At 65.2% G+C, this 50,588-nt stretch carries 41 protein-coding genes; 24 read left to right on the plus strand and 17 right to left on the minus strand.

Annotated elements, in window-relative coordinates; translation table 11 throughout:
• Positions 1-1,224, plus strand: a 1,224-nt coding sequence (locus ACT4OC_RS26255; protein WP_444841955.1) for a helix-turn-helix domain-containing protein, incomplete at its 5' end; no start/stop codon positions are given.
• Positions 1,225-1,319: 95 nt separating this feature from the next.
• Complete coding sequence (locus ACT4OC_RS26260; RefSeq protein ID WP_444841956.1) at positions 1,320-3,347, plus strand: methyl-accepting chemotaxis protein; 2,028 nt, start codon at positions 1,320-1,322, stop codon at positions 3,345-3,347.
• Here the strand turns inward: ACT4OC_RS26260 and ACT4OC_RS26265 are convergent.
• The gene (locus ACT4OC_RS26265) at positions 3,344-4,852 is read right to left on the minus strand and encodes an acetyl-CoA acetyltransferase (protein ID WP_444841957.1); all 1,509 of its coding nucleotides are present in this window, start codon (positions 4,850-4,852) and stop codon (positions 3,344-3,346) included. The two genes, ACT4OC_RS26260 and ACT4OC_RS26265, sit on opposite strands and share 4 nt — an antisense overlap.
• A 147-nt stretch (positions 4,853-4,999) precedes the next feature.
• Complete coding sequence (locus tag ACT4OC_RS26270; RefSeq protein ID WP_444841958.1) at positions 5,000-6,133, minus strand: nitronate monooxygenase; 1,134 nt, start codon at positions 6,131-6,133, stop codon at positions 5,000-5,002.
• Positions 6,134-6,413: 280 nt separating this feature from the next.
• On the opposite strand from ACT4OC_RS26270, the gene yghU reads away from it, so the two are divergent.
• Positions 6,414-7,301 (plus strand): glutathione-dependent disulfide-bond oxidoreductase, encoded by an 888-nt coding sequence (yghU, locus tag ACT4OC_RS26275; protein ID WP_444841959.1) that lies wholly within the window; start codon positions 6,414-6,416, stop codon positions 7,299-7,301.
• 114 nt (positions 7,302-7,415) lie between these two features.
• A complete protein-coding gene (locus tag ACT4OC_RS26280) occupies positions 7,416-8,171 on the plus strand; it encodes an alpha/beta fold hydrolase (RefSeq protein ID WP_444841960.1) in 756 nt (251 codons plus the stop codon).
• 109 nt (positions 8,172-8,280) lie between these two features.
• Here ACT4OC_RS26280 and ACT4OC_RS26285 read toward each other — a convergent pair whose 3' ends face one another.
• Both ACT4OC_RS26285 and ACT4OC_RS26290 read right to left on the minus strand, forming a co-directional pair.
• Positions 8,281-8,898: a flavin reductase family protein gene (locus ACT4OC_RS26285; protein WP_444841994.1), complete on the minus strand. Its 618-nt coding sequence runs from the start codon at positions 8,896-8,898 to the stop codon at positions 8,281-8,283.
• 12 nt (positions 8,899-8,910) lie between these two features.
• A complete protein-coding gene (locus ACT4OC_RS26290) occupies positions 8,911-9,690 on the minus strand; it encodes an SDR family NAD(P)-dependent oxidoreductase (RefSeq protein WP_444841961.1) in 780 nt (259 codons plus the stop codon).
• A 158-nt stretch (positions 9,691-9,848) separates the two neighbouring features.
• Between ACT4OC_RS26290 and ACT4OC_RS26295 the strand changes: the two genes are divergently transcribed.
• The 3 genes from ACT4OC_RS26295 to ACT4OC_RS26305 are packed head-to-tail and all read left to right on the plus strand — an operon-like array spanning position 9,849 to position 12,058.
• Positions 9,849-10,640 (plus strand): enoyl-CoA hydratase/isomerase, encoded by a 792-nt coding sequence (locus tag ACT4OC_RS26295; RefSeq protein ID WP_444841962.1) that lies wholly within the window; start codon positions 9,849-9,851, stop codon positions 10,638-10,640.
• The gene (locus tag ACT4OC_RS26300; RefSeq protein ID WP_444841963.1) at positions 10,637-11,620 is read left to right on the plus strand and encodes a phosphotransferase family protein; all 984 of its coding nucleotides are present in this window, start codon (positions 10,637-10,639) and stop codon (positions 11,618-11,620) included. Before ACT4OC_RS26295 ends, ACT4OC_RS26300 begins: the two co-directional genes overlap by 4 nt.
• 60 nt (positions 11,621-11,680) lie before the next feature.
• Entirely contained in the window at positions 11,681-12,058 is a 378-nt protein-coding gene (locus tag ACT4OC_RS26305; protein ID WP_444841964.1) for a DUF6285 domain-containing protein, read from the plus strand.
• 128 nt (positions 12,059-12,186) lie between these two features.
• On the opposite strand, the gene ACT4OC_RS26310 is transcribed toward ACT4OC_RS26305, so the two are convergent.
• Positions 12,187-12,966, minus strand: coding sequence for an enoyl-CoA hydratase-related protein (locus ACT4OC_RS26310; protein WP_444841965.1), 780 nt, complete (start codon positions 12,964-12,966; stop codon positions 12,187-12,189).
• Positions 12,967-13,187: 221 nt separating this feature from the next.
• Between ACT4OC_RS26310 and ACT4OC_RS26315 the strand changes: the two genes are divergently transcribed.
• Together ACT4OC_RS26315 and ACT4OC_RS26320 are read left to right on the plus strand one after the other, a co-directional pair.
• Complete coding sequence (locus ACT4OC_RS26315) at positions 13,188-14,462, plus strand: acyl-CoA dehydrogenase family protein (protein WP_444841966.1); 1,275 nt, start codon at positions 13,188-13,190, stop codon at positions 14,460-14,462.
• 244 nt (positions 14,463-14,706) lie between these two features.
• The gene (locus ACT4OC_RS26320) at positions 14,707-15,180 is read left to right on the plus strand and encodes a GFA family protein (RefSeq protein WP_444841967.1); all 474 of its coding nucleotides are present in this window, start codon (positions 14,707-14,709) and stop codon (positions 15,178-15,180) included.
• 137 nt (positions 15,181-15,317) lie between these two features.
• Here ACT4OC_RS26320 and ACT4OC_RS26325 read toward each other — a convergent pair whose 3' ends face one another.
• The 3 genes from ACT4OC_RS26325 to ACT4OC_RS26335 all read right to left on the minus strand — a co-directional run bounded on the left by ACT4OC_RS26325 (position 15,318) and on the right by ACT4OC_RS26335 (position 18,578).
• Positions 15,318-15,842: a DUF1097 domain-containing protein gene (locus ACT4OC_RS26325; RefSeq protein ID WP_444841968.1), complete on the minus strand. Its 525-nt coding sequence runs from the start codon at positions 15,840-15,842 to the stop codon at positions 15,318-15,320.
• A gap of 146 nt (positions 15,843-15,988) precedes the next feature.
• Positions 15,989-17,566, minus strand: coding sequence for a fatty acid--CoA ligase (locus ACT4OC_RS26330; RefSeq protein ID WP_444841969.1), 1,578 nt, complete (start codon positions 17,564-17,566; stop codon positions 15,989-15,991).
• Positions 17,567-17,705: 139 nt separating this feature from the next.
• Positions 17,706-18,578: an SDR family oxidoreductase gene (locus tag ACT4OC_RS26335; protein ID WP_444841970.1), complete on the minus strand. Its 873-nt coding sequence runs from the start codon at positions 18,576-18,578 to the stop codon at positions 17,706-17,708.
• Positions 18,579-18,693: 115 nt separating this feature from the next.
• On the opposite strand from ACT4OC_RS26335, the gene ACT4OC_RS26340 reads away from it, so the two are divergent.
• The 3 genes from ACT4OC_RS26340 to ppc all read left to right on the plus strand — a co-directional run bounded on the left by ACT4OC_RS26340 (position 18,694) and on the right by ppc (position 24,858).
• Entirely contained in the window at positions 18,694-19,506 is an 813-nt protein-coding gene (locus tag ACT4OC_RS26340; RefSeq protein ID WP_444841971.1) for a crotonase/enoyl-CoA hydratase family protein, read from the plus strand.
• A 156-nt stretch (positions 19,507-19,662) separates the two neighbouring features.
• Positions 19,663-21,207 carry an acyl-CoA synthetase gene (locus ACT4OC_RS26345; protein ID WP_444841972.1) on the plus strand — a complete coding sequence of 515 codons (1,545 nt, stop codon included), beginning with the start codon at positions 19,663-19,665 and terminating at the stop codon, positions 21,205-21,207.
• A gap of 852 nt (positions 21,208-22,059) precedes the next feature.
• On the plus strand, positions 22,060-24,858 hold the full coding sequence (gene ppc / locus ACT4OC_RS26350; protein ID WP_444841973.1) for a phosphoenolpyruvate carboxylase: 2,799 nt from the start codon (positions 22,060-22,062) through the stop codon (positions 24,856-24,858).
• Between the two features lie 68 nt (positions 24,859-24,926).
• On the opposite strand, the gene ACT4OC_RS26355 is transcribed toward ppc, so the two are convergent.
• From ACT4OC_RS26355 to ACT4OC_RS26365, 3 genes are all read right to left on the minus strand, one after another.
• Positions 24,927-25,841 carry an SDR family oxidoreductase gene (locus tag ACT4OC_RS26355; protein ID WP_444841974.1) on the minus strand — a complete coding sequence of 305 codons (915 nt, stop codon included), beginning with the start codon at positions 25,839-25,841 and terminating at the stop codon, positions 24,927-24,929.
• 126 nt (positions 25,842-25,967) lie between these two features.
• Positions 25,968-27,107 (minus strand): thiolase C-terminal domain-containing protein, encoded by a 1,140-nt coding sequence (locus ACT4OC_RS26360; protein ID WP_444841975.1) that lies wholly within the window; start codon positions 27,105-27,107, stop codon positions 25,968-25,970.
• Positions 27,108-27,113: 6 nt separating this feature from the next.
• Positions 27,114-27,527 (minus strand): Zn-ribbon domain-containing OB-fold protein, encoded by a 414-nt coding sequence (locus tag ACT4OC_RS26365; RefSeq protein WP_444841976.1) that lies wholly within the window; start codon positions 27,525-27,527, stop codon positions 27,114-27,116.
• A 206-nt stretch (positions 27,528-27,733) separates the two neighbouring features.
• On the opposite strand from ACT4OC_RS26365, the gene ACT4OC_RS26370 reads away from it, so the two are divergent.
• From ACT4OC_RS26370 to ACT4OC_RS26390, 5 genes are all read left to right on the plus strand, one after another.
• Entirely contained in the window at positions 27,734-29,080 is a 1,347-nt protein-coding gene (locus ACT4OC_RS26370) for an amidase (protein WP_444841977.1), read from the plus strand.
• A complete protein-coding gene (locus ACT4OC_RS26375) occupies positions 29,073-29,759 on the plus strand; it encodes a DUF2848 domain-containing protein (protein WP_444841978.1) in 687 nt (228 codons plus the stop codon). The genes ACT4OC_RS26370 and ACT4OC_RS26375 overlap by 8 nt, the downstream gene beginning before the upstream one ends.
• Positions 29,760-29,904: 145 nt before the next feature.
• Complete coding sequence (locus tag ACT4OC_RS26380) at positions 29,905-30,645, plus strand: 2OG-Fe(II) oxygenase (RefSeq protein ID WP_444841979.1); 741 nt, start codon at positions 29,905-29,907, stop codon at positions 30,643-30,645.
• 14 nt (positions 30,646-30,659) lie between these two features.
• The gene (gene alkB / locus ACT4OC_RS26385) at positions 30,660-31,313 is read left to right on the plus strand and encodes a DNA oxidative demethylase AlkB (protein ID WP_444841995.1); all 654 of its coding nucleotides are present in this window, start codon (positions 30,660-30,662) and stop codon (positions 31,311-31,313) included.
• 17 nt (positions 31,314-31,330) lie between these two features.
• On the plus strand, positions 31,331-32,554 hold the full coding sequence (locus ACT4OC_RS26390; RefSeq protein ID WP_444841980.1) for an MFS transporter: 1,224 nt from the start codon (positions 31,331-31,333) through the stop codon (positions 32,552-32,554).
• Here ACT4OC_RS26390 and ACT4OC_RS26395 read toward each other — a convergent pair.
• The 6 genes from ACT4OC_RS26395 to hpaH all read right to left on the minus strand — a co-directional run bounded on the left by ACT4OC_RS26395 (position 32,551) and on the right by hpaH (position 38,956).
• Entirely contained in the window at positions 32,551-34,182 is a 1,632-nt protein-coding gene (locus ACT4OC_RS26395) for a thiamine pyrophosphate-dependent enzyme (RefSeq protein ID WP_444841981.1), read from the minus strand. The two genes, ACT4OC_RS26390 and ACT4OC_RS26395, sit on opposite strands and share 4 nt — an antisense overlap.
• Positions 34,183-34,199: 17 nt before the next feature.
• Entirely contained in the window at positions 34,200-35,066 is an 867-nt protein-coding gene (locus ACT4OC_RS26400; protein ID WP_444841982.1) for a fumarylacetoacetate hydrolase family protein, read from the minus strand.
• Between the two features lie 6 nt (positions 35,067-35,072).
• Positions 35,073-36,056 carry a 3,4-dihydroxyphenylacetate 2,3-dioxygenase gene (hpaD, locus tag ACT4OC_RS26405; RefSeq protein ID WP_444841983.1) on the minus strand — a complete coding sequence of 328 codons (984 nt, stop codon included), beginning with the start codon at positions 36,054-36,056 and terminating at the stop codon, positions 35,073-35,075.
• 126 nt (positions 36,057-36,182) lie between these two features.
• Positions 36,183-37,724: a 5-carboxymethyl-2-hydroxymuconate semialdehyde dehydrogenase gene (gene hpaE, locus ACT4OC_RS26410; RefSeq protein WP_444841984.1), complete on the minus strand. Its 1,542-nt coding sequence runs from the start codon at positions 37,722-37,724 to the stop codon at positions 36,183-36,185.
• The gene (locus ACT4OC_RS26415) at positions 37,717-38,115 is read right to left on the minus strand and encodes a 5-carboxymethyl-2-hydroxymuconate Delta-isomerase (protein WP_444841985.1); all 399 of its coding nucleotides are present in this window, start codon (positions 38,113-38,115) and stop codon (positions 37,717-37,719) included. The genes hpaE and ACT4OC_RS26415 overlap by 8 nt, the downstream gene beginning before the upstream one ends.
• Positions 38,116-38,149: 34 nt before the next feature.
• Positions 38,150-38,956 carry a 2-oxo-hept-4-ene-1,7-dioate hydratase gene (gene hpaH / locus ACT4OC_RS26420; protein WP_444841986.1) on the minus strand — a complete coding sequence of 269 codons (807 nt, stop codon included), beginning with the start codon at positions 38,954-38,956 and terminating at the stop codon, positions 38,150-38,152.
• Between the two features lie 97 nt (positions 38,957-39,053).
• Here hpaH and hpaR point away from each other — a divergent pair, with 97 nt between their 5' ends.
• The 7 genes from hpaR (at position 39,054) to ACT4OC_RS26455 (ending at position 50,231) form a co-directional block, all read left to right on the plus strand.
• Positions 39,054-39,566, plus strand: a complete 513-nt coding sequence (gene hpaR / locus ACT4OC_RS26425) for a homoprotocatechuate degradation operon regulator HpaR (protein ID WP_444841987.1) — start codon at positions 39,054-39,056, stop codon at positions 39,564-39,566.
• Between the two features lie 211 nt (positions 39,567-39,777).
• Entirely contained in the window at positions 39,778-40,863 is a 1,086-nt protein-coding gene (locus ACT4OC_RS26430; RefSeq protein WP_444841988.1) for a malate/lactate/ureidoglycolate dehydrogenase, read from the plus strand.
• A gap of 39 nt (positions 40,864-40,902) precedes the next feature.
• The gene (locus ACT4OC_RS26435) at positions 40,903-41,682 is read left to right on the plus strand and encodes an HpcH/HpaI aldolase family protein (RefSeq protein WP_444841989.1); all 780 of its coding nucleotides are present in this window, start codon (positions 40,903-40,905) and stop codon (positions 41,680-41,682) included.
• Between the two features lie 111 nt (positions 41,683-41,793).
• Entirely contained in the window at positions 41,794-43,317 is a 1,524-nt protein-coding gene (locus ACT4OC_RS26440; RefSeq protein WP_444841990.1) for a UxaA family hydrolase, read from the plus strand.
• Positions 43,318-43,536: 219 nt separating this feature from the next.
• Positions 43,537-46,803 (plus strand): transglutaminase family protein, encoded by a 3,267-nt coding sequence (locus ACT4OC_RS26445; protein WP_444841991.1) that lies wholly within the window; start codon positions 43,537-43,539, stop codon positions 46,801-46,803.
• Positions 46,804-46,830: 27 nt separating this feature from the next.
• Positions 46,831-49,356 (plus strand): circularly permuted type 2 ATP-grasp protein, encoded by a 2,526-nt coding sequence (locus ACT4OC_RS26450; RefSeq protein WP_444841992.1) that lies wholly within the window; start codon positions 46,831-46,833, stop codon positions 49,354-49,356.
• Positions 49,353-50,231 carry a transglutaminase family protein gene (locus ACT4OC_RS26455; RefSeq protein WP_444841993.1) on the plus strand — a complete coding sequence of 293 codons (879 nt, stop codon included), beginning with the start codon at positions 49,353-49,355 and terminating at the stop codon, positions 50,229-50,231. Before ACT4OC_RS26450 ends, ACT4OC_RS26455 begins: the two co-directional genes overlap by 4 nt.
• Positions 50,232-50,588 lie beyond the last annotated feature (357 nt).

The raw sequence follows: 50,588 nt of genomic DNA on the forward strand, positions 1-50,588 counted from the left end.
AAAATCGCATCCGTCGTACACCCTCGTGAATGGATGCCGTGCCCATCGTGCCCCCTTTGTTCTGGGGCACCAAAAACACGACACTTCACGAGCTACAAACAGGCGACAGATCACGCGCTACCGACAAAGAATACGGTGTTCGTTGCCGCCGCTTTTCGCGGCCGGTACGCTGGTGAAGGTCCGATTCGACCGCCACCGCCGGCGGCCCCAGGATGGCGCAATCCCGTGCTTGACCAGTTGCTGAGTTCTCGCGTCCTGACCATCCATCGCTCTCCGGATTTCGATCATTTCCGGAGCATCGAAAGCCTGGGCGACCACAGGAGCATTCCGCTGCACTGGCGGGATTTTGCCGCCAGCTTCGCGGCGGTGACGCTCAAGTCCTGCTCGATCTACCTGCAACGCAGCTTCCCGCGCATCCTGCAGGCGCGATACATCTCAACCGGCGCCATCATCGGCTTCGGGATAGACGACACGGTGTCCGCCATCATCGACGGGGTGGAGGCCCCGCCATCGTCAGTGCTGCTCGTCAAGGGCCAGGCGACTTGCGAGATCGTCGAGCCGCACGCCAATCTGAGCGCATTGATCAAGTTCGATGCGATCGAGGATCGCGGCTGGCCGAGCGAGGTGGCCGGAGCCCGGCTCATCGCGGCGCAACCGGCCGCGCTGGCGGCGCTTCGGTCGGTGACGCGCGACATTCTCCTGCTCGCATCGAACTCGGCCGATCTGCTGGCGCAGCCGCAGGTGATCGACCAGCTCGAGGAATCGCTGCTGCGGGCGACGGATCATGTCTTGCAAACGCCCTCGCTGCCGGGCGTTGCCGGGCGCGTGGACCTCAACGACTATCTGCACCTTGTGCGCGGGCTCGATGAATTCCTGCAGCACAACGCAGGGAAGGTGGTTTACAGCGCCGATCTCGCCAGGACCTTCGGTGTCCCGGTGCGGACACTGAACAACGCGGTGGTTGCCATCCGCGGCATGAGCATGCACCGCTACATCAGGCTGCGGCGGCTTTGGAGCGTGCGGCAGCAGTTGGTGCAGGGCGCCACGGCCGGGAGCTTGAAGGCGATCGCGCTGGCCCACGGCTTCTGGCACATGGGCGAGTTCCGGGCGCTCTACCGCGAGCTGTTCGGCGAGACGCCGCAGCAGACCCTGGAGGCTCCCCGGCGGGGCCAGAGCCTGCCGGCCGACCGCTGGCAATCTCAACCTTACGGAACCCTCCGTTAACCAACGGTCGGCTAGCTTGCCGCCAAAACCGCGAAGGTTGCGTCAGCAGGGCCTCAGGACCACCGATTTTTGCTTTGGGGATCGGGGTTCGCAGAATGATCAAGCTCAATCGCATCGGCAACAAGCTTGGCCTTGCCGGCGCCGTCGGCGTGCTGTTCTCGGTTGGCCTGGTGGCCAATCAAATGATGTCCGAAGCCGAGATTGCCGCCGCCAACCAGCGCACCGCCCGCTCCCAGCGCGTGATCGACGGCGCTTCCGCCGCCGAGCTCGATTTGCGGATGATCCAGCTCTCCGAACGCACCATTCGCCTCGCCAGGACGGCGGACGAGGTCAACAGGAATCTGGCTGAAATGCAGCGCTTCAAATCGGCTCAGAAGAAGGTGCTCGACGAGACGCTGCAAAGCGCGCAAAGCAAGGACATCAAGAATCGGCTGGAGAAGATCCAGTCCCTGATGGATTCCTACACCGAGGGCGTCGAGGAGCTCGCCACGGCGCAAAGGACCTCGCTCGAGGAGATCGAGAAGCGGGACACGATTTCCGGGGAATGGTACCGGGCGTTCCAGAACAGCCTCAACTCGTCCGTGTTCGCGCGTATCGACAACCAGCTGGAAATCGAGGGGCTGTTCTATCAGGCCGATTCCAAGGTCAATGCGTTGCGCGCGCTGGTCTGGCGCTTTGGCGCCACCGGCGAAACCAAGCTGGTCAACACCATCGGCCACAACAAGACGCAGCTTGCAACGCTCCTCAAGCAGACGCGGGACCGGAGCGATGAGAAGAAGCTTCACGAGCTGGTCGATGGACTGGGCAAGATCATCACGCGCTTTCTCGAGGTCACCGATCAATCCGTGAAGACCGAGGCCTTGAAGGCCGAGATCGCGGGCCGCGCGGTGAAGCTCGTGGAGGAGGCCGGCGCCCTGATGGACGCCCAGGTCGGGATCTCGCGGGAGAACGCCAGGGCCTCGCGCGAGGAGGCGGCCGCCGTCGTCGCCCGGGCCAGCCGGATCAGCCTGGCGATCGGCGCGCTGACGGTGATCGCGTTGATCGCTTCGGTCATATTCTCGTTCTTCGGCGTCGCGCGTCCGATGACGCGGCTGAACGGCGCGCTCGGCGAAATGGCCGGCGGCAACCTCGACGTCGTGATTCCCGGCGCTGGCCGCGGCGACGAGATCGGCGACCTCGCCAAGACCGTGACGGTGATCCGCAAGAACGCCGAACAGAAGGCGCACGACGAGGCCGAGACCAAGACGAGGGAAGACCAGATCGCCGCCGAGCGCCGCCGCGCCGACATGGTCAGGCTGGCCGACCGGTTCGAAAGCGCGGTCGGCGAGATCGTCGAGACCGTATCCTCGGCCTCGACCGAGCTGGAGACGTCGGCGACGATGCTGACGAAAACCGCCGAGCGCTCGCAGGAGCTCACCACCCTGGTGGCGGCGGCGTCCGAGGAAGCCTCCACCAACGTGCAGTCGGTGGCTTCCGCCACGGAAGAGCTGTCGTCGTCGGTCAACGAGATCAGCCGGCAGGTGCAGGAATCGGCGCGAATGGCGGGCGAGGCGGTCGATCAGGCGCGCCGGACCAACGAGCGCGTCAGCGCGCTGTCCAAGGCCGCCGCCCGCATCGGCGACGTGGTCGAGCTGATCAACACCATTGCCGCGCAGACCAATCTGCTCGCGCTCAACGCCACCATCGAGGCGGCGCGGGCGGGCGAAGCCGGCCGCGGCTTTGCGGTGGTGGCTTCCGAGGTGAAGGCGCTGGCCGAGCAGACCTCGAAGGCGACCGGCGAGATCGGCCAGCAGATCACCGGCATCCAGGGCGCCACCGAAGAGTCGGTTGGCGCTATCAAGGAGATCAGCGCAACCATCGAGAAGCTGTCGGAGATTTCCTCGACCATCGCCGCGGCCGTGGAAGAGCAGGGCGCTGCGACGCAGGAGATTTCCCGCAACGTGCAGCAGGCCGCCCACGGCACGCAGCAGGTCTCCTCCAACATCACCGACGTGCAGCGCGGCGCCGGCGAGACCGGATCGGCCTCCTCGCAGCTGCTGGCCGCGGCACAGTCGCTGTCGGGCGACAGCAGCCGGCTGAAGGACGAGGTCGGCAAGTTCCTCGATAGTGTGCGGGCGGCCTAAGCCACCCGCCACTCCAGCATGCCGTCGTCGGCGGTGACGATGTCACCTGTCGTGCCGACGGGCGCGCGGTTCATGTTGAGGAGATGCGCCAGCGTCTTGGTATCGCTGGCCGGAATCCGCCCGAGCGTCCGGCGGTCGTCCTCAGTGCGCAGCATGGTGACGCCATGCTCGATCTCGCCATTGCCGCGGTAGATCACCGTGAAAGCCTCGACCTTGCCCTTGCCGGCGGCCTCGGTGACGAAGTCGGGGACCCTCCGCCGGTTGCGGTCGGCCTCGGCCTGCACGCTGGTATCCTGCGCGATCGCCGCTTTCGGCGCCGTGCGTGACAGCACCAGCGCATGATGCTTGGTGACGAACCCGCCCTGGCCGTAGAGCAGGCCGAGCCTGCCGCCGCCGCGCAGTTTGCGCACCATCGCGCAGGCCGCATGCGTCATGTAGGTGTTGAGCGGCGCGCCGAAGAAGGTGAGGCCGCCGGCCACCGTCGGCTGCACGTCGGGCCCGAGGCCGAGGGTGCGCCGCGCCATCTTCGGCACGACGGGGAAGCAGCTGTAGAGCTCGATGGCGTCGAACTTCCGGCCGTCGCCCTCGACGAGATCCATGATCGCCTTCAGCACCGCGTTCTGCGGGTGGCTCTCGAAGAACTGGTCACGTACCAGATAGTCGCGCGGCTCGTCCGCCGACGCGCCGCCGAGCGCGTAGACGATGCGGTCCTCCGGCACGCCGGCCGCGCGCGCTTTGGCAAGGCTGGTGAGGATCAGCGCGCCGCCCATGTTGACGCTGGGATTGGCGACCATCAGCTTGGTGTAAGGCCAGGCGATCAGCCGGTTGTCCGGCGTCGGCGTCGTGATCTCGTCCGGTGCAAACTTCTTCTTCAGCCATGAGTTGGGGTTTTGCGCCGCGACGCCGGCAAAGGTCGACCAGAGCTCGCCGGATTCGGCCAGTGCCTGGCCCGGCGTCTGCCCCCAATGCGCCGACGTCGCGCTCTCGTAGAGGGGATACACCGTGATCGGCCGGAACACGCCGAGCTTGACGGCAAGCGGCTTCTGGAACGCCGCGCCGCGCTTCGGCTCTTCCACGTCATGGGCGAACGGCGTCCAGGGCAGCGTGACTTTTGCGCGCTCGGCCTTGGTCGCGGTCGATTGCGCCTCGGCGCCGCACACCGCCGCCACGCTGCATTCGCCGCGCGCGATGCGCTGCGCCGCTTCGTGCAGATAGCGGATCGGACTTTCGCCGCCGACCGGGCCGTAATAGCAATGCGCCGGCTTTGCGCCGATCCGCGCAGCCAGCAGTTTCTCCGGATCGCGGTAACGCCAGCTCAGGAAATTGACCACGTCGAGCGACTGGATCTCGCCGAGCAGTCTTGCGCCGGAGTCCGCCTCTGCGCGCCTGAGCGCTTCTTCGAGCAGCGCGAGCGGTTCGAGACCGGCGGCGATTTCCTTCGGCCGGTCGACGATTTCGCCGACGCCGACGATGACGGGAATGCGGTCTTCGGGGATGTTAGCCATTCTTGTTTTTGCTTCCATTGAACGATTGCTGCCTCATTCGTCATTGCGAGGAGCGAAGCGACGAAGCAATCCATAGCTCCGCGAGCCGATGGATGGATTGCTTCGCTTCGCTCGCAATGACGGCGGTGGTTGCCGTGATGGCGGTGGCTACTCCGCCACCAGCGAGTTCATGTGCTCGACGGCCTCGATGAACTCTTCCTTGAATTCCTGCACCACGGCGCCGGCCGATTTCACGCTGTCGACGAGGCCGACGCCCTGGCCGACGAAATAGCTGACGAGGTCGCGCGCCTGCGCGTTGCCGGCGGCGGCGGCGCGGTCGATCGAGTTGAAGGCGTCGCGGCTGATGATGCTCTGCAGCGGCATCGGCAGCGCGCCCGGACTTTCCGGCGCGCGGTCCCATGCGTCGGTCCACACCGAGCGCAGCTGCCGCGCCGGTTTTCCGGTGCGGCCGCGCGAGCGGATCGCATCGCGCGAGGAGGCGGCGATCATCTTTTCGCGGAATATCTCGGTGGTTTCCGACTCTACCGTCGCCAGCCACACCGATCCCGTCCACACGCCGGCGGCGCCCATCGCCATCGCGGCCGCCATCTGCCGGCCCGTCATGATGCCGCCGGCCGCCAGCACCGGTACGTCGCGGATGCCCTTCACCGCCTTGATCACTTCGGGCACCACCACCATGGTGGAGACTTCGCCGCAGTGCCCGCCCGCTTCGGTGCCTTGCGCCACCAGGATGTCGACGCCCGCTGCGACCTGCCGTACCGCGTGCTCCTTGGCGCCGACCAGGGCCGCGACGGGCACGTCGTGCTTCTTGCCCATGGCGATCATTTCCGTCGGCGGCACGCCGAGCGCGTTCGCGATCAGGCGGATCGGATGGCTGAACGAGACCTCAAGCACCTCCATGGCACGACGCGCATCGAACGGCTGCGGCTGGTTGTCGGCAACATTCGTGGTCTGCAGCTCGATGCCGTACTTGTTGAGAAGGCTCTTGGTGTAGTCGCGATGCTGCTGCGGAATGCGCGCTTCCAGGCTCTTCCAGGTGACGTCCTTCTCGCCCGCGGTCGAGATGTTCTCGGGGATCAGGACGTCGACGCCGTAGGGCTTGCCGTCGACGTGCTCGTCGATCCATTTCAGCTCCTGCTCCACCGTCTCCGGCGAATGCGCGGTCGCGCCGAGCACGCCAAAGCCGCCGGCGCGGCTGACCGCGGCGACGACGTCGCGGCAATGGCTGAAGGCGAACAGGGGAAACTCGATGCCCAGCATGTCACAGATCGGCGATTTCATGTTTCTCTCCCGGCGGCGGCCTTGGCGGCGCTCGTTCTTGATTTGCGTGGCTGTCGGAACGCTAGCCCATCCCGGGCGGGAAAGCCAAGCGGCCGGCGCATGGCCCGTTGTTCTACGTGCCTACAGCCAATTCCGCAGGCCGGAACGGCAGTTTTGCGTCTTGCGCTTTCACGCTGCGCAGAGAATGCTGTCGGCCAAGCAAGAACAATTTCGGGAGAATTCGTCGATGTCCATGTTTTGCATCGTCCCGGAATGACGAAATCCAATCTGGAGTGAAGAAGTGAGCGACGCCCCTCCAACGAACGCCTACGAACCGCCCAAGGTCTGGACCTGGAACAAGGAGAGTGGCGGCAGGTTCGCTGCCATCAACCGCCCGATCGCCGGACCGACGCATGAGAAAGATCTTCCGGTCGGCCGTCACCCGATGCAGCTTTATTCGCTGGCGACGCCGAATGGCGTGAAAGCCACCGTGATGCTTGAGGAGCTGCTCGAGCTCGGCCACAAGGGCGCCGAGTATGACGGCTGGCTGATCAAGATCGACGGCGAGCAATTCAGCAGCGGCTTTGTCGAAGTCAACCCGAATTCGAAAATCCCCGCGCTGATGGATCGCAGCGGCAAGGAGCCGATCCGCGTGTTCGAGTCCGCTTCCATCCTGGTCTACCTGGCGGAGAAATTCGGCGCCTTTCTGCCGGTCGACACCAAGACACGCGCCGAATGTTTCTCATGGCTGTTCTGGCAGATGGGCAGTGCGCCGTTCCTCGGCGGCGGGTTCGGCCACTTCTATGCCTATGCGCCGAGCAAGATCGAATACGCCATCGACCGCTACGCCATGGAAGTGAAGCGCCAGCTCGACGTGCTCGATCGAAGGCTTGGCGAAGTCGAATACCTCTCCGGGGGCGATTACTCGATCGCCGACATCGCCGTGTGGCCATGGTACGGCGCGCTCGCCAAGGGGCTGCTTTATGGCGCCGGCGAATTCCTCTCCGTGCAGGACTACAAGAACGTGCAGCGCTGGACAGATGCGATCGCCAAGCGTCCGGCAGTGCAGCGCGGCCGCATGGTCAACCGCACCTGGGGCGATCCGGCCAGCCAGCTGCACGAGCGCCACGACGCCGGCGACTTCCAGACCAGGACGCAGGACAAGATCGGCGAGCCCGCGAAAGAGTGACAAAAAACGTAGGGCGGATTGGCGAAGCGTAATCCGCCGCGCCGCGCGTAAACGAGAATGGCGGATTACGCCTGACGGCTAATCCGCCCTACGCAGCTGCAACAGGGGGACACCATGGGCTTCGTCGAAAAAGGCGCCGTGCGCATCCACTACGAGGAAGCAGGCAGCGGCTACCCGCTGCTGCTGATCGCCGGCGGCGGATTGAATTCGTGCATCGAGCGCATCACCGGTCCGTATCCGCCGTTCAACGCCATGAAGGAATTTTCCAACGAGTACCGCTGCGTCGCCTTCGACCTGCGCAACGCGCCGCCCGGGCAATCCTCAGGACCGCTCGAGATCGATCGTCCCTGGGATTCCCACACCGACGATCAGCTCGCGCTGATGGATCATCTCGGCTGCCAGAAATTCATGGTGCTCGGCTTCTGCATCGGGGGCCCCCTGATCTGGAATCTGCTGAAGCGTGCGCCCGACCGCGTCGCCGCCGCCGTGCTGGCGATGCCGAGCGGCTCGCGGCCGGAGCTGCGCGATTACTTCTACGACGCCAACATGACCGGCTGGGCGCCGGAGCTGGTGAAGCGCCGGAGCGACATCACCATGGAGCGGGCGGAGAGATTCCTGACGCGGATGTACCGCACCAATCCGGATTTCGTGTTCACCGTGACGCGCGATTTCGTAAAGAGCTGCCAAACACCGGTGCTGATCCTGCCCGACGATATCCCGGCGCACCCCTACGCGGTCGCCATGGAGACCGCGCTGCTGGCGCCGAACGCGGAAGTGAGCATGTTTCCATGGAAGGAGCCGCCCGAGCGGGTGCCGCTGGCGGTGCGGCAGATCCGCTCCTTCCTGCGCGCGCACCGGCCGGGGGCTTGATCACCGGTATCTCTGCCGTCATTGCGAGCGAAGCGAAGCAATCCAGCTTGCCTTCATCGCGACAAGAAAGCTGGATTGCGTCGTCGCTTCGCTCCTCGCAATGACGGTGCTATTTCCCCACAGGCCCCTGCGCGGCCGGAAAGATCACCCGGTCATCCGTGCGGCAATAACGATCCGCGAACATGCGCCCGATCGGATGATAGCGCTCCATGTGTACGCGCATGGCCTCGCGGTCCCACAGCTCGTCGCGGATATGGAAGTTGACGCCTTCGCCCATGACGAGCACGCGGTCGCCGTTGACGTCGATGATCTTCCACGTCTTGCACTCCATCGCCCAGGGCGTATCGGCTAGCCGCGGCACCGCCACCTTGGAGGAGGGCGCGAGCTTCAAACCGAGCCAGGACGGCTCGCCGATCTCGGGTGGAAAATCGCCCGAGGATTCGTGCATCGCCTGCGCCAGCGGCTCGTCGGTGAGATTGACCACGAACTCGCCGCTGCGCCGGATGTTGACCAGCGTATCCTTGGGCCTTCCGTCCGCCCGGTTGTTGGACGCGAACATGCAGAGTGGCGGGGCCTCGCAGAACACGTTGAAGAAGCTGAACGGCGCGGCATTCACCACGCCCGTGGGCCCGACCGTCGTCACCCAGGCGATCGGCCGCGGCAGCACGAACGACGTCAGCACCTTGTAGCGCTCGCGCTGGCTGAGATCGGATGGCGCATATTCCACCATGGTGCGCTCTCAGAACGCCGTGTAGCCGCCGTCAATCACGAAGCAATCGGCGGTGTGATAGGACGAGGCCTTGCTCATCAGGTAGACGGCGATGCCGCCGAAATCGGAGGGCTCGCCGAAGCGGCGCACCGGAATGCGCGGCATCACATTGGCGACGAACTTGTCGTTGGCCATCAGCCCGGAGGTCATGTCGCTCTTGATCCAGCCGGGCAGGATGGCATTCGCTGTGACGCCGTAGCGCGCCAGCTCCACCGCGAGCGCGCGGCACAGCGCGTTCAGCGCCGCCTTGGTGCCGGCATAATGCTCGTTGCGCGCGGTGCCGAACAGCGAGGCGAGGCTGGACGTCGCAACGAGGCGGCCGAACTTGTCGCCGGCCTCCGCACGCTCGGTCATGTGCCTGGCCGCGGCCTGGAAGGCATGGAACACACCGTCGAGATTGGTTGCGAACATCCGGCGCCACTCTTCCTCGGTGCGGTCGATGAAGGCGCGCCGTCCGCCGCCGCCGATGCCGGCATTGGCGAAGCAGCCGTCGACCCGGCCGAAGCTGTCGAGCGTAGCCTTCATCGCATCTTTCACCGAGGCGGGGTCGGTGACGTCGCAGACCAGCGCCTGGACTTTGCCGGGACCTGCGGCCATCGTCGCGGCGGCGGCCTTGTTCTTCTCGGCGTTGCGGCCCCAGATCGAGACGTTGCAGCCACTCAACGCAAGTGCCTGCGCGATGCCGAGCCCGATACCGCCATTGCCGCCGGTAATGACGGCCGTGCGGCCGGTGAGGTCGAAGATGCTCATTGGCGTTTCCTTGTTTTCATTTCTCGCGCCGGGCTCTAGATGTGCATTCGGCGCAGGGTGACGTTCTGGCCCAACCATGGACAAGCCCGCTTCAAAAATCAAATATGGGTGCGAAACCCACCGCGCGGAAAACGCGGGAAGCACCCCGAGAGGAAACAATGCAGTTCAAGCACGTCACGCTGGAATTCGATGGATCGGTCGCGATCCTCCGGCTCGACCATCAGGAAGTCATGAATGCCGTGTCGATCGACATGCTGGGCGGGCTTGCCGAAGCGCTCGACGAGATCGACGAAAGGCGGGCCGACGTGCGCTGCCTCGTCATCACCGGCGCGGGCCGCGCCTTCTGCACCGGCGCCAACCTTCAGGGCCGCAGCCAGCAGAAGCCGGGCCGCAGCAACGCGGGTGCGGCGCTGGAGACCGCGTTCCATCCGTTCCTGCGCCGGCTGCGCAAGCTGCATTGCCCGATCGTCACGGCGGTGAACGGCCCCGCCGCCGGCGCCGGGATGAGTTTTGCCTTGATGGGCGACATGATCCTGTGCGGACGCTCGGCCTATTTCCTGCAGGCGTTCCGCCGCATCGGCCTGGTGCCGGACTGCGGCTCGACCTGGCTGCTGCCGCGTCTCGTCGGAAAGGCGCGGGCCATCGAGCTGTCGTTGATGGGCGAGCGGCTGCCGGCGGAGAAGGCGCTGGAATGGGGCCTCGTCAACCGCGTCCATGACGACGCCGCGCTGATGGACGAGGCGATGAAGCTCGCGAACGAGCTTGCGAGCGGGCCGACGGTGGCGTTGTCGCTGATCAGAAAGCTCTATTGGGACAGCCCGGAAAATTCTTTCGAGGAGCAGCTCAACCTCGAATTCGAATCGCAGCGCATCGCCGGCGGCGCCGAGGATTTCAAGGAAGGCGTCACCGCCTTCCTCGAGAAGCGCCCCGCAAAGTTCAAGGGCAAATGATCGAGGCCGATCTCGGACGCTGTGTCGCCGGCTTCTATCCCGGTGCGAGCGGCGTTGCCGGCGCCGCCAAACTTTCCGGCGGCGCCAGCCAGGAGACGTGGACGTTCGACATCGTCCATCCCTCCGGCAATGTCGGCGCGATCCTGCGCCGCGCGCCGCCGGGCTATGGCGCCTCGCCATCGCGCGCCGCGGGGCTCGATGCCGAGGCGACGCTGATGCAGCTCGCCTTTGACGCCGGCCTGCCGTCGCCGCGCGTGCTGCATGTGCTGAAAGAGGAGGAGGGGCTCGGCCGCGGCTTCATCATGGCGCGCGTCGAGGGCGAAACCATCGCGCGAAAGATCCTGCGCGACGAGGAATTCGCCAAGGCGCGCCCGTTGCTGGCGCGCCAGCTCGGCAAGGTCGCCGCCGGCATTCATTCGCTGCCGCAGGCAAAGCTGCCGAAGCTGCGCAGCATGACTTCGACACAGGAGATCGCCGACCTCGGGCGCGAGTACCGCAGTTTCGACCGGCCGCGGCCGGTGTTCGAGCTGGCGCTGCGCTGGCTCGCCGACCACGATCCGGGCGCGTCGCGCGAGGTCACGCTGGTGCATGGCGATTTCCGCCACGGCAACCTCATCATCGGTCCCGACGGCGTGCGCGCGGTGCTGGACTGGGAGCTCGCGCATCTCGGCGACCCCATGGAGGACCTCGGCTGGATCTGCGTCAATTCCTGGCGCTTCGGCGAGATCGACAAGCCGGTCGGCGGCTTCGGCTCGCGCGAGGATCTGTTTGCGGGTTACGAGGAAGCCGGCCGCAAGGTCGTTCCCGATCGCGTCATGTTCTGGGAAGTCATGGGCACGCTGCGCTGGGGCATCATGTGCTGCGGCATGATGCAGCGTTTCCGCAGCGGCCCCGACCATTCCATGGAGCGCGCCATGATCGGCCGCCGCGCCTCGGAGACGGAGATCGATTTGCTGAGATTGCTCGCGCCGCGCGCATGATCCCGAAAAGTGGGAACCGATTTTCGGATAAGATCATGCGCAATGGAAGAGGAGGCTAGCGTGCAGGACGAACCGACACCCACCGAACTGATCAAGGCCGTTGCGGATTTCCTCCGTACCGAGATCGCGCCCGCCGTCAAGGGCCACAACGCCTTCAAGCTTCGCGTCGGCATCAACGCGCTCGACCTCGTCACGCGCCAGCTCGCGCAGGAAGGACCGGGCGACGCCGCGGAAGCCGTGCGGCTGAAAGCGTTGCTCGGCATCGACGGCTCGGTAACGGAACTCAACCGCGCGCTGGCCGAGAAGATCGCCAAAGGCGAGGTGGATTTGAGTACGCCCGGACTGAAGGAGCATCTCTGGCAGACCACGATGGACAAACTCGCGGTCGATCAGCCGAACTATGCGTCGTACAAGAGGGAATTGGGGAATAAGGCGTAGCGGTTTCCCCACGTCGTTCCGGGATGGTCCGAAGGACCAGACCTCAGATGCGCAATTGCGCATCGGGGAACCTCGAGATTCCGGGTTCGCCTCTTCGAGGCGCCCCGGAATGACCGCGCTGAGCGCGGTCACCGCCCCAGCCATTTCGGCGGGCGCTTCTCCGCGAATGCCTTCGGGCCCTCGATGTAGTCCTGCGACGCCGCCATCGCCTTCACGGCCGGATAGTCGCGCTGCTCGGCGATGGCCTGCTCCAGCGACACGTTCAGCCCCTTCTGGATCGCCTGCTTCGAGGCGCGGATCGACATCGGCGAGTTCCTGGCGATCGTCTCCGCCCAGCGCTCGGCCGCCGCGAGCGCTTCGCCCGCCGGCACCACCTCGTTGACGAAGCCCAGGTCAAAGCCTTCCCTGGCGCTGACGTGGCGCGCGGTGAGTATCATGCCCATGGCGCGCTTCAGCCCGATCTGGCGCGGCAGGCGGTGCACGCCGCCGGCGAGTGCGGCAAGGCCGACGCGCGGTTCGGGCAGGGCGAAGGTCGCGTTCTCCGAGGCAATGATGAGATCGCAGGCGAGCGCGATCTCGAAGCCGCCGCCCATGGCGACGCCGTTCACCGCAGCGATGATCGGCTTGTCGCAGTCGAAGCGGGAGGTCAGGCCGGCAAAGCCGCCCTTGTCCCAACCGCGTTTGCCGCCCGCCGCCTGCCATTTCAAATCGTTGCCGGCGCAGAACGCCTTGTCGCCGGCACCGGTGACGATCGCCACCCACTGCTCGGGATCGGCGGAGAAATCGTCGAACACCTTGTCGAGCTCGAAATGCGCATCGATATGCAGCGCGTTGTAGACTTCCGGACGGGACAGCGTGATGGTCGTGATCGGCCCCTTGCGCGTCACCTTGGAAAATTTCAGGTCCATTTCGTCTCCCTCTTGATTTTCTGTGGCGAAGAATTCGCGCTAAGTGTAGCGCCGGCCAACGGCCCGATGCCATCCAATTACGCAACGCCCCCGCGCATGCCAAGGCCGATTCCCTTGCTTGACTTGGAAAGCGCCATCTCCGCTAAATCGATCCTGAACAGCCGCGCTGCGTAGCGTCTAAACGCAAGCGCCGACAAGCAATGGTTTTCGGGAGAGACGCCTTGGATTTCAACCTGCCTGCCGACCTCACTGCCTATCTCGCCGAACTCGACCGCTTCATCGAGCGCGAGATCAAGCCGCTGGAGGAGGCCGACGACAACATCCGATTCTTCGACCATCGCCGCGAATGGGCGCGCACCGATTTCGACAATGGCGGCCTGCCGCGCCATGAATGGGAAGCGCTGCTGCGCAAGGCGAAGAACCTGGCCGACGCCGCCGGCCATTTGCGCTTCGCGATCCCGAAGCGATACGGCGGCAAGGACGGTTCCAACCTCTGGATGGCCGTGATCCGCGAGCACTTTGCGGCAAAGGGTCTAGGCCTGCACAACGACCTGCAGAACGAGCACTCCATCGTCGGCAATCTTCCCCTCGTCACCATGCTCGACCGCTACGGCACCGACGAGCAGAAAGCGATGATCGACGGTTCCATCACCGGCAAGTATCGCATCACCTTTGGTCTGACGGAGCCCGAGCACGGCTCCGACGCCACGCATATGGAAACCAGGGCGGTGCCGGCGACGCGCGACAACGTCAAGGGCTGGATCATCAACGGCGAGAAGATGTGGACGACAGGCATGCACGTCGCCACCCACTGCGCGTTGTTCGCGCGCACGTCGGGCAATGACGGCGATGCGCGCGGCATCAGCTGCTTCCTGGTGACGGCGAAATCGCCGGGCGTGAAGGTCGAGCAATATCTGTGGACCTTCAACATGCCGACCGATCACCCGCGCGTCAGTTTTACGGACGTGTTCGTGCCCGACGATGCGCTGTTCGGCGAGGTCGGCCGCGGTCTGTCGCTGGCGCAATGCTTCGTGCATGAGAACCGCATCCGCCAGGCGGCAAGCTCGCTCGGCGCCGCTGTCTACTGCATCAATGAGAGTGTGAAATACGCGCGCGAGCGCAAGCCGTTCGGCAAGGCGCTGGCCGAGAACCAGGCCATCCAGTGGCCGCTGGTGGAGCTTGCGACCCAAGCCGAGATGCTGCGCCTTTTGATCCGCAAGACCGCCTGGGAGATGGACCAGCTGACGCAGGCGCAAGTCGAGCACACGCTGTCCGACCGCGTCTCCATGTGCAACTTCTGGGCAAACCGGCTCTGCTGCGAGGCCGCCGACCGCGCCATGCAGGTGCATGGCGGCATGGGCTATTCCCGCCACAAGCCGTTCGAGCACATCTACCGCCACCACCGCCGCTACCGCATCACCGAAGGCAGCGAGGAGATCCAGAAGCGGAAAGTGGCCGGCTTCCTGTTCGGCTATATGGGGGCGGGGAAATATTGAATGAGGTTAGATCGAGCACGGCTCTCCAGCTCTCCCCATCGGGGAGAGGCACAGGCCGCCCTTGGCGGCCGTTCTTAAGAGACGCCGAAGCGAAGCTTCGGCTGTGGCGAAGCGCCGGGTGAGGGCTCTTTCGTCATATGATAGAGCTTAACCCCTCACCCGGAACGCATCTGCCGATGCGTTCCGACCTCTCCCAAGGGAGAGGTGAAGGGAACCTGCGAAACGACTAGGCCAGGAGCGAGCGATGGAAGGTGGATGCACGTGCCGGAATATTCGTTATCGCCTCCACGGCAAGCCGATGATCGTGCACGCCTGCCATTGCAGCTGGTGCCAGCGCGAGACCGGCACCGTGCACGCCCTCAATGCGCTATACGAGGCCGACCGCGTCGAGCATATTGGCGCCGAGCCCGAGATCATCGACACGCCCTCGGCCAGCGGCAAGGGCCAGCGCATCGCGCGCTGTCCGGTGTGCAAGGTCGCGGTCTGGAGCAACTATCCGGGCTCGGGGCCGGCGGTGCGGTTCGTGCGCGTCGGCACCATGGATGATCCGAGCCAGTGCCCGCCGGACGTCCACATCTTCACGTCGACAAAACAGCCGTGGGTGATATTGCCGCCGGGCGCGAAGGCCTATGCCGAATTCTACGACAATCCCGCCGAGGTCTGGTCGGATGAAGCCAGGGCCCGCCACCGTGCGGTGCGGGAGAAGATGAAGAAGTAGGGGCGGCTCTCACCACCGTCATTGCGAGCCACCGGGTCGCGCGAACGCGCGCCCGATGACAGGCTCCGCGAAGCAATCCATCTGTCCGCGCGCAAAGCCATCGATTGCATCGTCGCTTCGCGTCGCGCGTCCGACAGTCACGCGCCGGCTACTTTCTTGACCAGCGCGCCAGCGACTTTCTCGGATACGTAGCCGAACACCGCGCCAACAACGAGCGAGATCGCGACGTTGACAAAGGGATTTTCCAGCGAGGCGGCGGTGACGGCGCCGAGTTTGTTGCCGGCTAGCGCGAGTCCGACGGTCGGGGCAAACCCGATGACGGTCGCCGGAATATCGGAGAGCGCCGACGCTTTGGCGGCGTAGACGGCGATGAACACCGTGATGAGAACGCAGATGGCTGCCCAAAGCGGAACACCCAGCGATGCGCCCAGTGGGATCTGCGTCACCATCAGCAGGAGCACCCATGCGATGAACGCGCCGAACACGTTGTGCGTAATTGTCTTACCGAGCCCCGCTTCCTTGCCGCCGCAATGATAGAAGGAACCCCAGCCTAGAAAGGCAGCCCAGATCTGCAATCCCATGCCGATCGGCGAAAGAAATAGATATGCAGCTATGGCTCCGAGCACGCTAATGCTCACCGCCAACGCAGTGATAAGGTCCATGACGTTTCCCCTCTGGTGCGCCGACAGGAATGGCGCGGCAGTGACTTTCGTGGACCTTCATCCTGCCCGGTATAGTACTGTAGTCGTAGGCCGACGCATCGCAAAGACGAAGTGATGGACTCGTCGAGTCTCGCGCAATCGCGGCTTCAATTCACCTGCCGGTCCTTCCCCGCCCAATAGGGATCGCGCAAATTCCGCCGCAGAATCTTCCCCGACGGATTGCGCGGCAGCGCCTCGATGAAATCCACCGTCTTCGGCGTCTTGTAGCCGGCGATCCGCGTGCGGGCGAAATTGATGATGTCGGTGGCATCGGCGCTCTTGCCGGGCTTCATCACCACGACTGCCTTTACCGCTTCGCCCCATTTGTCATCCGGGATGCCGATCACGGCGGCTTCCGCCACGTCGGGGTGATCGCATAGCGCGCTCTCCACTTCGGCGGGATAGATGTTCTCGCCGCCGGAGATGATCATGTCCTTGATGCGGTCGTGGATGTAGAGATAGCCGTCCTTGTCCATGTAGCCGGCATCGCCCGTGCGCAGCCAGCCGTCTGGGCCAAGCGTCTTCGCGGTCGCCTCCGGCAGGTTCCAGTAGCCGACCATGTTGGAGCCCGAGCGGGTGGCGATCTCGCCGACTTCGCCCGGCGGCAGCGGCTTGCCGTCAGGATCGAGAATCGCGAGCTCGATGCCGGGCAGGGCCTTGCCCGCCGAGCGCATGCGGTCGAGCCCCTCGATGTGGTCCTCCGGCGGCAACGCCACGATGGTGCCGGTTGTCTCGGTCATGCCGTACATCTGCACGAAGCCGCATTTGAAGACTTCGATGCATTCCTTCAATAGCGCCGCCGGAATTGGGGATGCGCCGTACAGCATGTATTTCAGCCGCGAGAAATCCATCGTCCGCGCACGCGGCTGCCGCACCACGAACTGCATCGCCGCCGGCACCATGAAGAGTTTCGTGATGCCGGACTGCTCGAAGAAGTCGAGCACTCTTGTCGGATCGAACTCGCGCGCGATCACGCCCTTGGCGCCGTGATAGAGCCCCATCACGCCCCAGCCGGAGCCGCCGATATGGAAGATCGGCATCGCCACCAGCGACACGTCGTCGGTGGTCCACTTGTTCCATTCCGGCTTCTCGGCCTCGCTGCCGGTCTGCACCAGGTTGAGGAAGTTGGCATGCGAGAGCATCGCGCCCTTTGGCTTGCCTGTCGTGCCTGACGTGTAGAGCTGGATCGCGACGTCCTTCGGCTCGATCTTCACCCTGGGATCGTCGCCGCTCTGCGCGTCGCGCCAGGCGGTGAAATCCTGCCACTCCGGCGCGCCGCCTTCGGTCGTGATGATGTGCCTGACATCGGGCAGTTCCGCCTTGATGTTGCGAACCTGTGCGATGAACTCGGGACCGACGAACAGCGCCGGCGCCTTGCAATCGCCGACGATGAAGGCGACTTCGGGACCTGCAAGCCGCCAGTTCACCGGCGCCATCACCACGCCGGCCTTCATCGCGCCCATCAAGAGCTCGAAATAGAGGTCGCTGTTCTTGCCGAGATAGGCGATGCGGTCACCCTTCTTCAGGCCCAGCGCAATCAGCGCATTGGCGACGCGGTTGGTCTTGACGTCGAACTCGGCAAACGTGGTCTTCCGTCCCTCGAATTCGTAGACCTCGGCATTGCCGCGGTTCTTCGCCTGCGCGCGCACCATGTCGGCGAGGTTTGCCGGAGCTGCCGTGGACATGTTTCTCCCGAGATGTTGTTGTTTGTTGTGATGCTACCACGTCATTGCGAGGAGCGAAGCGACGAAGCAATCCAGCTTTCGTGCAGCGGCGAAGGGAAGCTGGATTGCTTCGCTTCGCTCGCATTGACGGCGAGGGAGCTCAGGCTCTCTTCGCCCGATCCTTCTCGTTCTGCGCGCTGATCGCGTCGCGCGCCTGCTGCCAGTCGGCGTCCGACCATTCGCGCATCTCGTAGAAATTGCCGCCGGTGGCAAGCGCCTGGGCGCCGTCCATCGCAATGGTCTCGCCGCTGATCCAGTCGCAGCCGCCGGAGATCAGGAACACGGCGAGGTTCTGCAGCTCCTCCATCTTGCCGACACGGCCCATCGGGTTGCGCGCGATGGTGCGCGCGCCGGGCTGGTCGTTGGGGTTGAGCCGCTTGCTCATGCCTTCGGTCGGAATCTCGCCGGGCGCAATCGTGTTGAGGCGGATGCCGTAGCGACCCCATTCCGCCGCCAGCGACATCGTCATGGCGTGGATCGCCGACTTGCTCATCGCCGACGGCACCACGAACGGGCTGCCGTTGCGCACCCAGGTCACGGTGATGGAGACGACGTTGCCGGGATGCTTGCCCGCGATCCAGCGCCGCCCCACCGCATGCGTCACGTAGAACGTGCCGTGCATCACGATGTTGGCCACCGCGTCGAAACCGCGCGGCGAAAGGTCCTGCGTGCGCGAGACGAAATTGCCGGCCGCATTGTTGATGAGGTCGGTGAGGGGGCCGCCGGCCCAGATCTGCTCGATCATCTCGTCGACGGCAAGCGCGTTGCGGATGTCGACGCCGTGGCTGACCACGCGCCCGCCATACTCGCCCATCAGCTCGGTCGCCGTCTCGTCGCAGACGATCTTGCGGCGGCCGCAGATATGCACCTCGGCCCCGAGTTGCAGGAATTTGGCGGCCATACCCTTGCCGAGGCCGGTTCCGCCGCCGGTCACGAGAATGCGCCGTCCGGCGAGAAGCTGATCGTTGAACATCGTTTCCACCCATGTCCCGTATGAAGGGGGATTTGTTAATTGGTCGATTGACTAAACCCGAATGACGGCCTTTGTGTAAAGCCGCAACAAGAAATTCAGGTGAGGAGATTTGCTCATGGAAGATCGCGTCTCGATATCGATCGCGGACGGTATCGCCGACGTCCGGCTGGTGCGCGCGGACAAGATGAACGCGCTGGATCAGGCGATGTTCGAGGCGCTGGTGGCCGCAACCGACCGCCTTTCAAAGGAAAATGCAATCCGGGTGGTAGTATTGTCCGGGGAAGGGCGCGCCTTCTGCGCCGGCCTCGACATGGGCCGTTTCGCGGCCATGAAGGACAAGGGCGGTAACGGAGTAGCTGGTGGCGAAAGCCGCGACCTCACCAAGCGGACCCACGGCCAAGCCAATTTCCCGCAGCAGGCGGTATGGGGCTGGCGCCAATTGCCGGTGCCGGTGATCGCCGCCATCCAGGGCGTCGCCTTCGGCGGCGGTTTCCAGCTCGCGCTCGGCGCCGACATCCGCCTGATGGCGCCGGATGCGCGGATGTCGATCATGGAGATCAAATGGGGCCTGGTGCCGGACATGGCGGGCACGCCGATCCTGGCGAGCCTCGTCCGCGACGACATCCTGCGCGAGCTGACCTACACGGGACGCATCTTCTCCGCGCAGGAGGCGCTCGCCTACGGCCTCGCCACCCGTATCGTGGACGACCCGCGCGCGGCCGCGCTGGAAATGGCGCGCGACATCGCGGCCAAGAACCCGCACGCCATCCGTGCCGCCAAGCGCATGATGAACAACCTCTCCGTCGATCCCGGCCCGGCGTTGCTGGCGGAATCGGTCGAGCAGCAGAAGCTGATCGGCAGCCCCAACCAGACTGAAGCCGTCCGCGCCAACATGGAAAAGCGCGCGCCGCGGTTTGCGGAGGTTTGAGCCGTCATGGCCGGGCAAAAGCGCGAAGCGCGTCTTCGCGCTAGATGTCCCGGCCATCCACGTCTTGCTTGACGGCAACAGAAGGAAGACGTGGATCACCGGGACAAGCCCGGTGATGACGAGAACCAACACTGTGCCCAAATAACGAACAAGCAAATGACCGATAGCTCCCTCTTCCACGGCATTATCAGCGGCAACCGCCGGCGCAACCACGACGAGGTCGCCGAACGCGCCGGGCGCGTCGCCTCCGGCCTGAAGTCGCTCGGCGTCACCCAGGGCGACAGCGTCTGCATGCTCATGCGCAACGACATCGCCTTCATCGAAGCCGCGTACGCGGCGATGCGGCTCGGGGCCTACGGCGTGCCGATCAACTGGCACTTCAAGCCGGAAGAGATCAATTACGTCCTCAACGACTCCGGCACGCGCGTGCTGATCGCGCATGCCGACATGCTGCATCAATTGCGCGAGGCGATCCCGGAAGGCGTCACCGTGCTCGCGCTGCCGACGCCGCCGGAGATTCTCGCCAACTACAAGGTCGATCCCGATCACCTGCCGATGCCCGATTTCGCGATCGATTTCGAATCCTGGCTGATAGGCTTTCCCCGCTATGACGGCCCGGCGGTGCCGCAGCCCGCCAACATGATCTACACCTCGGGCACCACAGGCCATCCCAAGGGTGTACGCCGAAATGCGCCGACGCCGGAGCAGACCGCCAACGCCGAACGCATGCGCGCGCTGATCTACGGGCTGAAGCCCAATGCCCGCGCCATCCTGCCCGGGCCGCTCTATCACTCCGCGCCGAATTCCTTTGGCCTCCGCGCCGGCCGTCTCGGCGGCGTGCTGGTGCTGATGCCGCGCTTCGATGCCGAGGAGTTTCTGCGGCTGATCGAGGGGCAGAAGATCGACACCATCTTCATGGTGCCGACCATGTTCATCCGCCTGATGAAGCTGCCGGAAGAGGTGCGCAGGAAGTACGACATGTCCTCGCTGCGCCACATCATCCATGCCGCGGCGCCATGCCCGGCCGACGTCAAGCGCGCCATGATCGACTGGTGGGGCCCGGTGATCTACGAGTTCTACGGCTCCACCGAATCGGGTGCAGTGACCTTCGCCACCTCGGAGGACGCGCTGAAGAAGCCCGGCACCGTCGGAAAAATCTCGCCCGGCGCGGAGCTGCGCTTCATCGGCGAGGACGGAAGCGAATTGCCGCCCGGCCAGATCGGCGAGATCTATTCGCGCATCGCAGGAAATCCCGACTTCACCTATCACAACAAGCCGGAGAAGCGCGGCGAGATCGACCGCGAGGGCTTCATCACCTCCGGCGACGTCGGCTACATCGACGAGGACGGCTACGTCTTCATCTGCGACCGCAAGCGCGACATGGTGATTTCCGGCGGGGTCAACATCTATCCCGCCGAGATCGAGGCCGTGCTGCATGCGTTGCCCGGCGTGCACGATTGCGCCGTGTTTGGTATCCCCGACGCCGAATTCGGCGAGGCGTTGATGGCCGTGGTGGAGCCGATAGCAGGCGCGGCGCTCGACGCCGCCGGCATCCGCGCGAGGCTGAAGACCTCGCTCGCCGACTACAAGGTGCCGAAACACATCGAGATATCGGCCAATCTGCCGCGCGAGGATTCCGGAAAAATCTTCAAGCGTCGCCTGCGCGATCCCTATTGGGAGCGGGCAGGGCGGAGGATTTAGTCCAGCTGTCGCAGGAATCGTAGGGTGGGCAAAGGCGCGGAAGCGCCGTGCCCACCTTCAAGTTCCGTACGCCTGAGGGTGGGCACGCTGCGCTTTGCTCACCCTACGATTTTTCCGAATTCCTCTTGACTATTACGCAAATCGGAACTATCTTCCCCCTCAGCCCGTGCCACCGTGAGGGACGTTTCGCGATCGTCACGAAACGTGGTGCGGGTTGCGATGGGCCGCTTGCTGTGTCAGGTGCTTGCACCGGGCGAAACGCAGCGGCGGACGGTGAAATCGTGTGGTCCTGGCGCCGCGACCCTGGCGCTACGTCGGCGGACTCTTCCGTCGGCTACGGGGGCAAGAAAGGCCGCTCCCCGGGGAGAGTACGTATAAGCCGCCAAACCATTGCGCGGGGAAGGTCGGGATGTCCTGGCTGTACCTGTCAAATCCGTGTGCGTTCTTTCACTACCCCCTGCACGCGGTGCTGCGGGCGCAGCCGGCGCCCGACCTTCTCCGCGCCCTCTATTCAAGAGGGAGCAAACGAATATGCAAGACCCGGGCGAAATCGAGCTGCGGGAACGTAGTCGCTTGTTCCGCTGTCATCGCCCGGCTTGCCGCCTTCGCGAAGGCTTCGGCGGCCGAGTGAGATTGTGGCCCGGCGTAGCCTTGGCGGAGACGGGACCGGGCGACCCAGTATTCCAGAGACGCCAGCGATGAAACCGACAGGCCGCGGCACTGGATCCCCGCATTCGCGGGGATGACGACTTTGAGTGTGGCTAGCTTCGCGCCTCCATCTTCGTCTTGCACTGCATCAAAAAACTTGCACACTCCCGGATGAGCCGGGCAGCCTCTGGAGTAGCCAGCCCAATGTCACCCCAGACCATGCCTACCGACACGGAGATCCGCACCAGGCGCGCCGAAGAGGCGCAAGCGCTGGAGGAAGACGTCCGCCTGCGCAACGACATCCGTCTGCTCGGGCGCATCCTCGGCGACACCGTGCGCGACCAGGAGGGCGCCGACGTCTTCGACCTCGTCGAGCGCATTCGCCAGACATCGATCAGGTTCCATCGCGACGACGACAAGCCGGCCCGGCGCGAGCTGGAGCTGATCCTCGACAGCATGTCGATCAGCCAGACCGTGCGGATCGTCCGCGCCTTCAGCTATTTCTCGCACCTTGCCAACATCGCCGAGGACCAGAACAACATCCGCCAGATGCGCTCGCCGACCGGTCCGGGCGGGACGCCGCGCGCGAGCGTCCTGGTCCAGACACTGGCGCATGCGCGCGCCGCCGGCATCGGCTCCGCCGATCTTCGCCGCTTCTTCGAGACCGCAGAGGTCAGCCCGGTGCTGACGGCGCATCCGACCGAAGTCCGCCGCAAGAGCACCATGGATCGCGAGATGGAGATCGCGGCGCTGCTCGACCGGCGCGAGCGGGTGCAACTGACCCCGGAGGAGGCCGCAGCCGAGGACGAACAGCTGCGCCGGGGCGTGCTGACGCTGTGGAAGACCAATCTCTTGCGCCGGACAAAGCTGACGGTACTCGACGAGGTCGCCAACGGCCTTTCCTTCTACGACTACACCTTCCTGCGCGAGGTGCCGCGGCTGCATTGCGCGCTGGAAGACAAGCTGAACGAGGGCGAGGGCGCGGCGCGGGGTGAACTGGCTTCGTTCCTCAAGATGGGCAGCTGGATCGGCGGCGACCGCGACGGCAACCCGTTCGTCACTGCCGAGGTCATGCGCGGAACGCTGAAGCTGCATGCCAGCCGGATATTGCGCTTCTATCTGGAGGAGCTGCACGTTCTCGGCTCGGAGCTGTCGATGGCCGCGCACCTCACCGACATTTCCAAGGATCTGCGCGCGCTGGCCGAGCGTTCGCCGGACAAGTCGCCGCATCGCAGCGGCGAACCCTATCGCCTGGCGGTGTCGGGCATCTTTGCGCGGCTCGCCGCAACCGCCGCGCGGCTGGGCGTGGAAACGACGCGTCCTGCAGTCGGCGCGGCGGCGCCATACGCCGATACGGCCGAATTCAAGACCGATCTCGACGTTCTCTACCGCTCGCTATTCTCGAACAATGCCGGCGTGATCGCGCGCGGCCGGCTGCGCCAGTTGCGCCGCGCGGTGGATTGCTTCGGCTTCCATCTCGCGAGGCTCGACATCAGGCAAAACTCCGCCGTGCACGAGCGAACGGTTGCCGAGCTGATCGACGCGGCGATGCCGGGCATGTCCTATATGGCGCTGAACGAGGAGGCGAGGGTCGCGCTGCTGTCGAAGGAATTGAGCAATGCGCGTCCGCTGACCTCGAACTTCGTGAAATACAGCGAGGAGACCGCCGGCGAGCTCGCGGTGTTCCATGCGGCAGCCGAAGCCCATTCTCTCTACGGCGCTGCCGCGATCCCCCAGTGCATCATCTCGATGTGCAAGGGCGTGTCCGACATGCTGGAAGTGGCGCTGCTGCTGAAGGAAGGGGGGCTCATCCACCCTTCCGGCCGCAGCGCGATCAATATCGTGCCCCTGTTCGAGACCATCGAGGATCTGCAGGCCTCCAGTGGCATCATGGACCGCATGCTGTCGCTGCACGATTACCGCAAGCTGGTGGACAGCCGCGGCGCACTGCATGAGGTCATGCTCGGCTATTCCGACAGCAACAAGGACGGTGGCTTCGTCACATCGGGCTGGGAACTCTACAAGGCCGAGATCGGTCTCGTCGAGGTGTTCGAACGTCACCACGTCCGGCTGCGCCTGTTCCACGGCCGCGGCGGCTCGGTCGGCCGCGGCGGCGGGCCGAGCTACGACGCCATCATCGCCCAGCCCGGCGGCGCCGTGAACGGCCAGATCAGGATCACCGAACAGGGCGAGATCATCTCCAGCAAATACTCCAACGCCGAGGTCGGCCGCAACAATCTGGAGATCCTCGCCGCCGCCACCCTGGAAGCGAGCCTGTTGCAGCCGAAGAGAAGCGCGCCGCGCTCGGAATATCTCCAGGCGATGGACGAATTGTCCGATCTCGCCTTCAAGGCCTATCGCGGGCTGGTCTACGAGACCGAGGGGTTCGCCGATTATTTCTGGGCGTCCACCGTCATCAACGAGATCGCGACGCTCAACATCGGCAGCCGTCCGGCTTCGCGCAAGAAGACCCGCGAGATCGAAGACCTGCGGGCGATTCCCTGGGTGTTTTCCTGGGCGCAATGCCGGCTGATGCTGCCGGGCTGGTACGGCTTTGCCAGCGCCGTCGAGAGCTGGATCGCGAAGAATCCCGACAAGGGCATGGCCTTCCTGCAGGAGCTCTATCGCGAATGGCCGTTCTTCCGCATGCTGCTGTCGAACATGGACATGGTGCTGGCCAAGAGCTCGATCGCGATCGCCTCGCGCTATGCCGAGTTAGTGCCCGAGGTCGAGCTGCGCGAGAAGATTTTCGGCCGCATCAAGGCCGAATGGCACGCCTGCATCGATCTGTTGCTGAAGATCATGGGGCAGGATCGCCTGCTGCAGGGCAACCCGCTGCTCGAGCGCTCGGTCCGCCAGCGTTTTCCCTATCTCGATCCGCTCAACCATGTGCAGGTCGAGCTTCTGAAGGAGCACCGCGCGCAGAACCCGGACGAGCAGGTGCTGCGCGGCATTCAGATCACGATCAATGGCATTTCGGCGGGCCTGCGGAATACGGGTTAAGGCGAATGGCGAGTGGCGAATAGCGAATGAAATCCCCATTCGCCATTCGCTACTCCCTATTCGCCAGCTTAGATCGGATCCCACGGGAAAATATCGGCCGAGCGGTCCAGCTTGTAGAAGGAATCCTTGAGCGCCGGCATGCCGTGCTCGGCAATGGTCTGCGGCGTCCAGCCTTCGCTACGGTGCACCGAGCGCAGCGGGCGGTTCTGGCTGAACAGGAAGATCTCGTTCATGCGCACGCCGAAGATCTGCCCGGTGACGTCCTTGGCGGCGCCGGACATCAGATAGGCGCAGACCGGCGCGATCTTTTCTGGGCCCATCTGCTTGATCTTCTCGACCCGGGCCTTCTGGGCCTCCGTCTCGGTCGGGATGGTGCCGATCATGCGGGTCCAGGCGAACGGCGAGACGCAGTTGGAGCGCACGTTGAAGCGGCCCATGTCGAGCGCGATCGACTTCGACAGGCCGACGATGCCGAGCTTGGCGGCGGCGTAATTGGCTTGGCCGAAGTTGCCGATCAGGCCGGAGGTCGAGGTGAAGTGCACGAAGGAGCCGCTCTCCTGCTCGCGGAAGATGCGCGCCGCGGCGTGGCTGACGTAGAACGAGCCCATCAGGTGCACCTTGATGACGGCCTCGAAGGCTTCCACGCTCATCTTGTGGAAGATCATGTCGCGCAGGATGCCGGCATTGTTGACGACGCCGTCGAGGCGGCCGAAATGATCGGTCGCGGTCTTGACGATCTTGCTGGCGGGGATCGCTTCCGCCACCGACTCGAAGTTGGGAACGGCAATGCCGCCGCGCTTCTTGATTTCCTCGACCACCTCCTCGGCCGGCGCGGCCGAGTTGCCGGCGCCGTCGGCGGCGCCTCCGGGATCGTTGACCACGACCTTGGCGCCCTCGGCGGCGCACAAGAGCGCAATCTCGCGCCCGATGCCGCGGCCTGCGCCGGTGACGATGATGACCTTGTCTTGCAGCGATCTTGCCATTGGGTTCTCCTGTTGGATCCGTCATTCCGGGGCGCGCATAGCGCGAACTTTGGTGCGCAATTGCGCACCAGAGAATCTCGAGATTCCGGGTCTGGTCCTTCGGACCATCCCGGAATGACGGGCTGGCTACTTCTCGTTCGCAAAAATGATCGTGCCGGACGCGGCGAACATGCCGCCGACGCCGTGGCAGACCGAAATCTTCGCGTCCTTGACCTGCGCCGCCGCAATGCCGCGCATCTGCCGCACGCTCTCCTGCAGCGCGTACATGCCGTACATGCCGGAGTGCATGTAGGAAAGGCCGCCGCCATTGGTGTTGAGCGGCAGCTTGCCGCCCGGCCGCGTGTTGCCGTCGGCGATGAACTTGCCGGTTTCCTCGTACGGCATGAAGCCGAGATCGCCGAGACCGTAGAGCGGCAGGTGCGCAAAGGCGTCGTAGATCATCAGGTGATCGACGTCCTTGTGGGCGATGCCGGCCTCCTTGAAGGCGAGGGGGCCTGCGACCTTGAAGGCGCGCGAGGAATTGAAGGTTTCCATCTGGCTGACCATCGGCGTTTCCACGCTCTCGCCGGTGCCGAGGATGTAGACGGGCTTGCGCGGAAAGTCCTTGGCGCGGTCTGCGGAAGTGAGGATCAGCGCGCCGCCGCCGTCGGTGACGAGGCAGCATTGCAGCAGGCGGAAGGGATAGGCGATCATCCGCGAGTTCAAGACATCGGCGACCGTGATCGGGTCCTTCATCATGGCGCGCGGATTCTTCGCGGCCCACTCTCGCTGCACGACGGCGACCATGGCAAGTTGCTCATGGGTGATGCCCCATGTCTTCATGAAGCGCAGCACCGGGATCGGGAACATGCTCGGCGGACCGTAGACGCCGAACGGCGCCTCGAACTGGCCTTGCAGGCTGTCGGCGGGGATCGAGCGCGGCAGCTTGCCGATCATCGACTTGCCGCTCTCGGCATGCGTGATCAGCACGGTCTTGCAGAGGCCGGCCTCGATCGCAGCCGCGGCGTGGCGGACATGCAGCATGAAGGAGCAGCCGCCGACCGAGGTGCCGTCGACCCAGGTCGGCTTGATGCCGAGATAGTGGCAGACCTGCTGCGGGCTTTCGACCGCGGTGGCAAAGCCGTCGATGTCGGAGAGCTTCAGCCCGGCATCGGCGATCGCATTCAGCGCCGCATCGGCATGGAGCTGGATCTGCGACATGTTGGGGATGACGCCGAGCTCGGTGGTCTCGGCCGCGCCGACGACGGCAACAGAATTCCTGCGCATGGCTGCTTACCTCTTCGCCGGACGGAACATGGGAAGGGTGATCTTGTCGTCGAGCTTTTCGAACGCGACTTCCAACCTCATGTCCAGCTCGAGCGCTTCCGGCGTCTGCGGGCAGTCGACGATGTTGCTCATCATGCGCGGGCCTTCGTCGAGCTCGACGACGGCAATCGCATAGGGCGGGGTGAAGCCGGGCGCGGCCGGGCGGTGATTGATGACGTAGCTGTAAAGCTTGCCCTTGCCGCTGGCCTTGAACGCGGTGACCTTGCGCGAGGCGCAGGACGGACAGAACGGCCGCGGAGGGAAGTAGACGTTCGAACAGGCGTCGCAACGCTGCAGGCGCAACTCGCCGGCCTTGGTGCCGTCCCAGAAATGCTGGGTTTCCGGCGTCGGTTTCGGTTTGGCGCGCGCAGGCTCGGCCATTTCGGCAAGTCCTCCCTGGGGTCGGGTAAAGGCCCGTTTGTTGCGGTCTTGATGCGACAATCGACCATTCCTCGTCAACGGTCCACCGGCGCCCGCGCATGGCCTTATGCCGGAAGCCTGAGAACTTGTATGCCACTGCCTCGCCGCGTAGTGTGCGCGCCATTTCGCTGCACGAAAAATCGCCGGAGTGGGAGGGGACGATAACAATGCCGAACAGGATGCTTGCCGCGCTGGCCGACGATCTCGCGACGGGACACACCTCGGCGCGAAAACTGGTCGAGGAGTGTCTTGCCCGGATTGCCGATCCCGCAGGCGAGGGGCAGCGCGCCTTCATTCACGTCGACAAGGACGCGGCGCTGGAGGCGGCCGATGCGATGGACCGCCTGCGCAAGGCCAACGCCGCGCCGTCGCGCTATGCCGGCATTCCCGTCTCGATCAAGGATCTCTTCGACATCAAGGGTCAGGTGACGCGCGCCGGCTCGCGCGCGCTGGAGGATTCGCCGCCGGCCGAAGCCGATGCGCCGGTGGTGGCGCGGCTGCGCGCGGCGGGCTTCGTCGTGATCGGCCGCACCAACATGACCGAGTTCGCCTATTCCGGCATCGGCATCAATCCGCATTACGGCACGCCCAGGAGCACCTGGCAGCGCAGCGTCGGCCACGTTCCCGGCGGCTCGTCCTCGGGCGGGGCGGTCTCGATCGCCGACGGCATGGCCTTTGGCGCGCTCGGCACCGACACCGGGGGCTCCTGCCGGATTCCGGCGGCCTATAACGGCATCGTCGGCTACAAGCCGACGCAGCGTCGCGTGCCGCTCGATGGCGGCGTGCCGCTCTCATCGTCGCTCGACAGTTTTGGGCCGCTCGCCAATTCGGTCGCCTGCTGCGCTACGCTCGATGCGGTGCTGGCCGGTGAACCGGTTTCGCCCATCCAGCTGCGGCCGCTCAAGGGTATGCGGCTCGCGGTGCCGACCACGATGGCGCTCGACGAGCTTGACGACGACGTGGCGAGAACTTTCGATCGCGTGCTGCAGACGCTTTCAAAGGCCGGCGCGCTGGTCGAGCGCATCGAGGTACCGGAGTTTCTCGATGTCGGCGCGATGAACACCAAAGGCGGCTTTGCCGCCGCCGAGAGCTATGCCTGGCACCGCTATTTGATCGCCAGCAAGGGCAATATCTACGATCCCCGCGTCTACGTCCGCATCATGCGCGGCGAGGCCATTACTGCCGCCGATTACATCGACCTGCTCACTGCACGCCGATCGCTGATCGCGCGTATCGCCGTGCGCCTTGCGCCTTATGATGCCCTGGTGATGCCGACGACGGCGAACACGCCGCCGCGCATTGCCGACCTCGCGGACGACAAGGCATTCGCTACCGCGAACCTGCGCAGCTTGCGCAACTGCACCCTGATCAACATGATCGACGGTTGCGCCATCTCGCTGCCGGCGCATCGCGAGGGTGAGGTGCCGGTCGGCTTCATGGTCGCCGCCGCCGGCGGGTCCGATCGTCGTGTCTTCGAGCTTGCCGCCGCGATGGAGGGTGTGATCCGTGTATGACCTGACCTTCAACGTGCTCGACCGGGGCATGCCGACGCCGCTTACCATGTCGATCGACCAGGCCGTCATCGCCGGCTGGACCGGCCGCGATCCGGTAGCGCGCGACAAGCATATCGCCGAGCTCGAGGCGATCGGCATCGCCCGGCCGGCGACGACGCCGATCTACTACCGCTGCTCGGCGCGGCGGTTGACCACGGCTGACGTCATCGAAGTCTGCGGCAGCGATTCCTCGGGCGAGGTCGAGTTCGTGCTGATCGGCTGGCAGGGCCGCATCTTCGTCGGCCTCGGCTCCGATCACACCGACCGCAAGGTCGAGAGCTACAGCGTCACCGTGTCGAAGCAGATGTGCGACAAGCCGATGTCGCCGGTGCTGTGGGAGCTCGACGACGTCATCGGCCACTGGGACCGATTGATCCTGCGCGCGTGGGCGTGGTTCGACGGCGAACGCACGCTCTACCAGGAGGGCACGCTGGACGCGATGCTGCCTGTGCAGGACCTGATCGACCGCGGTTTCGGCAAGTCGGGCCTGCCCGACGGCTGTGCCATGTTCGGCGGCACCTTCGCCGCCAAGGGCGGCATTCGCCCCTCCGTCCGTTTCGAATACGAGCTGGAAGACCCCGTGCTGAACCGCAAGCTCACCCACGCCTATGACGTGATCGTGCTGCCAGTGCGGGGGTGAGCGTCATTGCGAGCGAAGCGAAGCAATCCAGCTTCCTTCGTCTTGAGGAGAAAGCTGGATTGCTTCGTCGCTTCGCTCCTCGCAATGACGAACTTTGACGGAAATCGGGTGGCGGGAACAGGGAGCGTCTGCAAGAGTCTGGGTGATGAAAGCAACCGCCAGAAACCTCCAATCCGCTTCCGATATCGTCGCACGCGTCGAGGCCATCGACTGGACGCAAGCGACGGCCGAGCTCGACGCGCAGGGCTGTGCCGTGCTGCGCGGCCTGCTCACGCCGGACGAATGCCGCGCACTCGCCGCGATGTATCCCGACGACAGTCATTTTCGCAGCCGCATCGTCATGGGCCGGCACGGCTTTGGCCGCGGCGAATACAAGTATTTCGCCTATCCGCTGCCCGACCTGATCGCGGAACTGCGCCCGGCGCTCTATGCGCGGCTTGTGGGGATCGCCAACAGCTGGAACGGGACGATGGGAATCGATATCCGCTATCCCGCCTCCCATGCCGCATTCCTCAAGCGCTGCCACGAGGCCGGACAGACGCGGCCAACGCCGCTGCTGCTGCAATACGAAGCCGGCGACTACAATTGTCTGCATCAGGACCTCTATGGCGAGCACGTCTTCCCGCTGCAGGTCGCGATCCTGCTGTCGGAGCCCGGGCGAGATTTTTCCGGCGGCGAATTCGTGCTGACCGAGCAACGCCCGCGCATGCAGTCGCGCGCCGAGGTGGTGCCGCTAGGGCAGGGCGATGCCGTGGCGTTTGCTGTGCATCACCGACCCGTGCAGGGGACGCGCGGCAGCTACCGCGTGAACCTGCGCCATGGCGTCAGCCGGGTTCGCTCCGGCCATCGCCACACCGTCGGCGTCATCTTCCACGATGCGAAGTGAGGTGCGTGCAAGCTTTGACCGCGGATCTGTTCGAGAGCGTTGTCGATGTCCTTCCGTCGCGCGAAGCGATGGCGGAGGGGGCTGTCCTGTTGCGTGGGTTTGCGCGGCGGGTCGAAGCCGGGCTGCTTGCGGCCTTGCGCGGCATCGAAAGCCAGGCGCCATTCCGCCGCATGTTCACGCCTGGCGGCCACCAGATGTCGGTGGCGATGACCAATTGCGGGGAGGCGGGTTGGGTGACTGACCGGAGCGGCTATCGCTACGACGCCGCCGATCCCGAGTCCGGGAGGGCGTGGCCGGCGATGCCGGCGGCGTTTTGCGAACTGGCGGAAAGCGCGGCGCGCGAGGCGGGCTTCGCCGGCTTTTCGCCCGACGCCTGCCTGATCAACCGCTATGAGCCCGGCGCACGAATGTCGCTGCATCAGGACCGCGACGAGAAGGATTTTTCCGCGCCCATCGTCTCGGTGTCGCTGGGGCTGCCGGCGATCTTCCTGTTCGGTGGTGCGAAACGCAGCGACAAGCCGCAGCGCTACCGGCTGGAGCATGGCGATGTCGTGGTCTGGGGCGGGCCGTCGCGGCTGTTCTTCCACGGCGTTGCACCGCTCGCCGAGGGCGAGCACCCGGCTCTCGGCCCAAAGCGCATCAACCTGACCTTTCGGAAAGCACGCTGACGCTCTATTCTGGTTCCATGACGACAACCGAGCTCAAGGCCGATACCGCCAGCACCGCCGCCAGCCGCACCGGCATTTATCTTGCCGTGCTGCAGCTCGTGTTCACGCTGGGCTGGACCACCTACGTCATCTATCTGCCAAAACTCGCCGCCCAAGTCGGCATCGCGCCGTCGGCGGTCATCCTGATCCTGATGCTGGACCAGGCGATTTTCACCATCTCCGACACCGCCATGGGCGTTGCCGCCGACCGGGTCGCAAAGCTGGTCGGGCGGCTCAGCGTGTTCGTCGGCGTGCTGACCGCGATCTCCTGCGCGGCCTTCGTCGCGCTGCCCTTTGTCGCCGGCACCGGGCCGGGCGCGCAGGCCTGGTTCATCGCGTTGATCGTGATCTGGGTGATCACTTCCTCGGCGCTGCGCGCGCCGCCGCTGACCTTGCTCGGCAAGCATCGCGCCAAGCCGGCGATTCCGTTCCTGTCGGCGCTGGCGATGCTGGGCTATGGGCTTGCCGGCGCGGTCTCGCCCTATCTCGGGGTGGTGCTGAAGAACCACGATCCCCGGTGGCCCTTCGTGCTATCAGGCGTAGTGCTGCTGCTGACGACGCTGGCGCTCGCGAAGGTCGAGCGCGATATCGCGGAAGAGGCTCCCGCAAAGCCCGCCGAGCCGGCCAAGCCGCTGAGCGCCATACCGATCTTCTTCATTGGCTCGATGCTGATCCTGTCGCTCGGCTATCAGCTGCATTTTTCCATCAACAGCACGCCGTTCTACCTGCGCTTTGCGCAGGCCGCCGATCTGCAATGGCTGATGCCGGTGTTCTGGATCGGCTTCAACATCGCGATGTTCCCCGCGAGCGTGGTGGTCAAGCACCGCGGCGGGCTGATCGTGATGGGCGCTGCCGGCCTGCTCGGGGCGTTTGCGGTGATCGGCGCGGAGCTTGCAGGCAATCTCAATGTCATGATCGTTGCACAGTTCTTTGCAGGTGCGGCCTGGGGCTGCATGCTGATGGCGGCGGTCTCCGCGGCGCTTGCGATCGGCGAGACCGGCGCGGAGGGCAAGGTCGTGGGCCTCGTCTTCTCGGCGCTGGCACTGGCGACCTTTGCGCGGATGGCGGCAGTGGCCGGCGGGCTGCAAAAGCTGCCGGAATACGCGCCGCTGCTGCAATGGGCGCCGGTCGCCTGCTGGGCGGTGGCCGGGGCGGGGCTGCTCGTGATTGCGGCGTCGCGCTTGCAGGCGCAGCGCGGCTAGGAGGGCTTGGCCGGGTGAATGAACGCCCAGGGACTGACTTCGGAGTCCGTCGGCACTTCCACCGCGATCACATAAGGCCCGCCATCCGCCAGCGCCTTCTCCAGCGCCGGCTTGAATTGATCGGGCGAGGTAACGCGCGCAGCTCCCGCGCCAAAGGATTCCGCAAGCTTGACGAAGTCGGGATTGACGAGGTCGGAGGCGACCACGCGCCCGTCGAAGCGCTCGCGCTGGTCGCGCCGCACATTGCCATAAGCGTTGTTGTTGAACACCAGCGTCACCACGCCGATGCGGAACTGTACGGCCGTTGCCAGCTCCTGCACGCCGAACATGAAGCCGCCGTCGCCGGTGATGGCCACGACCGGCCGGTCGGGATGGGCGACCTTGGCGCCGAGTGCGGTCGGAAAGCCCGAGCCGAGCGTGCCCTGATAGCCCGAGGTGATGAAGGTGCGCGGCTCATACACCGGAAAGCCGTACCAGGAGGCAAAGCCCACCTGCGACAGCTCGTCGGTGACGATCGCATTCGCAGGGAGCACCTCGCGCAGGATCTTCAGGTAGGCCATCTGCGGCTGGATGCGCTGGATTTCCTGCTCGGCCGCGGCCGTTGCCTCGCGAATGGCGGTGCGGCGGCCGGCGGTCTTGCTGAAGCCGGCCTTCTTCACGGCGTCCGCCAGCGCGGCAGTGCCCGCCTTGGCATCGGCGACGATCGCTGCATCGCAGACCACACGGCGCATCTCGACGGGATCGATGTCGATGCGGATCGTCTTCAGGCCGGGCGGCTGGTACGGCCATCGGAATCCCGACGCCGGCAATTCCATGCGCGTGCCGATGCCGATCATCAGATCGGTTGTCGGCCACAGTTTGTAGGCAGCCGCCATGGTGAGCCCGAGCTCATGCGCGTTGGAAACGATGCCGCGGCCACTGCGGAAGGCGACCACCGGGGCGTCGATCATGTCCGCCAGCTCCAGGATTTCCTCGCCGGATTCGATCGCGCCGCTGCCGACGAAGATCATCGGGTTCTTGCTGGCCTTGATCAGCGCTGCAGCCGCCTTGATGTGGTCGGGATCGGGCAGCGCGGCCGGGAATGGCTCGTACACCCGCGCCTTGCCGACCTCGGCGCGCTGGGTGAACACGTCCCACGGCATTTCCAGCGAGGCCGGGCCGCGGCGGCCCGACAGCATTTCCTGGAAGGCCCGGCCGACCATCGCGGGTACGACATCGGGGTATTCGGCACGGTCGGCCCATTTCACGAATGAGCGGAGCGTCGCCAGCTGATCCGGCATCTCGTGCAGATGCCCGCGGCCCTTGCCGAGAAACTGCGTCGGCACCTGGCCGGTCAGGCACAGCACCGGCTCGTTGCAGCCGAAGGCGGTGAGCAGGGCCGCGCTCGCGTTGAGCACGCCGGGACCCGGCACCACGCTGAACACGCCCGGCCGTCCGCTGGCGCGGGCGTAACCGAACGCCATGTAGCCGCAGGCCTGCTCGTGCCGCGCGCCGATCACCTTCAGCTGCGCCTGGTGGAACGCGTCGAACAGGCCGTAGATCTGCGCGCCAGGCAGCCCGAATACGGTATCGACGCCATGCGCCACGAGGCCGTTGACGATCGCCTCTCCACCCGAAGCTACGCTCATTGCACTTTCCAATCGTCTCAAGGAGTTTCGTCGACGACGCCGTTGCGCAGGATGCCGACTCCCTCGGCCTCGACCTCGACGACATCGCCGGGCTTCAGGTAACGCGGCGGATCGAATCGCGCACCCGCGCCGGTTGGCGTGCCCGTGACGATGATGTCACCCGGCACCAGCGTCGTGAAGGTGGAAATATAGTTGAGCAGATAGCGGAAGCCGAAGATCAGCCGCCCGGTGCGGTCGTCCTGCCGGGTCTCGCCGTTGACGCGTGTTGTCAAGCGGATGTCGGCGATCTGGGCGTGATCGGTGTACGGTACCAGCCATGGTCCCAGGCTGCCTGTGGAATCGAAATTCTTGCCCTGCGTCACGTTGAACTTGGCGTGCCGCACCCAGTCGCGCAGCGTGCCCTCGTTGCACAGCGTGATCGCCGCGATGTGGTCGAACGCCTTGTCCTCCGGAATGTGCCGGCCAGCCTTGCCGATCACGATCACGAGCTCGCCCTCGTAATCGAGCTGCTGCGAGGCGCGCGGACGCACCAGGGGCGTGTTGTGGCCGACAAACGAGCGAGGCGTGCGCATGAACATGCTGGGATACTTCGGCGCGTCCGAGCCGTCCTTGTATTCGGCATTGCGGTCCGGATAGTTCACGCCGATGCAGATGATCTTTTCCGGCGCCGGGATCGGCGTCAGCCAGCTGATATCGGCGAGCGCGTGGTCGGGCGAGTGCCTTGCGCCTTCATCGGCGAGCTTCATCAGAGCGCCGGCCTCGATCGCCTCGCGCAGCGTCGGATAGTCGAAGCGCGCCGAGAGATCGACGATCCCGCGGTCGGTGACGAAGCCGTATTTGGCGATGCCGCTGACGGCATAGGTGGCGAGGCGAGGGGCGGTCATGGCGCGTTAGTCCGCCACCAGCACGTCGGCCACGAATTGCGGCTCACGCACGGTTTGTCCCGTGAAGGGCGAGCCTTGCTCGAACCATGAGCGCGGCGCGGGCGCGCCCCACAGCGTCTGCCGGCGTGGGTCGCGCAGCGACCAGCGCAGCGGCTCGTGGTCGTGATCGCCGGTGAAATAGTCGCTGGTGTAGAGCTCGAGGCGATGGCCGTCGGGATCGCGCACGTAAAGGAAGAACGCATTGGAGATGCCGTGGCGGCCGGGCCCGCGCTCGATGTTCTTCACGTAACCGCTGGACGCCATCACGTCGCAGAGATGCAGGACGTTCATCGCGGTCGGCACCCAATAGGCGAAGTGGTGCAGGCGAGGGCCCTTGCCGTTGGTGATGGCAAAGTCGTGCACATTGCCCTTGCGGTGCAGCCAGGCGGCGGCGATGCGGCCGTTCGGCCCGTCTTCCTCGGCATATTCGGTCAGGCGAAAGCCGAGCCGGGCGTAAAAATCGACGGTGCCCTGAACCTCTGCGGCGAACACGTTGAAATGATCGAGCCGCTGCGGATGGCAGCCCTTGTAGAGGTCGTAACGCCGGAGCAGATGCGGACGTTTGTCCATCGTGGCGTAGAGCTCGATCTGGAAGCCGAAGGGATCGGTGAAATGCAGCGTGCGGCCCTGGAACGGCTGATCGACGAAGGCATGAGAGATGCCGTTGGCGGAGAAGAACGCGGCGGCCTTGTCGAGGTCGGCATCATTGCCGACCTTGAAGCCGAGCCGGTTGCAGGCGGGCACGGCTGCTTTCCGCAGCACCAGCGAGTGGTGCTGATGCTCCTCGCTACCGCGCAGGTAGACGGCCTTGTCGTCGCGATCCTCGACATGCAGGCCGACCGTGGTCTCGTAGAATTCGCGGCTGGTGTCGAGATCGGTGACATCGAGCACGGCATGGCTGGAGCGGATGACGTTGAACGGCGGGTCGAAGACGTGTTTCGGAGCGGGCATGGTTTCCTCGATTGATCGTTGTCATTCCGTGATGGTCCGAAGGACCAGACCTCAGATGCGCAATTGCGCATCGGGGAATCTCGAGGTTCCGGGTTCGATGCTGCGCATCGCCCCGGAACGACGGTTTCAAGTTCCCAGTTTCTGGATCTTGTGCGTGCCCCGCGCGAGCGAGACGTGCTTGGTTTCCATGTAGAAGTCGAACGAATAGTCGCCGCCGTCGCGGCCGATGCCTGAAGCCTTCATGCCGCCGAACGGCGTCGGCAGGTGGCGGACGTTTTCCGAGTTGAGCCAGATCATGCCGGCTTCCATCGCGTCGGCCACGCGCAGCGCACGGCCCATGTCGCCGGCCCAGACATAGCCGGTCAGGCCATACTGCACGCCGTTGGCGATTTCGATCGCGTCAGCCTCGTCGCGGAAGGGGATGACGGTCAGGAACGGGCCGAACACCTCTTCCTGCGCGACGCGCATTTTCGCGCTCGCGTTGGTGACCAGCGTCGGCTGCACATAATGCCCACCGCCGGGGCCGTCATGCGGCCTGCCGCCGACGGCGATGGTCGCGCCATCCTGCTTGGCGACATCGAAATAGGAGCAAACCTTCGCCAGGTGCCGCTCATGGATCAGCGGACCGATTTCGGTGGCGGGATCGAGCGGGTGTCCGACCTTCAGCTTCTGCACGCGTGCGGAAAGCTTCTCGACGAATTTGTCCGCAATGCTTTGCTGTACCAGCAGCCGGCTGGAGGAGGTGCAGCGCTCGCCGTTCAGCGAATAGATCATGAACACCACGGCATCGAGGGCGCGATCGAGGTCGGCATCGTCGAACACGATCACGGGATTCTTGCCGCCGAGCTCGAAATGCACGCGCTTCAGCGTCTTCGCGCCTTGCACCATGATCGCCGAACCCGTGGTGCTTTCGCCGACGAAGCCGATCGCCTTGATGGCGGGATGCTCGGTCAGCGCCTTGCCCGCCTCCTCGCCAAATCCGTGCACGGTGTTGAGTACCCCGTCGGGCAGGCCGGCCTGCTTGGCGAGCTTCGCCAGCAGGTCCGCCGTCACCGGCGACCATTCCGCGGGCTTGTGGACGACCGTGCAGCCGGCCGCGAGGGCCGGAGCGATCTTCCAGGTCGAGAGCATGAACGGCGTATTCCACGGCGTGATGACGCCGACCGGGCCAATCGGCACGCGGGTGGAGATGTTCCAGTGTTCCTCGCTCGGCGTGTTGAGGCCGTCGCGGGCTTCTCCGCATTTGTCGGCGAAGAACCGGAAATTTTCAGCGGCACGGATCGCGGCTTTCGCCATGAATCGGTGGGCCTGGCCGGTGTCGATGCATTCCAGCACCGCGATATCGTCGGCATTGTCCTCGATCGCGTCGGCCACCCGATGCAGAAGTTTGCGCCGCATCGCCGGCGCCAGATCGCGCCAGGATTTGAAGGCGAGCGACGCTGCGGTTGCGGCACGATCGACGTCCTCGGCATTGCCGCGGGCAACGCTGGCGAGCACCGAGCCATCCACCGGGGACTTCGTCTCGAAGGTCTGGCCTGAAATCGACGGCACGGTCTTGCCGTCGATGACATGACCGATGCCCTCGGTTCGCAGCTTCTTCAGCAGCGGCTCCGCGCGATCGCGGTTGGCCTGGAAGACGTCGGCGGATTTCGGGGTGACCTTATCCATGGGCAGTCTCCACCTTCAGGGCGTCGTGGATGTTGTTGCGTTTCCAGCTGGTTTCCTTGTCGTTGACCAGCATGTCGAACGACAGGGCGAACTTGCTAGCGGCAAAGATCGGATCGAGATGGGCCGACAGCGCCTTGAAGATATGCTCTCCGGCCTTCTTGCGCGCCGCGAGGTCGCGACCCTCGCCGAGCCGCAGCAGCATCGAGAGAAAACCGAACTGCGGATTGCCATCGCCGATCGCGTAGTGCTCGCATCTGACGGCGCGGACGCGGATGCCGCCGATCGGGAAGATGCCGGTCTCAACCGCCGCCTTGCGCACCAGCTCGACCACGGTGGCCATGTCGACGCGCTTGTCGAGATTGGCGGAGTATTCGATGGTGAAATGCGGCATTGCGGTTCGCTCCCGATTCTTCTTGTCGCGCGGTTCACGCGAAGTAACAGCTTACCGAGCCATAGGGGCCGTAGTCTGCCTGGATCGTATCGCCCTTGCGGGTCTCGATCGGGCGGATGAACGATCCTGCCAGCACCACCTGGCCCGGCTCGAGCGCCAGCCCATTCGGTGCGATCTTGTTGGCAAGCCATGCCACCGCGGTGGCGGGATGGTTCAGCACGCCGGCGGCAAGGCCGGTCTCCTCCAGCTGGCCGTTGCGGTAACACAGCGCGCCGATCCAGCGCAGATCGGCATCGAGCGGGCGGATCGGCCGGCCGCCGAGCACGATGCCGGCGTTTGCTGCGTTATCGGCGATGGTATCGAAAATCTTGCGCGTCGCCTTGGTCTGCGCATCGACGCGCTCGACGCGGGTGTCGAGGATTTCCAGCGCTGGTACGACAAAGTCGGTCGCATTGAGCACGTCGAATAGCGTGCAGTCCGGCCCTGAGAGCCGCTGCTTCATCACGAAGGCAAGCTCGGCTTCGACGCGGGTGGCAATGAAGCGGTCGGAGGGGATGAGGCCCCCATCGGCAAAGAACATGTCGTCGAGCAGGATGCCGCTATCCGGCTCGCCGATGTCGAGTGCGCTCTGCATCGCCTTCGAGGTCAGGCCGATCTTGTGGCCCTTCACCGCGCGTCCGGCAGCTACTTTCATCTCGACCCAGGCCTTCTGAATCGCATAGGCATCCTCGATGCTGATGCCGGGGTGATCCAGCGAGAGCTGGCGGATCTGCCTGCGCGTTTTCTCCGCGCGGTCGAGCCGTTCGGCGGCGCTGCGAATTTCGTCTTGCGAGAGGGCCATGTGGGACCGCTAATAGGCAATGCGAGGAGATGATTAACATGTTAAGTGTTTTATTGCAAATCCTATTGCTGCGTGCTGCAGCGCAAATGTGAACCCCATGGCGCGCCAGAAATCGTCCAACGATTCCAATGCCGAGGCCCGCCGACTGCCGATGCGCGAGTTTTCGCGCTCGCTGCCGATGTCGCTGCTGCGGGCCCGCGAAGCGGTCATGCGCCAGTTCCGCCCGTCGCTGCGCAACCATGGCTTGACCGAGCAGCAATGGCGCATCCTGCGCGCGCTCTCGGCCGTGGAGGCCATCGAGGTCACCGAGCTTGCGCACATGGCCTTCCTGCTCGGCCCGAGCCTGTCGCGCATCCTGCGCGACCTCGAAGGACGCCAGCTGGTGGAGCGCCGGACCGATGAAGCCGACCAGCGCCGCGCCGTCGTCTCGATTTCGGTCAAGGGACTGAAATTGATCGAGGCGGTGGCCCCGACCTCGGAGGCGATATACGCCGAGATCACCCGCCGCTTCGGCGCGCGCCGGCTTTCCGAATTACAGGAGATGCTCGGCATGCTGGAACAGAGCCTTTCCGACATGGAGGGCGCCGACAGCGAGGCGGAGGGCGAGTGAATGCAATTTCGCATGAAGCTACCAGCGCGCTGCATAGCCTGACTGCAAATGATTGCGATCATTCGGCAATGTCGGCTTGAGCAGTGGACACGCGCGCGATTTTTCGCTCAAAGTGCCGGCCAAGCCGGTCAGCAAAACCGGCGCGGGGAATACGGTTTGCCGCGATTGGCGAGGCGGCCGACCGGCAGGAAACACGACTGAATATCCGGACATGGTCACTATCAAGGTCAACAACCTCATCGATTTCGTCGCGGACGTTTTTTCCCACGCCGAATCCTCACCTGAGGAAGCCCGGCGCATCGCGACCTATCTCACCACGGCGAACCTCACCGGTCATGACAGCCATGGCGTGATCCGCGTGCCCGTCTATGTCAGGTGGAAGAAGACGGGCAACGTGGTTCCCAACCAGACCGCCGAGATCGTCGTCGATACGCCGTCGCTGGCCGTCGTCGATGGCAGGTTCGGTTATGGCCAGACCGTTGCGCCGTTCGCGGTGAAGACAGGCATCGAGAAATGCAGGAAGGCGGGGCTTGCCGCGGTAGCGCTGCGCAACGCCGGCCATATCGGCCGCATCGGCGACTGGGCGGAGATGGCCGCCGCCGAAGGCCTTGTTTCGGTGCACTTCGTCAATGCGGCGGGTTCCTTGCTGGTCGCTCCATTCGGCGGGGTGGAGAAGCGGCTCTCGACCGCGCCCTATTGCGTGGGCATTCCGCGTGCAGGACAGGATCCGATCGTGCTCGATTTCGCAACCTCGATCGTCGCCGAGGGCAAGGTGCTCGTCGCCAGCCGCGGCGGCAAGAAATTGCCGAACGGTGCGCTGATCGATGCCGACGGCACGCTGAGCGAGGAGCCGAGCGTGCTCTATGGTCCCTACACGCCGGACGGCCCACGCGACCACACCAGGGGCACCGGCGCCATTCGTGCCTTCGGCGAGCACAAGGGCTCCGGCCTTGCCTTCATCTGCGAATTGCTCGGCGGTGCGCTGACCGGCACGGGCGCCACCTCGGGCGGCCGGCGCTTCGCCAACGGCATGCTGTCTTTCTATATCGATCCCAAGGTGGTCGACACTTCCAATTACTTCGACGGCGAGATCACGCGCTATGCCGATTTTATCCGAGCGACCAAGCCCGTCGCCGGCGTCGACCAGGTGCTGATCCCCGGCGACCCCGAACGCAAGACCCGCACCGAGCGGACCGCGAACGGCGTGCCGCTGCCCGACGATACCTGGGCCGCGATCGTCAACACTGCGCGCGAGGTCGGCGTTAGCGAAGTCAGCATTCAGCGGGCCACCAGCTAAATCATTCCGAATCGATTGCATCACAAGGAAATGCGATAAATGGCTAACAACAACGTCAAGAAGGTCTGGGCTTCCGGCAAGGCCGTGGTAAACGCGTGGCTTGCGATCCCGTCGGGATTCTCCGCCGAAGTCATCGCGCAATGCGGCTTCGACAGCGTCACCGTCGACATGCAGCATGGCGTACAGGACTATCTTTCCATGGTGCAGTGTTTCCAGGCGATGAACGGCCACCCGGTGACGCCGATGGTTCGCGTGCCCTGGAACGAGCCGGGCATCATCGGTAAGGTGCTCGACGGCGGCGCCTATGGTGTGATCTGCCCGATGGTCAACACGCCGCAGGAAGCGAAGAATCTCGTTTCCTACGCAAAGTATCCGCCGAAGGGTGTGCGCTCCAACGGTCCGATCCGCTCGGGCATGTACGGTTCTGCGGGCACCTACCAGAAGACGGCCAATGACGAGATCGTGCTGCTGCCGATGATGGAGACCAAGACCGCGGTCGAGAACATGGAAGCGATCCTCGACGTCGAAGGCATCGACGGCGTCTATATCGGTCCGTCCGATCTTGGTTTCTCCTACGGTCTTGAACCAAAGCTCGATCGGACCGAGCCGGAGATCCTGAAGATCTACGAGAAGATCGTGAAGGAATGCGGCAAGCGCGGCCTCAATCCGGGCATCCACTGCTCCGGCGCGGAAGGCGCGGTGCGCGCCATCAACATGGGCTTCAAGCTCGTCACGCTCTCGAACGAGAGCGGCCTGATGATGACCTACGCCAAGATGCAGGTGAACCAGACTCGCAAGGAGTCGGGCGGAAAAGCTTGAGCAACGCGAATAGCGAGTAGCGAATGGCGAATAGGGGATAGGGAGCGGCGCAATAGGGTCTACTATTCGCCACTCGCCATTCGCTATTCGCGCCTCCGAAGGAGAGTTCTCATGACCCCGGCACCCGTGATCCGACTGCACCCCGAAGATGGTGTCTTGATCGCGCGATCGAGCCTGCCGCCGGGGCTTGTGGTCGCCGATGGTGTCACCACGGTCGAGCGGATTCCCGCCGGCCACAAGGTTGCGATCAGGCCGATCGCGGCCGGCGAGCCGGTGCGTCGCTACGGCCAGATCATCGGCTTTGCCACCGCGCCGATTTCGCCGGGCCAGCACGTCCATACACAGAATTGCGGCATGGGCGATTTCGCCAAGGACTATGCCTATGGTGTAGACGTCAAGCCGGTGCCGAATTTCGACTTGCCCGCGACCTTCGACGGCATCCGCCGCGCCGATGGACGAGTGGCGACCCGCAACTATATCGGCATCCTCACCTCGGTGAATTGCAGCGCCCATGTCGCCGGCATCGTCGCTGACATGTTCAAGAAGAATCCCTTCAACGGCGACAATCCGCTGGCGGATTTCCCCAATGTCGACGGCGTGGTGGCGCTGACCCACAAGACCGGCTGCGGCATGACGCAGAACGAGCCGCTGGCGCTGCTTCGCCGCACGCTCGGCGGCTATGCGCGGCATGCGAATTTCTCCCACGTGATCGTGCTGGGTTTGGGATGCGAGGTGAACCAGATCGGCGGGCTGATGGAAGAGCAGAAGCTCGCCGGCCGCCTGCGCGCGATGGACATCCAGGAAGTCGGCGGCACCCGCAAGACCGTGGAGAAGGGCGTCGCCTTCGTGAAGGAAGCGCTGACCGATGCCAACAAGGTGAAGCGCGAGTCCGTGCCGGCAAGCGAATTGACGGTAGCGCTGCAATGCGGCGGCTCCGACGGCTATTCCGGCGTGTCGGCGAACCCGGCACTGGGCGCGGCGAGCGATTTGCTGGTGCGCCACGGCGGCACCGTCATCCTCTCGGAAACGCCCGAGACCTATGGCGCCGAACATCTGCTCACCCGTCGTGCGGTCAGCCGCGAGGTCGGTGAAAAGCTCGTCGGCCTGATGCGCTGGTGGGAGGAATACACCCAGCGCGAAGGCGCGGAGATGAACGCCAATCCGAGTCCGGGCAACAAGGCCGGCGGCCTCACCACGATCCTTGAAAAATCGCTGGGCGCGATGGCGAAGGCCGGCAGCACCAACCTCGTCGACGTGCTGCACTATGCCGAGCCCATCACCAAGAAGGGTTTTGTGTTCATGGATACGCCCGGCTACGACCCCGTTGCGGCAACCGGGCAGGTGGCGGGCGGCGCCAATCTGGTCTGCTTCACGACAGGCAGAGGCAGCGTGTTCGGCTGCAAGCCAGCGCCCTCCATCAAGCTCGCCACCAACACGCCGATGTTCAAGCGGATGGAAGACGACATGGACGTCAATTGCGGCACCATCCTCGACGGCGAGGAGACCGTGCAGGAATGCGGCCAGCGCATCTTCGAGCTGATGCTGAGGACGGCTTCCGGCCAGCCAACCAAGAGCGAGAGCTTCGATTTCGGCGGCGCCGAGTTCGCGCCCTGGGTGCTCGGGGCGACGATGTGAGGCGAGGCGGCTGACCCAGCCGTCATTGCGAGGAGCGACAGCGACGAAGCAATCCATGCCTCGGCGAATGGCGCTATGGATTGCTTCGCTTCGCTCGCAATGACGGAGGAGGTTCGACCCATCCCGCCCGCCCCATAGGCACCCCGTGCCCGTTGTTAGTGCTTGATCGGCGCCTTCCGCAGTGTTCTGCTCAAAAAAGCTGCTGGAGTGGCCCTTCCCGTGTCGATCTACGTCGCACTGCATCACGTCACGCACTACAAATACGACCGACCGATCGACCTCGGCCCTCAAACCATCCGCCTGCGCCCGGCGCCGCATACTCGCACGGCGATCCTGAGCTATTCGCTCAAGGTCACGCCATCCAATCACTTCGTGAACTGGCAACAGGACCCGCAGGGCAACTGGCTTGCGCGGTTCGTTTTTCCGGAGAAGGCGACGGAGCTGAAGATCGAGGTCGACTTCACGACGCAGATGACGGTGGTCAATCCCTTCGATTTCTTTGTCGTGCCCTATGCCAGCTCCTATCCATTTCAGTACTCTAGCGATCTGAGGACCGAGCTTGCGCCATATCTTGCGACGAAGGCGCAGGGGCCGTTGTTCGACGCCTTCCTGAAAGACCTGCCGGCCGAGGCGGACAGCACGGTCAATTTCCTGGTCGCGCTCAACGCCAATCTGCAGAAGCGCGTGCGCTACATCGTCCGCATGGAGCCCGGTGTGCAGGCGCCGGAGGAGACGCTGGCGAAGGGATCGGGATCGTGCCGCGATTCGGCGTGGCTTCTCATTCACCTGCTGCGCCACATCGGATTCGCCGCGCGCTTCGTGTCGGGCTATCTGATCCAGCTCCGCCCCGATATCGATCCGCTGGAGGGGCCGCGCGAGGTCGAGAACGACTTCACCGATCTGCACGCCTGGGCCGAGGTCTATCTGCCCGGCGCGGGCTGGATCGGGTTCGACGTCACCTCGGGCCTGCTGACGGGGGAGGGGCATATCCCCGTCGCCGCCACGCCGCATTACCGCTCGGCGGCGCCGGTGTCCGGCAGCGCCGGCTTTGCGGATGTCGAGTTCGGTTTCGAGATGACCGTGAAGCGCATTCGCGAGGCGCCGCGCATCACGAGACCGTATTCCGACGAAGCCTGGGCGAAGCTCGACCAATTGGGCGAGCAGGTCGACGCCGATCTCAGGGCGAACGACGTGCGGCTCACCATGGGCGGCGAACCGACGTTCGTTTCGATCGACGACATGGAGTCGCCGGAATGGAACATCGCCGCAATCGGTCCGACCAAGCGCACACTCGCCGATGAACTGATCCGCAAGCTGCGTGACCGCTTTGCGCCGGGCGGGCTGCTGCATTTCGGGCAGGGCAAGTGGTATCCGGGCGAAAGCCTGCCGCGCTGGGCATTCGGGCTCTATTGGCGCAAGGACGGAATTCCGATCTGGAAGAATGCGGACCTGATCGCTGGAATCGAAGGCGTGCGCAAGGCCTGCATTGCCGATGCCGCGCGACTGGCCGAGGGTACGGCGAGGCGGCTTGGGCTGGCTGCGCAATACGTGATGCCGGCCTATGAAGACCCCGCGCACTGGATCGAGCGGGAAGCTGCGTTGCCGGCCAATGTCAGCCCCGACGATTCCAGGCTCGCCGATCCGGAGGAACGGGCACGGATGGTGCGGGTGTTCGACCAGGGACTGAATTCGCCGAAGGGTTACGTGCTGCCGATCCAGCGCTGGAATCCGATTTCTGGCCGCCATCCTGCGCGCTGGCGCAGCGAGCGCTGGAAGCTGCGGCGCAGCCACCTGTTCCTCTCGCCGGGCGACTCGCCGCTCGGCCTCCGCCTGCCGATCGCCTCTCTCGAACATGTGCCGCCGGACGACTACCCTTACGTCGTCGAGTGCGATCCGATGGCGCCGCGCGACGAATTCGGCGCATTCGACGGCAAGGCGAAGCCGCCGGAGCCGGACGAGCCCGAGCCGCCGCCGGTGCGCACGGCGATGTCGGTGGAGCTTCGCGACGGCGTGCTCTGCGTATTCATGCCGCCGGTCGAGCGTGTCGAGGATTATCTCGAGCTGGTCGCGGCCGTCGAAGTGGCAACCGCGGAACTGCAAGTCCAGGTTCACGTCGAGGGTTACGCGCCGCCCTACGATCCCCGCATCGAGGTCATCAAGGTAACGCCCGATCCCGGCGTGATCGAGATCAACGTGCAGCCGGCGCAGAGCTGGCGCGAGGCGGTCGACATCACGCTCGGTCTCTATGAGGATGCTGCGAAGACGCGGCTCGGCGCCAACCGTTTCCTGATCGACGGCCGCCACACCGGCACCGGCGGCGGCAACCACGTCGTGGTCGGCGGCAGCAAGCCGGAGGACTCGCCGTTCCTGCGCCGGCCGGATCTTTTGAGGAGCCTCGTGCTCTACTGGCAACGTCATCCTTCGTTGTCCTACCTGTTCTCCGGCATGTTCATCGGCCCGACCAGCCAGGCACCGCGCATCGACGAGGCGCGGCATGATGGTCTCTATGAACTCGAGATCGCGCTCGCCCACGTGCCGCCGCCGGACGTGGAGGCGCCGCTGTGGCTGGTGGACCGGCTGTTCCGGCACATCCTCGTCGACATCACCGGCAACACCCACCGCGCCGAAATCTGTATCGACAAGCTGTTCTCGCCGGATGGGCCGACCGGCCGGCTCGGCCTCGTCGAATTCCGTGCGCTCGAAATGCCGCCCGATCCCCGCATGTCGCTGGCGCAGCAGCTCCTGATCCGCGCGCTGATCGCAAAACTTTGGCGCGAGCCTCAGTCCGGCAAGTTCGTGCGCTGGGGCACCACGCTGCACGACCGCTTCATGCTGCCGCACTTTCTCTGGGAGGATTTTTTGGGCGTGCTGGAGGAGTTGAAGCAGTCCGGCTACGAATTCTCTTCCGAGTGGTACACCGCACAGCTCGAATTCCGCTTCCCGGTGTTCGGCCGCGTCCATCATGGCGGCGTTGCGCTGGAGCTGCGGCAGGCGCTGGAGCCCTGGCATGTGCTCGGCGAGGAGGGCTCGGCCGGCGGCACCGTGCGCTATGTCGATTCCTCGATGGAGCGGCTGCAGGTCAAGGCGAACGGCTTCGTCGAAGGCCGCCACGTCGTCACCTGCAACGGCCGCCGCATGCCGATGACGTCCACCGGCCAGGCCGGCGAGGCGGTCGCCGCCGTGCGCTTCAAGGCCTGGCAGCCGGCCTCGGGCCTGCACCCGACCATTCCCGTGCACGCGCCGCTGACGTTCGATCTGATCGACACCTGGAACGGCCGCTCGCTCGGCGGCTGCGTCTATCACGTCGCCCATCCCGGCGGCCGCAATTATGAGACCAAGCCGGTCAACTCCTACGAGGCCGAGGCCCGCCGGCTGGCCCGCTTCCAGGACCACGGCCACACCCCGGGAAAAGTCGATCCGCCGCCCGAGGAACGTTCCCTGGAATTCCCCTTGACCCTCGACTTGCGCACGCCGCTCCTGCATTGAAGATGCCCGGGAATGCAGGAGAGTCGGATGGGACAAGCCGGCCAGCAACAGGGTCAGGAGAGCAAGGCGCCGCGGCCGGGCCAGCGCCGCATTGCGCTGTGGACCCGCGATTATGCCCGCCTGCCGGGCATTCCGGACGAATATCTCGGTCCCGACGGTAGCCCGCGGCCGGCCTGGAGCCGGTTCCTCGACGCCTTTGCCGCGATGTCGCCGGGCGAGATCGAGCGCCGCTTCGCCTCTGCCGACCGCCATCTGCGCGAGGCCGGCGTCACCTACCGCGCCCCCGGCGATACCGCCGACCGGCTCTGGCCGCTTAGCCATCTGCCGCTGATCGTCGACGAAGCCGATTGGGCCCAACTCACCGCCGGCATCGCCCAGCGCGCGCAGCTGCTCGAGATGGTGCTGCGCGACGTCTACGGCGAAGGCAGGCTGGTGGCCCAGGGCGCGGTCCCGGCCGCGGCGATCGCCGGCAGCGGCGAATATCTGCGCGAGGTCTGCGGCGTGAAGCCGCCGGGCGGGCGCTACCTCAATTTTTACGCCGCCGATGTCGGCCGCGGCCCCGACGGGCGCTGGTGGGTGCTCAGCGACCGCACCCAGGCGCCATCCGGCGCGGGCTACGCGCTGGAGAACCGCCTGGTGCTGTCGCGCGCCTTCTCCACGCTCTACAAGTCGATGAACGTCGAGCGCGTCGCGCCGTTCTTCGAGGCGTTCCGCGACTCGCTTCGGGCCAGCGCTGATCGCGATGAGCCGCGCATCGGCCTGCTGACCCCTGGCAATTTCAGCGAGACCTATTTCGAGCACGCGACGCTGGCGCGCTATCTCGGCTTCATGCTGGTCGAGGGCGACGACCTCGCCGTCAGCGGCGACCGCATCCATATCCGCACCGTCGCCGGCCTCAAGCGGATCGACGTGCTGCTGCGCCGCGTCGATTCCAACTCGCTCGACCCGCTCGAGCTCGACGCCTCCTCGCATCTCGGCGTGCCCGGCCTGATCGACGTCGTGCGCAAGGGCGGCGTCGTCGTCGCCAACATGCCGGGCTCGGGCGTGCTGGAGGCGAGGGCGCTGCTCGGCTTCCTGCCGGGGCTGGCGTGGCGCCTGCTCGGCGAAGAGCTGATGATGCCGCACATCGCGACCTGGTGGTGCGGGCAGAAATCGGCGCGCGAGGAGGTGCTGTCGCGGCTCGACGAGTTCGCCATCGAGGGCGCCTATGGCCGCGGCGTGCCGGGCTTCCACGGCAACGACCCCGTGTTGCCGGGCGAGTTGCCGGCGGCCGAGCGCGAGCGCCTGGTGGGCGCGATCGGCGAGCGCGGCATCGATTTCGTCGGACAGGAGATGGTGCGCCTCTCGACCACGCCGGTCTGGGAGAATGGCCGCGTCACGCCGCGGCCATTCGTGCTGCGCGTGTTCGCCGCCGCGACCAAGAACGGCTGGATCGTGATGCCCGGCGGCTTCTGCCGCATTGCCGAGCAGGCCGATGCGCGCGCCATCTCGATGGGGGACGGCGCGCGCGCCGCCGACGTCTGGGTGGTCTCCGACAAGGCGGTGCACGCCTCGACGCTGCTGCCGGCCGTCGATACCGTGCGCGTCCGCCGCATCGCCGGCGTGCTGCCGAGCCGCGCTGCCGACAACCTGTTCTGGCTCGGCCGCTATCTCGAGCGCGCCGAGGCGACGCTGCGGCTGATCCACGTGCTCGGCTCGTCGCTGCGCGATCCCGCCAGGATCGATCGTTCGCAAAGCGCGCTGCCGTCGGTCGAGCGCATCCAGCGCCTGCTCGTCACTTGGGGCGCGGCGACGCAGACCTCGCGCTCGCAATCGGCCAAGGTCGCCGCCGAAGCGCTGCAGAGCGAGGAGCGTTTCGGCTCGGCGCTGTCGCTGATCCGCACCGCGCTGCGCACCGCGACCTATTTGCGCGAACGCCTGTCGCCCGATGCCTGGCAGGTGATCACCGAAATGAGCGAGCGGCTCGCCTGGGAGATCGACGACGACGACGGCGTGGTCTCGACCGCCGAATTGATCCTGCGCGATCTCGCCAGCTTCGCCGGCCTTGCGCAGGAGAACATGAACCGCGCCGCCGGCTGGCGCTTCCTCGACATGGGTCGCCGCGTCGAGCGCGCCATCAACACCATGCGTTTCGCCCGCCAGTTCGCCTATGACGAGGCGGGCGACGAGGATCTCGACACGCTGCTGACGCTGGTGGACTGCCAGATCACCTACCGCTCGCGCTATCTGGTCGGGCCGCTGCTGGCGCCGATCCGGGATCTCGTCGTGCTCGACACCTATAATCCGCGCTCTGTGGCGTTCCAGATCCATGCGCTCAACGAGCACATCGCCGCGCTGCCGAGCCTGAAGGAGTACGGCATGATCGAGCGGCCGCAGCGGCTGGCGGTTGCCGTGCAATCGGCGCTGACCACGGCAGAGGTCGCCTCGCTCGATGCGAAGGCGATGTTTGCGCTGGAACAGGAGATGCTGCAGCTCGCCGACGCCATCGGCCTGCACTACTTCCCGCATGGGCCGAATGCCAGCCGGCCGGAAAAGCTGACCGGGCTCGCGTGATCTACGATATCCGCCACGTCACCTCCTATTCCTACGAGAGCTCGGTGAGTTTTGCGCGCTGCTCGCTGCGGCTGGAGCCGAAGAACGGCGACGGGCAGGCGCTGATCTCGCACAGCATCGACATCCGCCCGCGGCCGGCCGAGCGCACGGTGCGGCGGGATTTCTACGGCACGCCGACCGAGAGCGTGCTGATCGAGGCCGCGCACCGGCATCTGCGCATCGACTCCCGCTCGCGCGTCGCGGTCGAGCGGCGCAGCTTCGACCGCGCGGCGGACAGCCCCTCCTGGGAGCAGGTGCGCGAGCTGGCATTTGCCGCGGCAAGCCTCGGCCCGTCATCGCCGGTCGGCTACGTCTTTGCCTCCTCGCTGGTGCCGGTATTGCCGCTGGTCACGGCCTATGCCGGTGCGAGCTTTCCGCACGGCGGCGGCATCGTTGCCGGCGCGGCCGACCTGATGCGGCGCATCCGCAACGAGTTCAGGTACGATTCCAAGGCCACCGTGATCTCGACGCCGCTGAAGGAGGTATTCGAGAATCGCCACGGCGTCTGCCAGGACTTCGCTCATGTGATGATCGCAGGCCTGCGCGGCCTCGGCCTGCCGGCGGCCTATGTCTCCGGCTACATCAGGACCATTCCGCCGCCGGGAAAGCCGCGACTGCAGGGCGCCGACGCCACGCACGCCTGGGTCTCGGTGTGGTGCGGCGGCGATCTCGGCTGGGTCGGTTTCGATCCCACCAACGATCTGATGATCGCCAACGACCACATCGTGGTGGCGATGGGGCGCGACTTCTCCGACGTCTCACCGGTCGACGGCATCATCGTCGGCTCCCGCAAGCAGAAGCTGCGGGTGGAAGTGGACGTGATGCCGGTGGAGTGAGGGGGCGGGGCGCGCCATCCACCGCTGTCGCCCCGGCGAAGGCCGGGGCCCATAACCACAGGCTCTCGTTGTTGGAACGCGCTGGAGCCCCAGCCTTCGCAAAACTAGGCCCCGTGGTTATGGGTCCCGTATCGCGCTCGCAAGAGCTCGCTTGTACGGGACGACATCGAGTTTGCGGATTCAGATTTCAAACAGCCGGAAACACTCCCGCGGCTCGTTTTCGCCCGGGCTCTGCAATTTCGTTTGCTCCCTCTTCGAAAAGAGGGCGCGGAGAAGGCCGGGCGCCGGCTGCGCCCGCAGCACCGTGTGCAACGGTAGTAAGAAAACGCACACGGATTTGACAGGTACAGCCAGGAC

The organism is Bradyrhizobium sp. (assembly GCF_052389815.1).
GTDB lineage: Bacteria > Pseudomonadota > Alphaproteobacteria > Rhizobiales > Xanthobacteraceae > Bradyrhizobium.

Coding starts and splice junctions, on each gene's coding strand:
- ACT4OC_RS26270 (WP_444841958.1), bottom strand. CDS start 6,133: ATGAAATCGCCGATCTGTGACATGCTGGGCATCGAGTTTCCCCTGTTC.
- ACT4OC_RS26430 (WP_444841988.1), top strand. CDS start 39,778: ATGGTCACTATCAAGGTCAACAACCTCATCGATTTCGTCGCGGACGTT.
- ACT4OC_RS26345 (WP_444841972.1), top strand. CDS start 19,663: ATGACCGATAGCTCCCTCTTCCACGGCATTATCAGCGGCAACCGCCGG.
- ACT4OC_RS26325 (WP_444841968.1), bottom strand. CDS start 15,842: ATGGACCTTATCACTGCGTTGGCGGTGAGCATTAGCGTGCTCGGAGCC.
- ACT4OC_RS26395 (WP_444841981.1), bottom strand. CDS start 34,182: ATGAGCGTAGCTTCGGGTGGAGAGGCGATCGTCAACGGCCTCGTGGCG.
- ACT4OC_RS26335 (WP_444841970.1), bottom strand. CDS start 18,578: ATGTTCAACGATCAGCTTCTCGCCGGACGGCGCATTCTCGTGACCGGC.
- ACT4OC_RS26380 (WP_444841979.1), top strand. CDS start 29,905: ATGAAAGCAACCGCCAGAAACCTCCAATCCGCTTCCGATATCGTCGCA.
- ACT4OC_RS26365 (WP_444841976.1), bottom strand. CDS start 27,527: ATGGCCGAGCCTGCGCGCGCCAAACCGAAACCGACGCCGGAAACCCAG.
- ACT4OC_RS26415 (WP_444841985.1), bottom strand. CDS start 38,115: ATGCCGCATTTCACCATCGAATACTCCGCCAATCTCGACAAGCGCGTC.
- ACT4OC_RS26390 (WP_444841980.1), top strand. CDS start 31,331: ATGACGACAACCGAGCTCAAGGCCGATACCGCCAGCACCGCCGCCAGC.
- hpaH (WP_444841986.1), bottom strand. CDS start 38,956: ATGGCCCTCTCGCAAGACGAAATTCGCAGCGCCGCCGAACGGCTCGAC.
- ppc (WP_444841973.1), top strand. CDS start 22,060: ATGTCACCCCAGACCATGCCTACCGACACGGAGATCCGCACCAGGCGC.
- hpaR (WP_444841987.1), top strand. CDS start 39,054: ATGGCGCGCCAGAAATCGTCCAACGATTCCAATGCCGAGGCCCGCCGA.
- ACT4OC_RS26400 (WP_444841982.1), bottom strand. CDS start 35,066: ATGACCGCCCCTCGCCTCGCCACCTATGCCGTCAGCGGCATCGCCAAA.
- ACT4OC_RS26265 (WP_444841957.1), bottom strand. CDS start 4,852: ATGGCTAACATCCCCGAAGACCGCATTCCCGTCATCGTCGGCGTCGGC.
- ACT4OC_RS26310 (WP_444841965.1), bottom strand. CDS start 12,966: ATGGACCTGAAATTTTCCAAGGTGACGCGCAAGGGGCCGATCACGACC.
- ACT4OC_RS26300 (WP_444841963.1), top strand. CDS start 10,637: ATGATCGAGGCCGATCTCGGACGCTGTGTCGCCGGCTTCTATCCCGGT.
- ACT4OC_RS26330 (WP_444841969.1), bottom strand. CDS start 17,566: ATGTCCACGGCAGCTCCGGCAAACCTCGCCGACATGGTGCGCGCGCAG.
- ACT4OC_RS26370 (WP_444841977.1), top strand. CDS start 27,734: ATGCCGAACAGGATGCTTGCCGCGCTGGCCGACGATCTCGCGACGGGA.
- ACT4OC_RS26295 (WP_444841962.1), top strand. CDS start 9,849: ATGCAGTTCAAGCACGTCACGCTGGAATTCGATGGATCGGTCGCGATC.
- ACT4OC_RS26440 (WP_444841990.1), top strand. CDS start 41,794: ATGACCCCGGCACCCGTGATCCGACTGCACCCCGAAGATGGTGTCTTG.
- hpaD (WP_444841983.1), bottom strand. CDS start 36,056: ATGCCCGCTCCGAAACACGTCTTCGACCCGCCGTTCAACGTCATCCGC.
- ACT4OC_RS26260 (WP_444841956.1), top strand. CDS start 1,320: ATGATCAAGCTCAATCGCATCGGCAACAAGCTTGGCCTTGCCGGCGCC.
- ACT4OC_RS26280 (WP_444841960.1), top strand. CDS start 7,416: ATGGGCTTCGTCGAAAAAGGCGCCGTGCGCATCCACTACGAGGAAGCA.
- ACT4OC_RS26320 (WP_444841967.1), top strand. CDS start 14,707: ATGGAAGGTGGATGCACGTGCCGGAATATTCGTTATCGCCTCCACGGC.
- ACT4OC_RS26340 (WP_444841971.1), top strand. CDS start 18,694: ATGGAAGATCGCGTCTCGATATCGATCGCGGACGGTATCGCCGACGTC.
- ACT4OC_RS26360 (WP_444841975.1), bottom strand. CDS start 27,107: ATGCGCAGGAATTCTGTTGCCGTCGTCGGCGCGGCCGAGACCACCGAG.
- ACT4OC_RS26290 (WP_444841961.1), bottom strand. CDS start 9,690: ATGAGCATCTTCGACCTCACCGGCCGCACGGCCGTCATTACCGGCGGC.
- ACT4OC_RS26355 (WP_444841974.1), bottom strand. CDS start 25,841: ATGGCAAGATCGCTGCAAGACAAGGTCATCATCGTCACCGGCGCAGGC.
- ACT4OC_RS26450 (WP_444841992.1), top strand. CDS start 46,831: ATGGGACAAGCCGGCCAGCAACAGGGTCAGGAGAGCAAGGCGCCGCGG.
- hpaE (WP_444841984.1), bottom strand. CDS start 37,724: ATGGATAAGGTCACCCCGAAATCCGCCGACGTCTTCCAGGCCAACCGC.
- ACT4OC_RS26435 (WP_444841989.1), top strand. CDS start 40,903: ATGGCTAACAACAACGTCAAGAAGGTCTGGGCTTCCGGCAAGGCCGTG.